Consider the following 57,671-nt stretch of genomic DNA (forward strand, 5'->3'; position numbering starts at 1 on the left):
TGGGCGCGGAACACGGGGCGCGTGTGCGCGACGTGGCAGAGCGGCCAGAGCCCCTCGTTCGAGAAGCCGTAGTAGTAGCCGCGCTCCTCCTCGGGGGTGAGCCACACGCGGCGCATCGCGTACGACTCCTCGCCGGGGGGGACGCGCACGCGGTCGTTCCTGTCCACCGCCTCCCGATCGGCGGTCCCGCTGCCGTGCGCGACCCACACGCCGGAGCAGGCCCGCATCACGGGCTCGAGGGCCGTGACGAGGCCGCTCGCCGGGTGGAGCACGCGGACCCCGCCGTCGGGAGCGCGATCGTGGATGTAGGGCTCCCGGTTCGCCACGATGACGATCCCCTCGCCCTGGAGCGTCTCGGTGAGGGTGCGGTGGAGCCGCTCCGCCGACCAGCGCCCGCCCATCGCGCCCTGCCCCTGCTCCACCGCGAGCTCCGAGACGAGCTGCCGCACGTCGGAGAGCAGCGGCTGGAACTCCTTGCGCGGGGAGCGCCCGTCCGCGGGCGAAGCGCGCCCGAGCGTCAGGACCCGCCGCAGCTCGTCGTTCCAGCTGCGCCAGGAGAGGCGGCGCACCAGCACGGTCAGGATCGAGGCGAGGATCGCGACCACGGCGAACGCGCCCGCCGTGTAGCGCCTCAGGGCCGCCTCGCGGCGGGCCACGAAGCTGAGATCGTGGACGACGACGACGTGGGCGAGCAGCCCGCCCTCCTCGGTGAGGAGCGGCTGCACGGTCAGGTGGATGAGCCCGCCCTCCGCGTCCTCGATGCGGTCGATCTCCACCCGCTCTTCCGCGTCGGTCGGGTCCAGGCGCTCCGCCAGCGCCTCGCACTCGTACGCGCGCGGCCCCACACCCGTCCGGGCGACGGTCCGCATCCCGCGGCCGCACACCGACGCGGCCATGATGCGGTCGTCGCGGGCGATGTCGGCGAGCACCGCCGCCGCCCGCCGCCGGTCTCCACCCGACAGGTGCGTGACGAGCGCCTCGCGTGCTCCGGCGACGACGAGGTGCCCCCTGAGGCTGACGTCCTTCTCGTACCAGGCGCGCGCCGTCCCGTTCAACAGGGCGGCGGCCGCCCAGGCGAGCCCTGCCAGGACGGCGACCAGCGGGAGAAGGACCCTGACGAAGGCTCTCACCCGGGCATGGTGCGATCGATCCGTTTGTGTTGCAACCGTCCCCCCGCGCCCTCGGCTCGCCCGCGGCCGCTCGCGCCGGCTCGCGGGGGGTCGCCCGGGCGGCGCGCCCCAGGCGGCGCGGCGGGCTCACCACACGGGGGGTGCGACCCCCGGCGCCGACCCCCTTCCGCGGGGAGCCGCCTCGGAGGAGCGGCAGTGCGGCAGGACCACCTCCCGGAGCCGCTCGAAAGCGAACGGCTTCTCGAGGTGGCCGTCGGCGCCGGGCGGCGTCTCCTTCACCGCGGCGCTCATCGTCACGACGGAGAGGGAGCGGAAGCGCGCGTCCGCGCGCAGCCGCCCCAGCAGCGCGAGGCCGTCGAGCCGGGGCAGGAAGAGATCGAGCAGCACCAGCCCGGGACGTAGCCCTTCGTCCGCGAGCAACCCCCACGCGGCCTCTCCGTCGGCGGCGAGCTCGACGCGCGCGCCCAGGTGCACGAGCAGCTCGGCGAGAGCGTCGCGGATCGCCGGTTCGTCCTCGACGAGCAGGATCGGTTTGCGCTCGACGTCCATCTGCGCCAAATCTTCGCTCCCATCCCGGTAAGGGCTACCCCGGCGCAGGGATTTTTCCGCCGGCACCCTGCGAGCCCTCGTCTCCTGGTTCGCCCGGGCCACGCGGGGGTCCCGCGCGCCTGCCCGCCTCGGCCGTCGACGCACGTCGCGTGCATCGACACGACCCCACAAGCATGGTCTTCTCCGCGCATGTTCCAGGTGAGGCACGACTCTCCGTACCCAGCCCTCCTCGCGGCCTGGCGCACCCCCGGCGCGCCCGATCCGCAGCTGCTCGACTCCACCCGCGAGTCGCTCTCCTCGGTCCGACCCGACGACCTGCCCACCGTCCGCCCGCTCGTCGAGCACCTCCTCGCCCACCTGGGCGACGCGCAGTCGGGTCGCGCCGCACGGCGCTCACTCCACGCGCTGCTCGACGGAGCCCGGCGCCGCTTCTTCACGAGCTCGCTCCCCCCGGCGGACGCGGACGCGTGGCTCGCCGTGCTCATGCCGGTCCTCACCGCGACCGACTACACGCTCGGCGAGCTGCTGCGCTCCCGCGAGGAGACCGATCCGAAGACGGTCGCGTTCCGGGTGCTCGGGGAGGACGCGGCGGACGTGACGGTGGCGGAGGTCGCCCGCCGCACGCGCGCCATCGCGCGCGGCATCCTCGCGCTCGTCGAGGGCGACGCCGGCGCGAAGGTGGCCATCCTCGCGGAGAACTCGCTCGAGGCCGCCCTCTGCGATCTCGCCTGCCTGACGAACGGCATCGTGGACTTCCCGCTCCCGGCCAACGCGGTCGCCGAGCAGATCGTCTTCATGCTGAAGCACTCGGGGGCGACCGTGCTGCTCGTCTCGGACGAGGAGCAGGTGGCGAAGGTGCTGCCCTCCCTGCCCGCCCTCCCCGAGCTGCGCGAGATCGTCGTCTTCTCGAAGACGGCCGCCGAGCGGAACGGGCTGCTCACGCTCGAGCAGATGGTCGGACAGGGGGCCGAGTTCGACGACGGCGACCGGGCCGCGCGCGCCGGGGCCGTGCGCGCGCGCGACGTCGCGACGGTGATGTACACCTCCGGCACCACCGGCAAGCCGAAGGGCATCGTCTTCACGCACGAGAACCTGGTCTCGAAGCGCTTCTGCCGGGCGTTCGCGCTGCGCGAGGTGAACGAGGGCGACGTCTTCCTGTGCTACCTGCCGCTCTACCACACGTTCGGGCGCTGGCTGGAGATGACGGGGACGCTGTTCTGGGGCGCCACGTACGTCTTCGCGCGCTCGACCGCGCAGGCGCAGCTGCTCGAGGACTTCCGCCGCGTGAAGCCCACCGTGTTCATCTCGGTGCCGAAGAAGTGGATGGAGGTCCACGAGGCGGCGGTCTGGGAGGCCGCCTCCGACGACCCCGACGACGTCGCGGCGCACCTGCGCGGCATCACCGGCGGCCGCCTGCGCTTCGGCCTCTCCGCCGCCGGCTACCTCGATCCGGGCGTCTTCCGCGCCTTCCATCGCGCCGGCACCGAGCTCTGCTCCGGCTACGGGATGACGGAAGCGACGGGCGGCATCACCATGACGCCGCCGGGGCAGTACCTGGACGACTCCATCGGCCTGCCGCTGCCGGGCGTCGAGTGCCGCCGCGCCGACGACGGAGAGCTCCTCATCCGCGGTCCCTACGTGTCCCCCGGCTACTACCAGCCGGGCCCCGAGGACCAGGCCGCGCACGAGGAGGGCTGGTTCCACACCGGCGATCTCGTCTCGATCGACCCGGCGGGCCACTTCCGCATCACCGGCCGCAAGAAGGAGATCTACAAGAACCGCCAGGGGCAGACCATCGCGCCCCAGCGCGTCGAGAACCTGTTCCGCGACTTCGAGGCGGTGGCCCAGGCCTTCCTCGTCGGCGATCACCGCGAGTACAACACGCTGCTGGTCTGGCCGAACCACGCCTCGCCCGCCGTGCAGGACCGCTCGCCGGAGGAGCTGCGCGAGCTGCTGTCGTCGCTCGTGGCGAGCGCGAACCGCTTCCTCGCGCCCTTCGAGCGCGTCGTGGCGTTCCAGGTGCTGCCGCGGGCGCTCGACCTCGAGCACGGCGAGCTCACCCACAAGCACACCTTCAAGCGCGAGGTCGTCGAGCAGAGCTGGAGGGAGCTCATCGACAAGATGTACGAGCAGAAGCACCTCGCGCTCGCGCTGGACGGCAGCTTCCTGCGCATCCCGAACTGGGTGCTCCGCGAGATCGGCGTCCTGCAGCACGAGGTCGCGCTGACGGGCGGGAGCCTGCGCGCGCGCGATCGCTCGCTGCCGGTGGGCCCGGCCGCCGACGCCCCGGGGGCCACCCTCATCGGCGACCTCGCCTACGCGACGGAGGGCGCAGTGATCGACCTCGGCGCCCTCCTCTCCCGGCCCGCCCTGTGGCTCGGAAACGAGTCGCTGCGGCGCTTCCTCGGTGACGAGGCGTTCGTCTCGCTCGTGTCGCGCCGCCGCAGGGGCGCCGCCGACCTCCGCCTGGACGCGCGCCTGTGGCCACCGCCCGAGCCGGAGCGGCTGAAGCCGCTGCTCGACGTCGTCGACCGCGGCGAGGTGAGCTTCTGGTCGATCCACGTGGCCGGCGAGCTCTTGCGGGCCGAGCGCCCCGAGGCGCGGCGCGCCATCAGCCACCTGCACATCGGCCTCGCCGTGGCGGAGAGCGAGCACGCCGCCCTCTGCCGCGCGCTGCTCCGGCGCGCCGCCGAGGCGCCGGACGAGGACGTGCGCCGCCGCGCGTTCCGCGTCCTGCTCCCGAACGAGGAGCCCGACGAGACGCTCCGCACGCTGCAGCTCTTCCTCGATCGGATGGGGGCGCTCGCGCTCCGCGACGAGGACCTCGCCGATCTCGGCGAGCGCGGCCTCACGGACGCGCAGGTGCAGGTCCTCCTCGCGCACCTGTCCTCGGACAAGGTCCGCTTCGAGCTCTCGGATCCCTCCGACCGGCGGCTGCTCGTCGGCGCGATGCGCCTCCTCACCGCCACCGCCGTCGCCCACCCGCACTACTTCGCCCGCGTGCGCATCCCGCTCGCGCGCCTGACCCTCCACGAGGACCCCGAGATCTCGGCGCGCGCGGGCGAGGAGCTCGACCGGCTCCGCCGCGGCTTCTCGAATTGGGTGGGGCCGAACCTCCGCCTGGCCATCGATCCGCTCACCGGCGCCGAGTACGGGTGGAAGGACGTCCTCGTCTTCGACGAGAGCGTGCCGGCCGAGGGGCGCACCCACCTGCTGCAGGCCCTCGCCGACGCCACCATCGTGCGCGCCTCGGTGTTCGTGCTCGGCAGAGGGGTGCTGCTCTCCCTGGCGGACATCCCGCCCGGAGGCGCCACGGTGTCGCTCCTCGGGCGGCAGCACGGCAAGAGCGTCTACCGGCTCTCCATCCACACCCGCGCGAAGGAGATCTTCGACGTCGCCATCAACGTCGCCGAGGAGATGAACTTCTACGAGCTGAGGCAGGAGGTCTCGTGGCTGCTCGCGGCGGGAGCCCCGCCGCCGCTCGTGGAGCAGTTCGGCGGGTACTTCGCCGAGTGGGGGATCTTCACCGAGGAGTTCATCCCAGGCTCGGACGTCGAGCGCCAGGCGGCGCGGCTGCTGCGCCAGGGCGAGGCGCAGCGGCTGAAGCTGCTCTGGCCGTTCCTCGTCTGGACGGCGCTCGAGCTGCACGTGCGCTTCTGGGGCCGCACCGGCCGGCGCCTGGCGCTGCGGGAGCCCTCCCCCGCCGCGTTCATCGTGCCGTCCCACGACTACCACGCGGGCGCGCGCCTCGTGTCCATCTCGGACCGGTCGCAGTGCCTGACCTTCGACGAGCTCATCGAGCGGTTCGAGCGCTCGTTCATCCAGCGCATCGAGGCGCAGCGGCCGGACCTGCGGGGCGAGATCGACGACCACCTCCTGCTCTCGGCGGTCGTCGAGGCGCTCGGGTACGAACGCGGGGTGGCGCTGCTCGAGGACGCCGCGCAGAGCTCGCGCCGCGCGGTCGCCATCGAGACCTTCCTGGAGCGGCTGCGGGAGCGCGGCTTCACGCCCCAGCGCGTCTCGTTCGCGGCCCGCCGCTATCGGCGCTGGCTCGAGGCGACGCCCGGCGCGACGGTGGAGGCGAAGGGCAAGATGCTCGGGGAGCTGTGGGGCACGTACCGGCTGTCGGAGGTGGAGCAGTCCTGGCCCGACACCCGCCTCCGCTTCTTCCGCCGCACCGTGTTCGCGGACGGGCGGGCGGAGCTCGGCGCCGCCCTCGACCGCCTCATGAACCGCGCGCGCGCCCTCCCCCCCGGCGGCCTCGATCTGGAGGAGCAGGTCGCGGCGGTGCGCGCCGCGGTGCGCCCCTCCGCCGAGGAGGACTACTTCCTCGCGCGCATGACCTACCGGTACCTCGCGCCCACCGACGAGGTCGCGCTCATCTCGATGCCCTCCGGCGGCCACTACGTCACCGAGGTCGTGGTGGCGCTCACCGACGAGGAAGGGAACCGCTTCGCGGTGCGCGGGCCCATCTCGCCGCGCGAGGTGGCGCGCCTCCTGCACATGTTCCACGAGGCGAACCTGCAGGTGACCTTCACGACCGAGCACGAGTTCCTCATCGCGCTCGACGCGAAGGACACGCCCATCGCCGGCCTCTTCTACAGGCAGGTGAGCCCGGATCGCGTGCACATGGAGAAGATCGTGGTGGCCCGGCGTCACCGGGCGAAGGGGGTGTCGGAGGGGCTCATGCGCGAGTTCTACCGGCGCCTGCGGGCCCGCGGGGTGAAGCGGCTCGAGACCGGCTACTTCCAGCCCGAGTACCTCCGCCGCTACGGCTTCCGCACCGACCCCACCTCCGGCGGCCTCGTCTGCGACCTCGACCACGACGGCAGCTTCTAGAGCGACACCATGGCCAAGACCACCTGGAAGCTCATCGACACGACGCTGCGCGAGGGTGAGCAGTTCGCGAAGTCGTCCTTCCGCACCGAGGACAAGCTCGAGATCGCCCGCGCGCTCGACACGTTCGGCGTGGACTACATCGAGGTCACGACGCCCGCGGCCTCGCCGCAGTCGCAGCGCGACCTCGCCCAGATCGTGAAGCTGGGCCTCGCCGCCCGGATCATCACCCATACCCGCTGCATCCTCGACGACGTCAAGGCGGCGCTGGACGCCGGCGTGCGCGGGATCGGCATCTTCTTCGCGACGAGCCGCATCCTGCGCGAGGCCTCCCACGCGAAGTCGCTGCAGCAGATCGTGGACGCGATGGGGCCGCCCATCGAGGCGGCGCTCGCGGCCGGGCTCGAGGTCCGCTTCTCCGCCGAGGACGCCTTCCGCTCCGACGTGCACGACCTGCTCGCCGTCTACCGCGCGGCGGAGAAGCTCGGGGTGCACCGCGTGGGGGTGGCCGACACGGTGGGGATCGCCACGCCGCGCCAGGTCTACGCGCTCTTCCGCGAGGTGCGGAGCGCGGTGAAGTGCGATCTCGGCTTCCACGGCCACAACGACACGGGCTGCGCGATCGCCAACGCCTACGAGGCGATCTCCGCGGGCGCGACGCACGTGGACGTCTCGGTGCTCGGGATCGGCGAACGGAACGGGATCACCCCGCTCGGCGGGATCGTGGCCCGGATGTTCGCGCTCGAGCCGCAGGCGGTCGCCGAGCGCTACCGGCTCGGGCAGCTCCGCGAGCTCGAGCGGCTCGTGGCGCGGGTGACCGGGGTCGAGATCCCCTTCAACAACTTCGTCACCGGCGAGACCGCCTACTCCCACAAGGCGGGCATGCACCTCAAGGCGATGATGACGAACCCGGGCGCCTACGAGATCATCCCCCCCGAGGCGTTCGGGCTCAGCCGGCGGCTCATCGTGGGCAGCCGCCTCACCGGCCGGCACGCCATCGCCTACCGGGCCCGCGAGATGGGGATCACCTTCGGCGAGTCGGAGCTGAAGGCGATCACCCGCCGCATCAAGGAGCTGGCGGACGCGGGCGAGCTGTCCGAGGAGCAGATCGACGCGGTCCTGCGCGACTGGGTGACCGCGTGATGCCCGCCGCGCCCGCGTGATAAAAGGCACGGCCGCTCGGCCCGAGCGTGGCGCCTCGCCACGCTCGGCGCGAGTCGAGGGACCCGTGCTCGGAAGCCGCCTCCTCATCCTCGCCGCCGCGGTCCTCTGGTCGACCGCGGGGGCCGCCATCAAGAGCTCCGGGCTCGACGCCTGGCAGATCGCCGGCGGCCGCTCCCTCGTCGCCGGCCTGTTCCTGCTCGCCGTCGTCCGAGAGACCCGGCGCCTCCCGACCCTGCGCGTGCTGCTCGTCTCGGTCGCCTACGCCTTCACGGTGGTGATGTTCGTCGTCGCGACCAAGCTCACCACCGCGGCGAACGCCATCTTCATCCAGGACGCGGCGCCGCTCTTCGTGCTCGTCCTCTCGCCGCTGCTCCTCCGCGAGCTCCCCACGCGCGGCGAGCTCCTCGCCGTGCCGGTCTACGCCCTCGGCCTCGGCCTGTTCTTCCTCGACGAGCTCTCGGCCGGCCAGGTGACGGGGAACCTCGTGGCGCTGGGCTCCGGCGTCGCCTTCGCGTTCTCGATCATCGGGCTGCGGCTGCTGCGCCACGACGGCCCCGCCGCGCTGGTGTACGGGAACCTGATCGCGGCGGCGGCGACCCTCCCGCTGGCCCTCGCCGGTCCGGCGCCGACGCCGCTCGACGTGGGGCTCGTCGTCTACCTCGGCGTCTTCCAGCTCGGCCTCGCGTACCTCTGCTTCTCGCGGGGCCTCCTGCACACGCCGGCGGTCGAGGCGTCGCTGCTCATGCTGCTCGAGCCGGTGCTGAATCCGATCTGGACCTTCCTCGTCGCCGGCGAGCGGCCCGGCCCGTGGGCGCTCGCGGGGGGCGCGGTGGTGCTCGCCGCCACCGCCTGGCGCACGCTCGCCCCGGTCGTCGCCGCGCGCGCGGCGGCGTGGGGGTCGCGGGGGTAGCTCTCGCGGCTACCCCCGCGCCCGCTCGCGCTGCGGCTGCGGCGCGCCGAGGAAGAACTCCTCGATCTCGTCGCGGCGCGCGAGCGTGTCGGCGTAGCCGAGGTCCATCACGCGCTTCAGGTAGATCGGCTCGAAGGCGAGGTACGAGAGCAGGTCCTCGCCGGCGTGGCCGCTCGCGCCGACGCCCTTCAGGAGATAGCGGAGCATCGCGGGGAACCGCTCGTACTCGTCGGCGGCGAGCTTGCCGAGGTCCTGGGACGGGCGCAGGACGAGCGCGGGCACCTGCCGCATCTCGACGTCGCCCGAGTTCAGCCTCTCCCGCGGGATGAGCGCGAGGGTCTTGTTGATCCGCTCCAGCCGCTCCAGGTCCGCGTCGAGCGAGTCGAGGAACACGGCGTTGAGCAGCACCCCGGCGATCTCGGAGAGCGGCAGGGTGTCGTCCTTCTCCTTCGCCTGCTTCCGGAGCGTGTCGCCGGGAGGGCGCAGGTAGCGAACGCTCACCGCCAGGATCCGCTCCGCCCCGAGGTGGATCGCGGGGCTCATGGGGTGGTTCATCCGCACGCAGCCGTCGCCGTAGAAGGTGCCGTCGATGCGGATGGGCGGGAAGAAGACCGGGATCGCCGCGGACGCCATCACGTGGTCGAGCGTGATGCGCGAGCGGATGCCGAGACGCGTCGAGCGGAGCCACGGCTGGATGTCCGCGGCGCCCTCGTAGAAGGTGACCCCGGCGCCCGTGTGGTAATTCGTGGCGGAGACGGCGACGCCGCGGAGCCGCCCGGAGCGGAGGTGCCGCCGCATCCGGCCGACCGGCACCTCGCTCTCCAGGAGCCGCCGCAGGGGCGCCGGGTCGAGCAGGTAGTTGATGCCGGACTTGCCGATGAGGCCGCCCGCGGAGAGGTCGCGGATCCACCGTCCTCCGATCGTCGCCAGCCGCAGGGTGCCCGTCCGGAACACCCGATCGGGCGCGAGCGACTCCCATGTGGCACGGAGCCGCTGCGTGACACGGATGAAGTCCTCGGCCCCGGTCGCGACGACGAGCGAGTTGATCGCCCCCGCGCTGATCCCCGCGATGATGTCGAACGGCATCGGGCCCGGGCCGAGCACGTCGGCCAGGGCGCGGAGTGCCCCGACCTGGTACGCGGCACGGGCGCCTCCGCCCGTCAGCACGAGGCCCGTGTGGCCCACACACCCATGGTAGCGCGGCCTACGCGGCGCGGCATCCTGCCCGCCCTGTATGCCGCACCAGGACGGCGCGCCCGGTCACGGGCCACGGCGGCTTGCTCGCTTCATCGCAGCGCCTTCAGCGCGGCCTTCACGTCCGGGACGGCCAGGTAGAGGTTCATCGTCCGCGCGCTGCCGGCCGACCCTACGTAGGCGTACTGGACGTTGATGCCGGCCTCCCCGAGGCGATCGGCCACCTTGCCCACCGCGCCGGGCTTGTCGGGGACCGTCACCTCGACCACCTCGTCCACGGTGGTCTCCCAGCCGTGAGCCGTGAGCACCCGCTTCGCCGCGCCCGGACGGTCCACCACGAGCCGGACGAAGCCGCGCCCGTCCATCGACGCCGCCATGAACGCCCGGATCGTGACGCCCTTCTCCCCGAGCGCGTCCGCGAGCTTCCCGAGGGTTCCTGGCCGATCCTCCACCCACGCCGAGATCTGCTTCGCCCTGGGCATGGCTCGCCTCCTGGCCGCGACGCCTCCGCGATCCGTGAAGAGCTATAACCAGCGGCGCCGGGGCGACCAGCCTCCGTTCGCCGGGCGGCGCACTCCGTCACGGACCGGCGAGCCGCTGCGCGAAGGGGAACAGGCCGAAGGCGCCGCCGGTGTGCAGGAAGACGACGCGGGACGAGGGCAGCCCGCCCGGCTCGGACGCGCGGCGCGCGAGGCCCAGCATCGCCTTGCCGGTATAGACCGGATCCAGGAGCACGCCGTCGAGCCGCGCGGCGCGGCGGATGAGCGCGAGGCCGTCGTCGGTCGCGAGCGCATACCCCGGACCGATCGAGCCGTCGTCCAGGGAGATCTCCTCCGCCGGCACGGCGGGGAGCTCGGGCCAGCGCCGGTGGGCGTCCGCGCAGATCCGGGCGATCGTCTCCCGGAAGTAGTGCGCGTCGTTGCAGACCGCGAATCCGAGCGGCCGCGCCCCTTCCCACCCGGTGGCGCGGACCCCGAGCTCGATCCCCGCGCCCGTCCCGCCCGACCCGGCCGCGTAGGCGATGGTCACGGGTCCGCTGCGCCAGGCGTCCGGCAGCTGCGCGCGGAGCTCGGCCACGGCGGCCACGTACCCCAGGCTACCGAGCTCGCTCGACCCTCCCTCCGGGATGACGTAGGGGCGCCGGCCGGCCGCGCGCAGCTCGTCGGCGGCCGACCGCATGAGCTCGCCGCGCCGGCGGTACTCGTCGTGGGACACCCAGCGGATCTGCGCGCCCGCGAGCCGATCGAGGAGGGCGTTCGCCTCGAGCGGCGGCGGCCGCGAGGGATCCGTCACCCGCAGCAGCACCACCGCCGAGAGGCCGCGCTTCGCCGCCGCGAACGCGGTCGCGCGGCAGTGGTTCGACTGCACGCCACCACAGGTGACGAGCGTGTCGGCCTGCGTCTCCTCCGCTTCCGCCAGCAGGTACTCGAGCTTGCGCGCCTTGTTGCCGGACAGCTCGAGGCCGGTGAGGTCGTCCCGCTTGTACAGGAGCTCGAGGCCGAGCTCGCGGCCGAGGCGGGGCGATCGCTCGAGCGGCGTCGGCAGGCAGGCGAGCGCGACGCGTGGAACGCGGTTCACGGAGAGCGGGGCCATGGCGTGAGCCTAGCACCGCCGCCCCCGTCCTCCGGCAGGTCCGGCCCGCCGCGGGCGAGGCCGCCCGAACCAGGCGCGTGCGGGCGAGCGCGCCGTCCCCCGCCCGGTGGGGCGGCGGGTCGTCCTCGCGATGGCACCTCGAGTGGAATCCACCTTCCACGAAGGCGCACGCGCTTGCCGCGCGAGGGCCGGGATCCGCCGGGATTCGTGGTGGCCCATGGCTCGCAACTCTCCGCAGTGGCACACGTGCGCCCGCCGGGGATCTGGGTGGGCACGGGAGAACGGATGACGAGACACGGGGTGATGGGGCTCGGCGCGCTGACGGCCGTCCTGCTCGTGGCGTGCGGGGGAGGATCGGGGAGCGGCGAGCCGGCCCCGTCGGGCGGACCCGGGAGCGACGGCGGCGGGGCGGGGACTCCTCCGCCTCAGGAGCCGCCGCAGCAGCCCCCGCCGCAGCAGCCGCCGGGCTTCCAGTTCGGGACGCAGGGCCCGTGGCCGGTCGCGAACGTGATCTACGGGCCGGCCGACGGGATCCAGGAGTCGCCGGTCGTGGCGATGACCACCGACGAGGCGCAGAACCGCTGGATCGCGACGCCGCGGGCGCTGTACCTCCTCCGCCCCGGCGAGACGGCGCCGAAACGCTTCGACGAGACGGACGGCCTGCACCTCGGCGCCGCCACGGGGCGGAGCCCGCCGGGACCGGTGGGCTGGGCGAAGTACTGCGACATGGCGCCGATCCCGGACGACCGCCCCTGCAACGGCGAGGTCGTGTGGGGTGGCGCAGCGTCGGGAGGAATCCTGGCCATCGTCGGCGGCGGCCCGAACGAGGTGTTCATCGGGTACGACGGCGATCGGACCGTCGGCGCCGACGGCGAGCCGATCCCCTGCATCGACGCCGACGACCCGGTGGGCTGGAAGGGCTTCGACTACTGCGACCCGCTTCGCCACAGCGGGAAGGTCGACTGGGTGCGGCTCGAGGCGGACGGAACGCTCACGGTCGTGCGCTTCGACCTCCTCTCGAACCAGTACGGCGGCAAGTACTGGCACGACCGCACCATCCACCGGCTCGCGTACGACCACTTCGTCCACCCCGGCACGCTCTACACGGGCGCGAATCACGGAGTGTCGGTGCTGTTCCCCGGCAAGTACCGCGAGCCGCGCCCGGGCGAGTGGTTCGACCTCGCCTACTCCGAGTACATGGGCGATCACCACCACGCGCGCGTCTGCTACCACGAGGTCTGCGGCCCGGACGGCGAGAGCGCGAGCATGCGCGTCGGGGACTGGCTCGGGCTCACCGTGGACGACGAGGGGCGGCTCTGGCACGCCGGCAAGTGGACGGCCGGGCGGATCACCTGGGTGGACGACGCGCTCCAGTGGCACAAGCGCTACGGCGCGGCGTTCGACGCGTCGTTCGGAGATCCGTGGATGGACGGCGCGCGGACCAGCCCGCCGGTCTTCGACGTCACGGAGTCGGGAGATCCGGTCTACCTCACCGCCGTCACGGTCTGCCCCGACGGACGCGTCTGGTTCGGCAGCCGGGGCCCGACGAGCGGGGACGCGGCCGCGCGGCGGGACGCGGTCGCCGTCTGGGACGAGGCGACGGAGCGGTTCACCTACTTCACGGCGGCGCAGGTCGGCCTCTCCGGCGCCGGGGTCGGCGGGCTGGCGTGCCTGCCCGATGGCCGTCTCGCCGTCGCGGGGTACACGACGGGCCTCACGCTCTTCGACCCGGCGACCGGGACGTCGACGCCGATCCGGGCCGCCTCGGGGCTCATCCCGAGCGACCGGGTGAGCCGGCTCGAGGTGGATCGCATGGTGGTTCCACCCGCGCTCCACGTCGCGACGCCGGCGGGCGCCGCGGTGCTGCGCGACCTCCCGTGAAGCGGGCACGCCCCGCCCTCCCGTGCCCGGAAGCGCCGGACGCGGGGGGCGCCGCGGGGGGCCGCACACCCGGACGCACAGCCGCCACCGATTGGCCGACCCGCGGGGATCCGGGGTAGAACGGCGCAACGCTCTCGAGCGGGAGGCTCTCGGTGCGCCTTTCCATGCGGCTCAAGATCGCGGGGCTGGTCGGAGTCGCGACCGGCCTGACCGCGACGCTCAACACCATCGTGTTCCACCTGCTCCACGAGGACGCACCGGCCGGGGAGCTGGCGCGCGGCCTCGGCGCCGCCTTCCTCATCGGCGCCGTGGCCGCGGGCGTCGCCTACCTCGTGGCGCGCCGGCTCACGCAGCCGCTCGAGCGGCTCCGCGACGCCGCCGTGGCGATCGCCGCGGGCGACCTGACCCGCCACATCGACGTGGACGCCACCGCCGAGACCGCCGATCTCGCCGCGAGCTTCGGCGCCATGATCGAGGGGCTCCAGGCGACCATCGGCGAGCTGCGCGGGGCGGCGCTCACGCTGGACGGGCGCTCGGGGGACATCCTCGGCTCCGTCACGCGACAGGCCGCCATGGCGGCGCAGCAGGCCGCCGCGATCAACGAGACGTCCACGACCGCCTCCGAGATCGCGCAGACCTCGAAGCAGGCGACGCAGCACGCCGACTCCGTCATCGAGATGACGCGCCGCTCGGACGACCTCTCTCAGGAGGGGCTCCAGACGGTGGAGGAGGCGGTGAGGTCGAGCGCCAGCCTCGGCGAGCAGGTCAACGCGATCGCGGCCACCATGACCGGCCTCAGCGAGCGCACGCTCCAGATCGGCGAGATCATCGCGTCGGTGAAGGACCTCGCGGAGCAGTCGAACCTGCTCGCGCTGAACGCGTCGATCGAGGCCTCGAAGGCGGGCGAGCACGGGCGCGGCTTCGCGGTCGTCGCGATGGAGATGCGCAACCTCGCCGAGCAGTCGCGGCAGGCCGCGGTGCAGATCCGCGGCATCCTCCAGGAGATCCAGCGGAGCGCCCGGGACGCCGCCGCCGCCACCGACGAGGGCGCAAAGCGCGCCGCCGCGGCCATGGGGCTCGCGCGCAGCGCGGGCGAGGCCATCGAGGGGCTCGCGATGGTCATCCGGGAGTCGGCCGTGGCGGCCCGGCAGATCGCCAACAACACCCGCCAGCAGACGATCGGCGTGGATCAGATGGTCGCCGCGATCTCGGAGCTCTCCCAGGCCATCAACGAGAGCGCCGAGGGCACGCGCTCCATCGAGAAGGGCACCGCCGCGCTCTCGGAGATCTCCAGGCAGCTCTCCGCGGCCGTGCAGCGCTACCGCGTGTAGCCGAGCGCTCGGGATCGCGGGCGTCTATCGCTCGTCCCGCCGGCGCGCGCCGGCCCTGCGCGCCGCGTCGGAGAGCACCTCGTAGGGCTGGCAGCCCACGACGCGCGTCACCGGCCGCGCCCCTGCCGCCGGGGCGAAGTCGAAGGTGGGCACCCCCGTGACCCCCGCCTCGCGCGCCGCGCGCCGCGCCGCGTCCACCCGGGAGAGCGCCCCGGGATCGTCCGCCGCCGCGAGCGCCGCGCCCGGCTCGAGCCCCACCGCCCGGGCCACCTGCGCGAGGTCCTCGTCGCGGGACAGATCGCGCCCCTCCCGCCAGTAGGCGTCGAAGGCCGCGGCCCGGAATCGATCGAGCTTCCCGGCGTCCCGGGCGTGCTGCGCGACGGCGAGCGCCCGGCGCGTGCTGGCGAGCCGCTCCGGGTTGCGCAGGTCGCGGATGCCGAAGCGGGCGGCGAAGCTCTTCACGTAGCCCAGCATGGCCTCGGGATCGGGCAGGTAGGACGCGAGCGGGACGCCGGCGCGCGGCGTCTCGGGGTGCAGCTCGTAGCCGACCCAGTCGATCTCGATGTCGTACTCCGCCTGCAGCCTGACCAGGCTGCTCCGCTCCGCGACGAAGCAGAACGGTCAGACGAAGTCGGAGAAGAGCCGCACGATCGCGCCCATGGTTCGGGCGTGTAACGGGGACGGGCGGCGGACTCCACTCCCGGCGCGGGTACGGCGGGGCGCGGCGCGCGGGCGCGCGCCGTGATAGATCGGGCAGCCCGTGCCCGCCCACCCCGCGCGCTGCCCGCGCTGCCGCTTCCCGCCCGAGTTCTGCCTCTGCCCCGCCATCCCCCGGCTCGCGGCGCCCTTCCGGCTCGTGGTGGTGCGCCACGCGAGCGAGCGCGAGCGCATGTCGAACACGGCGCGCTGGGCCGCCCTGGCGCTGGAGGGGGCGGAGATCCTCGAGCACGCGCTGCCCGGCGTCCCGCTCGACGAGACGCTGCTGCGGGCGCCCGGCGCGGTGGTGCTCTTCCCCTCCCCGCGCGCCGAGGACGCGGCGGTCCCCGCGTCGACGCCCCCTGTCCTCGTCGTCCCGGACGGCACGTGGACCCAGGCGCGTCGCATGATGCAGCGCCTCCCCGCGCTCCAGCGGCTCCCGCGCCTGTCGCTCCCGGGCCCGCCCGCCGGGCTGAGGCTCCGCCGCCCGCCGCGGCCCGAGGGCATGTCCACCCTCGAGGCCGTCGCCGGCGCCCTCGCGGCGTTCGGCGCGGGCGCCGCGGCGGAGCGCCTGCTCGGGCTGCACGACGAGGGCGTGGAGCGCGTGCTGCGCCTCAAGGGGATGTGGGACGACGAGTCGGCCGCGGCCGTGGCCCGGCGCCGGGCGCTCGCGGCGCCCTAGAGAGGAACGCCGATGCCGTTCGCCTACCACCCTGGCCCGAAGGACGGCGCGACGCGCGCTCGCCGCGGCGCCATCACCACGCCGCGCGGTCGCATCGAGACGCCCGCCTTCATGCCGGTCGGCACGCGCGCGAGCGTGACCGGGATGACTCCGGACGACCTGCACGCCCTCGGCGCCGAGATCATCCTCGGCAACACCTACCACCTGCTGCTCCGCCCCGGCCCCGGGCTCGTGCGCGAGATGGGCGGGCTGCACCGGTTCATGCGCTGGCCCGGCCCGATCCTCACGGATTCGGGCGGATTCCAGATCTTCTCGCTCTCCCACGATCGCGTCGTCTCGGAGGAGGGCGCCCGCTTCCGCAGCTACGTGGACTGCAGCCGGCAGCTCCTCTCGCCCGAGCGCTCCATCGAGGTCCAGACCGCGCTCGGCTCGGACGTCATGATGGTGCTCGACGTCTGCCTCCCGTCCACCGCCGAGCCGGCGGCGATCCGCGAGGCGATGGACCGGACGCACCGCTGGGCCCTGCGCAGCCTCGCCGCGCGGACCGACCCCGAGCAGGCCCTGTTCGCCATCGTGCAGGGCGGCCTCGTGCCCGGGCTGCGCGCGGACTCGGCCCGCTTCCTCACCCAGCACGCCTTCGACGGCTTCGCCATCGGCGGGCTCGCGGTGGGCGACACGCGCACCGAGCGGTTCGACGTGGTGGGCCGCACCGCGGAGCTGCTCCCGGAGGACCGGCCGCGCTACCTCATGGGCGTGGGGACGCCGCCCGACCTCCTCGAGGCCATCGGTCACGGCGTGGACATGTTCGACTGCGTGCTGCCGACCACCATGGCCTGGCAGGGCACCGCCTTCACGTCCACGGGACGCGTGCGCCTCACCCGCGGCGAGCACCGCGCCAGCCAGGCGCCGCTCGACTCCCGCTGCGGCTGCGCGACGTGCCGGACCTACACGCGCGGCTATCTCCACCACCTCGTGAAGTGCAAGGAGCCCCTCGGGCCGCGGCTCCTGTCGATCCACAACCTGCACCACTACCTCGAGCTCATGCGCGAGGCCCGCGCCGCCATCGAGGCCGGGACGTACGGGGCGTTCGCGCGCGCGAAGCTCGGGGAGCTCGACCGGCACGAGCACGACGCCTCGCGACGGCCACCGGGGAGGAGGGCGAGCTCGACGTCGACCGCGACCCCGACCCTCGCCGGATCTCTCGAGGCCGGCCACCCTGAGCCCTTCGACTCCGCGGCCTCCGGCCGCTACGCTCAGGACGGGCTGCGCGACGCGGCTTCAGCCGCGGCGCGAAGTCGAAGGGCCTCGACCGCGACCTCGACCGCGACTCTGACCCCCACCCCGATCCCGACCTCGACCGACACCCCAACCGATCCCCCCGCCCGCCCCCGCTTCGAGATCGTCACCACCTCCCTCGGCGCGGCGGCCGTGCGCGACGGGGAAGCGGGCGAGGTGATGCACCCCGTCATCGGCCCGGACGTGGAGTCGGAGCGGCTCTACGTGGCGCAGTCGCGCCTGCGCGAGCGGCTCGCCCCCCCGGGACCGCGCCTGGTGCTCCTCGACGTCGGGCTCGGCGCCGCCGCGAACGCGCTCGCGGCCCTGCGCGCGGCGGAGGCGCTGCCCGCCGCGGGCCGCGCGCTGGAGATCGTCAGCTTCGAGCGGGAGCTCGGCGCGCTCGCGCTGGCGGTGTCGGCCGAGGGCGCGGCGCGGCTCTCGCTCGACCCGGCCTCGCTCGCGGCCGCTCGCGCGCTCCTCGCGCACGGCCGTCACGAGTCGCCCCGCGTCCTCTGGCGGCTCGTCCAGGGGGACCTGCTCGAGACGCTGCCCCGCGAGCAGGTGCGCGCGGACGTCGTGTTCTGGGATCCCTTCTCGCCGAGGGCGAACCCCGCCCTCTGGACGTGGGCCGCCTTCGCCGCCGCGCGCGCCCGCTGCGGCGACGCCGCCACCCTGTACACGTACAGCACGGCGACGGCGACCCGCGCCGCGCTCCTCCTCGCCGGCTTCTTCGTGGGCCAGGGAGATCCCAGCGGTCCGAAGGAGCAGACGACCGCCGCCGCCACGGACCCGGCCCTCCTCGCGCGTCCGCTGGACGCCCGCTGGCTCGCGCGGCTCTCGCGATCGAGCGCGCCGTTCCCGGACGACGCGCCGCCAGATGCCCTGGACCGCATCCGGAAGCACCCGCAGTTCCGATGACGAGCGTACGCCCGAGCCGCTCCGCTCCCGAGCGCGTGTCCGCGACGGCGGACGCGCGAGGTCGAGGGAGGCCCGTCTCCCCTTACTCCCCCGCCCCGTGGCTCCGCGGCGCGCACGCGATGACGGTCTTCGCGAGCCTCGCCCGCGTGTACCCGCGCCCGGCCGCGCGCCGCGAGCGCTGGGAGCTCCCCGACGGCGACTTCGTGGACGTGGATCGCCACGCGCCGCCCGCGCCGGACGGCGCGCGGGGAGAGCGGCCGGTGCTCGTCGTGTGCCACGGCCTGGAGGGCTCCTCCCGCGCGCCCTACGTCCGCGGCCTCGTCGCCCTCGCGCTGGCCCGCGGCCTCGACGCGCTCGCGCTCAACTTCCGCGGCTGCTCCGGGGAGCCGAACCGGCTGGCGCGCTTCTACCACTCGGGCGACACCGGCGATCTCCACGAGGTCGTGACCCGCCTCGCCGCGGAGCGGCCCGGCCGGCCCATCGTCCTCGCCGGGTTCTCGCTCGGCGGGAACGTGGTCGTGAAGTACGTCGGGGAGCGTGGCGACGCGCTCGCCCCGGAGGTCCGCGGCGCCGTCGGCGTGTCGGTCCCCTTCGACCTGCAGCGCTCGGCCCGGGCGCTCGACGCGCCCGGGTTCTGGAACCGCGTCTACCGCGAGCGCTTCCTGCGACGGCTGCGGGAGAAGGCCCTCGCGAAGGCCCGCCGCTTCCCCGGCGCGTTCGACGTCGCGCGCGTCCGCCGCGCGCGCTCGTTCGCGGAGTACGACGCCGCCGTCACCGCCCCGCTGCACGGCTTCGCCTCGGCGGAGGACTACTGGACGCGCTCGTCGTCCGGCCTCTACCTCGCGGGAGTGCGCCGCCCGCTCCTCGCCATCGCGGCGATGGACGATCCCATGGTCCCCGGCGACGCGCTCCCCGTCGCCGAGGCGCGGGCGAACTCGCTCGTCACCCTCGAGGCGACGCCCTCGGGAGGCCACGTGGCGTTCGTGGCCGGCTCGCCCTTCTGGCCGGACTTCTGGGCCGAGCGGCGCGCGGTGGCGTTCGTCGCCGCCGTCGCGGCCGGCGGCTGATGAGGCCCTACTGCCCCTCGGGCTCCACGCCGCCCGCGCCTCGAACGGCGGCGAGCTGGCCCCACGCCGCGCGGGCGGCCGCGACCGCGTGCCGCCGCGCGAGCTGGAAGACCACGTGGAGCGCGAAGCTCACCGCGAGCACCGCGGTCGCGACGAGGAGCGCCCGGCCGATCCCGAGCTGGGGCCCGATGCGGTTGATGAGCCCGACGTGCGTGGACCAGCCGTAGACGATCGGCACGTGGATGGCGTAGACGCCCAGCGACGCCCGCCCGACGGGCGCGAGCTTGGCCGCGGCGACGGCGGGCACCGCGGACAGCGCCGCCAGGACGAGCAGCACGACGCCGCTGCGGAAGGTGAACAGGAGCGGGTGTCCCATCGGCATCTCGCCGACGCCGGTCCCGAAGGTCGCCGCCACCAGGACGGCGCCGGCGAGCGCCATGGCGAGGGCGCTCCGCCCTCCGCCGGCGCCCGCCACGAGGCCGACCAGCCCGCCGAGGAAGAAGTAGGCCGCCCAGGGGAACACCGGGAACGGCGAGGTGCCGCCCAGCGCCTGCGTGAGGGCGAGCGCCGGACCGGATCGCGGCAGCTCGGCGACCGACGCCGGGAGCGGCGCGGGCGCGAGCATGCCGAGCGCCACGCACAGGACCACGAGGGCGCCGAAGGCCCCGGCCTGCTCGCGACGGCTCCAGGGCAGCGCCAGCACGAGCGAGGCGACGAGCAGCGCGACGGCGATGGTGTGCAACGCGTCGAACGAGAGGAGGTGCGCCCACACCTCCGCGTCCCCGGCGGCGAGCCGGTCGAGGCCCCACCCCGGCCAGCGGAGGGTGTACCCGATGGCGAGGAGCAGGAGGACCCGCCCCAGCCTGCCGCGCGGGATGTCGAGCCCGCGGAGCCTTCCGCGCGAGATGGCCACGCTGACGGCCCAGCCGGACACCATGAGGAACAGCGGCGCGGTGAAGCCGCGCGCTTTCCAGTAGAGGTCGACCGCCGCGGTGGCGCGGATCTCGGTGGAGAGCAGGGCGTCGAGCGTGTGGCCGAACACCATCGCGAGCACGCCGAGCGCGCGCGCGGCGTCCAGGGCTCCGATGCGGGAGCGCGGTGCGGGCGTACCGGCGCCGGGGACGGCGCGCAGCGAGGGCACGGCTGGATGGGGCGGCGGGCAGGCGGTCGGCTGGGAGGTCGCTTGCAAATCGATCGGCTCGCGGGCGGGTGCGCGCTCGCCCGGTACACCGGCGTCGGCGCGCGGCCAAAATCTATAGCACGGCGCTCCCCCCTGCGCTCCCCGTCCGAGCCGTCTCGCTCGGCGCGGGACGGCCCGGGCGGTCGGATGCCTACTTCAGGCCACCCTTCACGAACTTGGCGACCGACTTGATCTCCTCGTCGGTCATCTTGCCCTTGAAGGAGGTCATCTTGCCCTTGCCGTTGGCGATCACCTCGGCGATCTCGGCCTCGCTCGCCTTCAGCGCGCTGATGTCCTTCGCGCCGAGCTTCTGGGCCATGGGCGTGTCGCCCTTCCCTTCCTTGCCGTGGCAGGCGGCGCAGCGCTTCGCGAAGATCTCAGCGGGCGCCGCGGCCTCCGCGGACGCGGCGGTTGCGGCGAAGAGGACGGCGAGGGCGACGACGATGCGCTTCATGGTGCTTCCTCCCTTGGGTCAGTGCGCCGGCAGCCCGGCGGTGCTCGAGCCCGGCGCGGCCATCCGCTCCGGGGCTCGGAAGGTTCCGACGAGGATCGGCACCGCGATCTTCACGAGCACCGTGAACACCAGGAAGCCGATCCCGAAGACGCCCGCGGCGATGGCCCATTCCGTCGCCGTCGGCGTGTACTCGTAGATCTCGCCCAGGGTGTCGGGGGTGAAGCCCGGAATGATGAGGCCCATCCCCTTCTCGATGTAGACGCCCGCCCAGATGAGGAGGCAGCCGAGGTTCAGCGTGACGTAGTTCCTGCGCGTGCGCGGGATGAGGAACAGCACGAACGCGGCGACGCTGCACGTCAGCGAGATCCACGCGTACGGCACCAGCGCCCGGTGGCCCCCCAGCCCCTGCCAGAAGTACTGCGTGTACAGGAGGTGCTCGGTGGCCGAGTAGTACTCCTTGAACAGCTCGGCGCCGAGGAGGAACAGGTTGAGGAACATCGCGTAGCTCATGAGCTCCGCGATCTTCCAGATCGCCTCGTCCTTGATCGGGAACCGGTTCGTGCGGCGCAGGATCTGGAACAGGATGATCATCACCGCCGGGCCCGAGCAGAACGCGGAGGCGATGAAGCGCGGCGCGAGGATGGAGGCGTTCCAGTACGGGCGCGCCGCCATGCCGTTGTAGAGGAACGCCGTCACCGTGTGGGTCGAGATGGCCACCGGGATGGAGAGCAGCACGAGCGGGAGGAAGATCCGCTTGTCGTAGCGCTCGCCGCGATAGGTCTTCACGAGCAGGTAGAGGACGAGCGCGAGGTTCAGGAGCAGGTAGGCGTTGAGGACGAGCGCGTCCCAGGCGAGCAGCGAGCGCGGCCAGTTGGGCGTGCCGAGCAGCGGCACGATGTGGAGGAACCGGTCCGGTCGCCCCATGTCCACGAGGATGAACAGGAGGCACATGGTGAGGGCGCTGATGGCGAGGAGCTCGCCCAGCACCGCCACCTCCTTGATGGGCTTCCACTGGTACACGTAGGCGGGGATGACGAGCAGCACCGCCGCCGCCGCGACGCCCACCAGGAAGGTGAAGTTCCCGATGTAGAAGGCCCACGAGACCTGATCGCGCATGTTCGTGGCGATGAGGCCCGCGCGCATCTGGTGGGCGTACGCCGTCGCGCCGATCGCGACGAGCGCGAGGAGCGCGGCCATCCACGCCTTGTAGGCGCGTCCCCCGGTGAGGACGAGGCGCGCGCAGCCCTTCACGAACTCGACGACTCCGCTCATCGGCGCCTCGCTAGGTCGCGTAGAAGTAGTAGAACTGCGGGTGCGTGGCGAGCTCCTCCTTGAAGACGAACACCCGCTTCGTCTCCATCACCCTGCGGATCTCGCTCTCCGGGTCGAGGAGGTTACCGAACTTGCGGGCGCCGACCGGGCAGACCTCCACGCAGGCCGGGTAGCGGCCCGCGCGCGTGCGCTGGATGCAGAAGGTGCACTTCTCCACCACGCCCTTGGGCCGCGGCCGGTTGCCGAGGTAGTGCTGGTTCGGGTTCAGCTCGCCGGCGGGCAGGTTCGGCGTGGCCCAGTTGAAGTGGCGCGCGCCGTAGGGGCAGGCGGACATGCAGCAGCGGCAGCCGATGCACCAGTCGTAGTCGATGACGACGATGCCGTCCGGCTCCTTCCACGTCGCCTGCGTCGGGCACGCCTTCACGCAGGGTGGGTTGCGGCACTGCTGGCACTGCACCGGCATGTAGAACTTGCCCGGCCGCGGCACCGCGTCCGCCTCGTAGTAGTGGTTCGCGTGGGCGAGGTCGACGCCCCGCTCCTTCTCCATCTCGAGCACCCGGATCCAGTGGATCTGCGGGCTCTGCCGCGACTGGTTGTTCTCCTCCACGCAGGCGTACACGCAGCGGCGGCAACCGACGCAGCGCGACAGGTCGAGGCCGTAGCCGAACTCGACGCCCGGGCGCGGCCCGGTGGCCGCGACCGTGGTCTTCTTGCCGAAGCGCTCGAGGTTCTTCTTCTCCACCTTGGCGAGCACGCCCCGGAGCTCGTCCGGCGAGAGCTCCTTGAAGTGGCCGCGGAGGAAGTCCTCCATCTCCACGCCGCAGGAGGACAGCGCCGCCACGGCGGCGCCGGCGGCGGCCGTCCGCATGAAGGCGCGGCGCGAGGGATCCGCGGGCTCGTCCGCGACCACGGGCAGGCTCTTCCGATCGGTCATGGCTACTTCCCCCCGGCGCCGGCGGTGGCGGTCGCGCGCTTCGCGGCTCCGGGAGGTGGCCCGCGCATCTCCTCGGGGCGGAGCGGGCGGGGCTCGGGCCGGAGCAGCTGCAGCGTGGGGGCGGTGGTCCTCTTCCCGTCCACCTCGATCTCCTTCACGCCCTTGAAGCTCGGCGTGTGCGGGTTGTGGCAGTTCACGCACAGGAAATAGGTCTTCTCGGCGTCCCACTGACCGACCCGCTTGCCGTGCACGCCGGCCCGCCAGTCGCGGTACTTGTCGCCGTGGCACTGCCCGCACAGCCGGTACGACTCGGTGAACGGCACGGTGTCGCCGCTCGCGAGCTTCAGGACGTCGCGGTTGGCGGCGTCGTGGCAGTCGAGGCACCAGCGGTGGTCGGAGTCGTGGTCGAAGACCTCCTGGATCTCCTCGTGGAAGCCGAGCTGGCGCCGCGTCCGGTCGCCCGGATCCGAGTGGCAGCCGCTGCAGGGGAAGATCCCCTCGGAGAACGGCGGCGGCTGGGCCTGCACGAGCGGCGCCTCGGCCTTCGCTCGGGCCGGCTCCGGCGCGTGGCTGGCTTTGGCCTCGGGCGCCGAGAGGCTCTGCTCCGCGGCGCGCACGGCGAGCGCCGCGAGGCTGAGTGCGACCGCGACGATCGGGACGGCGTGGGTGGCAAGGCGCATGGTGTCTCCCGCTCTCGGGGGAAACTACTCCGCGCCTTGATCTGTCGTTTGACGCCGGTCAATTTCGCGCTCGCTCGCTTGGGGCGTGAGCGCCCACTGACCTCGGCGCTACGCACCCTTGCGCGTCATGCCGAGCGGGCCCCGCTCCTGCCTCCGCCATTGACCGTGGGCCGCTCCCGAGGCCGCCAGGCGGCCCAGCAGCGCCCTCGTCGTCCCGTCGATCCGCCCGGGGGCCGCGCCGCCCCAGGGCGTGCCGGGCAGTGGCATGAAGGCGTGCGCGTGGACCCGCGCTCCCATCGCCGCGAGCCCCTGCATCTGCCCCCGCGTGGCGATTCGGTCGTCCTCCGTCTCGCCCGGGAGGCCGAAGATGAAGTCCACGGACGGCGTGAACCCCGCCTCGAGCGCCAGGCGCGCGGCCCGCGTGACGCTCTCCGCGTCGTGGCCCCGCCGCATCGAGACGAGCAGCCGGTCGGAGCCGGACTGACCTCCGATGACGAGCGTGCGGTTGTCGCAGTAGCGGCGGAGGAGCGCGAGCGCCTCGGCAGACACGTGCTCCGGCCGGAGCTCCGACGGAAAGGACCCCACGAAGAGCCGACGATCGGGTCCGATGGCCTCCCGCAACGTCGCGAGCAGCGCCTCGATCGCGGCGAGATCGCAGCCCCCGTCCGGCGAGCCCCACGAGAGCGCGGAGGGCGTCAGGACGCGCAGGTCGCGCGTCTCGAGGGCGGCGAGGTGGCGCGCCCAGCGGCGGATCGATTCGAGCGATCGGTGCCGGAATCGGGCGCGGAAGAGGAACGGCGTCTGGCAGAAGCGGCAGGCCCACGCGCAGCCGCGCGTGACCTCCAGCGGCCCGATGCGCGCCGCGCGCGGCGCGAAGGGCGGGAGCGCGTCGAGGTCCACCGGAGCGGCGCGTCCGCTCGTGCGCACTCCGCCGCCGTCGAGCCAGGCGAGGCCAGGGCCGGCGCGGGGATCGTCGCCGACGGAGAGCCGCGCGAGCAACGCGGGCAGCGTCTCCTCCCCTTCTCCTACCGCCACGAGGTCGAAGCCGGCCCCGAGCGTGGCCGCCGGCTCCGCGCTCGCGTGCGGCCCGCCCGCGACGTGCAGCACGCGCCCGTCCGGCAGCGCCGCGCGGACGCGGGCGAGCTCGGCGGCCACCTCGTCGAAGCTCGCGGTGTAGAAGGACCACGCCACCACCGGGCACCGCCCGCTCGCCAGCGCCGCAGCGGCGGCGTCGATCACCGCCTCGGGCGAGGTCGCGACGACCGCCGGGATCTCCGCGGTGGCGGGGTGTGCCTCGACCGCGCCGAGCAGCACGTTGAGCGCGTGCCGCGCCGTCCGGCGGTAATGGAGGACGAGGGTCGTCACGGCGAGGCCGAGGTTCCCCCGGGGCCGCCCCGGCGGCAAGGGGCGACCGGGCGGGCTTGGTGGACGGGGGAGGTCGGGGTCGGGGTCGTGGCGAGGTCGGGGTCGAGGTCGCGGTCGGGGTCGGGGTCGAGGTCGAGGTCGCGGTCGGGGTCGAGGTCGCGGTCGCGGTCGCGGTCGCGGTCGCGGTCGAGGTCGAGGTCGAGGTCGGGGTCGAGGTCGGGGTCTCTTCATTCGTCACATCCCACGGCGACAGCACGCGCATTCGGGCAGGTCGTGTGCCGTCGCCCGTACGCAGACGGGGCTCGGGCATCGAGGGGAGAAGCGCTCAGTTCTCGGCGCGCCTCGCGCATCGCACGGGCGGGTCTTCGTCGCCGTCGACGCGAGGACTGGGGAGCGGGCGGAGCAGGTCCGAGGAAGGTCGCGCAACCGTCTAGCGGCATTCACTCATAGTCCCTGCTATCTCCAGCGACAGCGCTTACGGGCCACTCGAGTCCCAGTTGCGGTGGGTGAACGTTGCCCTCTTGACGAGGTTCGAGGCGAAACGCGCTTCGACGTCCGCGGTACGTCGAGAGCACGTACCTCGCGAGCGCAGGCAGGCCGCGCCGTGCGCGTCCGGCGCGCCGCGTGGACGGCGAAGGGGCGGGGCCGGAAAACGGCGCAGGCGCGATCCTGGTGCGTTTCCGAAGGGGCCGACATCGCGTGTTACGAAGGGTGCACAGGAGGTGCACCATGCCCGCGATCGCCCCTTCCGCCCTCGACTCGACCCTCCTCGCCCAGCGCCTGCGCGAGCTCGCCGGCCAGGAGCGCGACGTCCAGGTCGAGTTCCTCCTCCACCTCGAGGTGTTCGATCGCCGCCGCGCGTACGTGGACGCCGGGTACCCCTCGCTCTGGGCGTATTGCCTGGAGGTGCTCCACCTGCGCGAGGGCGCTGCCGGGCGACGCATCCAGGCGATGCGGGTGCTGCGCCGGTTCCCCAGCCTCGAGGACGCCCTGCGAGATGGCCGCCTTTGCATCTCCACCGTCCAGCTGCTCGGCCAGGTGCTGACCGAGGAGAACCTGCCCGACCTCGTCGCCCGGGCCGCCTACCGCACCAAGGCCGAGGTGGATCACCTCGTCGCCTCGCTCCAGGCGCGCACCGCTCCGCGGGCGGGCCTGCGCAAGCTGCCCGACCGCGCCTCAGCCGCGAGCGCCCTGGCGCTGCCGCTGGCGGCAGTGGATGCCGGACCTGCCGAGCCGCAGCAGGCCCTGTGGGGACCGTGACCGCGGACCTACGGAACGGGAGCAAAGCCGACCGCAGCACCTTTCCGGCGACGCGGCGGATGCGCGGCGACGCCGCTCCTCCGGCCCCCTCGTAGCCCGCTTTCCCTCGCTCGTGCTGCTCCCTCGCTCGTGCTGCTCCCTCGCGCGTGCCCACCACGGTCGCGCGGGGTCGGGGTCGGGGTCGGGGTCGGGGTCGCGGTCGCGGTCGGGGTCGACGTCGGGGTCGACGTCGGGGTCGACGTCGGGGGCGACGTCGGGGTCGAGGTCGAGGTCGAGGTCGAGGTCGGGGTCGGGGTCGACGTCGGGGTCGGGGTCGGGGTCGAGGTCGGGGTCGGGGTCGAGGTCGAGGTCGACCGGGAAGCAGGAGCGAGGCTCCGGCCGCCAGCACGGGCGCGATCCGCGGCCCCGACGTGCGCGGTAAGGGATACACTCTTCGTCCATCGCGGCTCGGGATGCCTCCTCCCCCTTCCGACCTCTCCCGGCGGCGCGCCGGCCTGGGGCCTCGCCTCGCTGGCTTCGTCGCCGCCTTCCTCGCCGCGACGCTGGCTGCGCGGGGCGTGCGGCTTCTGCTGACCGGCCGGGCGCGGCTCGCTCCCGGACCCGCTGCGAGCGCGGAGCCCTACTTCCTGCTGTATCGCCTGACGGGGGTGGCCGCGGTGCTCCTCGCGTCGTGGCTCGCGTTGCGGTTCCTCGAGTCGCGCCGCCTCGCCGACCTCGGGCTCGGAGGCGGCGTCCGGAAGGCTGCGTACGACGGCGCCCGTGGCGCCACCCTCGCGAGCGGCATCTTCGTCGCCGGGTTCGCCGCGCTCCTCGTCACGGGGCACGCCCGCATCGTGGGCACGACGCTCGACTGGCGCGCCCTGGCGCTTCAGGCGGCCCCGGCAACGCTCCTCGTCGGCCTGTACGAGGAGCTCCTGTTCCGCGGATACCTCTTCCAGGCCATCGTGGAGCGGCTCCGCCCCTGGCCCGCGATCCTGCTCGTCTCCGGCGTGTTCGGCGCGATCCACTATCCGAACCCCGGGGTCACCGCACTCGGCGCGGCCGCGACGGCGCTCTACGGAGTCCTCCTCGGCGCTCTCCTGGTCCGAACCCGCAGCCTCTGGACCTGCATCGGCTTCCACTTCGCGGGCAACCTGGTTCAGGCTGCGCTGCTCGGCTCGCGCGCGAGCGGGATGAGCTTCGGGGCGAGCATTCTCAGCGTCGATTACCGGCCGACGCTCTTCGCCGGCGCGCCGAGCGGCCTCGAGGCCGCGGCGCCGACCCTGCTCGTCGCCCTCCTCGCGCTGGCGTGGGTGCTGCGATGCGGCGCGTGGAGCGCGCGGGACGGCGCGCGGGTGCTGTGGTCCGGCGCGGGTCCGCCTCCGCCTACTGCCACTCGCAGCGGAACTCGCAGCACTCCGCCTTCCTAGACCGGCAGCGGGTCTCGACCACGCTCACGCCCCGGCCGCCGCAGAGCTCGATCGCGTGCTGGAGCCAGCCGACCGTCGTCAGGCAGTCCTCTGCGACGATCTCCTCGTCGCCGAACGTGCGGACCAGCGCGGCGCGCTCTCCGGTCGCCTCGTGGACCCGGCGCCCGGAGGAGTGCTGCGACGAGTACATGCGAGGGACGTCCGCGAGGAACCGCTGTGGGTCTCCCTCGCGCACGAACGCGCGCTGGACTCCGGCGGGCCCGAGGTTCGTCGCTGCGCTGAAGCGGCCCATGTCCAGGAAGAGCCGGATGCGATCGCCGTTGGACAGGATCGCCGCCGCGGTCATCTCGAGACGGAGCAAGAGGTCCGCGGGGTACCAGCCGCTCTGGAGCACGATCCCCCGGAGCGCCTCCTGATCGGCCTTCGAGAGGTGGCGCACCACCCGCCCCGCCCGCTCGGGCCCCTGGGCCTCCAGATACTTGAGGCGCGCGAGGAGAAGCGTTCCCTTCACCTTTCCCGTGGCGCGCGTTCCACTCGGGGTCGAGGCGCTCGAGCTGTCGGGCATGGATGGCCTCCGCGCGGCAAAGGACCGCAGGCGGTCACTTCGCCGGCCCGCGCAGCAGGTGTCAACCCCAACCTGGCGCGACCACCGCTCCCACATTCACGCACCGAGTACCCGGGCGGGTAGCGGCCGTCCGCCTAGAACGTCCCGCGCGCGAGCACGTGGCGCATGGCCACCGTCCCGACCAGCCGCCGCCGATCGTCGACCACCGGCAGCCGCTCGAGGTCCGTCTCGGCGAAGCGCTGGGCGACCTCGGCGAGCGACATCGTCGTGGTGATCGGCAGCACGTCGCGGTTCACCACGTCCGCCGCCACGATCATGCCGAGGTGCGCGTGGTCGGAGATGGTCCCCTTGAGCGCGTCGAGCTGGATGACGCCGAGGAGCTCGTTGTCGGTCGTGGTCACGTAGAGATCGTGGCCGGGCGGGAGCGAGAGGAGCTTCTTCAGCATCTGGTCGAAGGGCATGGTCGGCTCGACGCGCTCGGCGTCGGGCACCACCAGCGCGGCGACGGGCGTCCGGCGCAACCAGTCGGGGCGCGGGAACTCGGGCAGGCGCACGCCGCGGCGGCGCAGCGGCGCCGTGTAGAGCGAGTCGGGCTCGATCGCGCGGCTCGTCGCCGCGGCGATGGCGGCGGAGAGCATGAGGGGGAGGATGACCCCGTAGTCGCCGGTCATCTCGAAGATGATGAGCACCGAGGAGACCGCGGCGTGGGTCGTGCCGGCGAGCACGCCGGCCATCCCGACGAGGGCGAGCGCGCCGGGCGGCGCCAGCCCCGGGAACGCCAGCGCGAGCAGCTCGCCCGCCGCCCCGCCGATGGCCGCGCCGTAGAACAGCGACGGCGTGAAGAGGCCGCCCGGGACGCCCGAGGCGGTGCAGAGCGCGCTCGCCAGCAGCTTCAGGACGGGGAAGAGCAGCAATGCCTTCAGCTGCACGGTCCCGAGCAGCATGGCGTGCACGGTGTCGAAGCCGTTGCCCAGCACCGGCGCCCAGCGCAGCGACATGAGCCCGACGATGAAGAGCCCGAGCACCGGCAGGAGCGGCCTCATCCAGCGCGGGAACCGCTCGAAGGTGACCTCCACCCAGCCCATGACGCGGACGTAGATGACCGACGCGAGCCCGAGGAACGGCGCGAGGACGAGGGCGGGGATGAGCTCCCGCGGGTGGAGCAGCTCGTACTCCGGGATGATGTACGTCATGTGCGCGCCCGGAAGGATGCGCGACACGGCGGTGGCCACCACGCACGACACGACGATGGGCCCGAGGAGCTCGAGCGCGAACGAGCCGAGCAGCACCTCGAGGCCGAAGAGCGCGCCGCCGATGGGGGTGTCGTACGCGGCGGCGATCCCCGACGCGGCCCCGCACGCGACCAGGACGCGCGCCTGGCGCTCGTCGAGACGGAGCCGCGTGGCGAGCCACGAGCCCGAAGCCGCCCCCGCCTGGACGAGCGCGCCCTCGCGGCCGAGCGACGCGCCCATGCCCACGCCCACGATGGAGAGCAGCCCGCGCACCATGGTGGGCCCGAGCGCGAGCTGCCGGTCGCGGTGCCAGATCGCCTCGATGATGCGCGCCGTGCCGTGACCACCCATGGGGCGACGCCACAGCAGGAACACCAACGTCACGAGCGCGCCCGCGGCGGTCGGCACGAGCACGCGGTGGAGCGGCCCCGCCGCCTCGACGGCGGCGATGAACCGGTCCGCGTCCGGCCAGGCGAGCCCCTGGACGAGCCGCAGCACGTAGAGGAGCGCCCCGGCGCCCAGGCCCGACAGCAGCCCCGTCGCGATGACCAGCACCCAGAAGCGCTGCGCGGCCGCCGGGAGGATGCGGAGGAAGTCTCGCAGGGAGCGGAAGAACAGCGGCGGCGCGCCGCCGGGAGGCACCTGCGCGCCGTTGGGCGTCCCCCCGGGAGTGGCGCTCGTCCCGCGACCTGTTCCCGTCGTCGAAGCCACGCGTTGGTGGGCCGCCCGTGTCCCCCAAGTTCGGCACGGGGCAGGCGCGCCGGCAACCCGTCCCGCCGCGACCGACCACGACGCTCGGTCGCGGGCGCGCGGGCGTTGGGGTGACGCCTGTCGCCGCGAGGGCTCTACCGCCTGCCGGGTCGGGACGCAAGCTTCCCTGGAGTGGATCCGGCGAAGGAAGTCGTGGCGGAGCCCGGCGCACACACCGTGCGGGATTTCACCCGCCGTGCCCGCCGGCTCGCCGCGCTCCACGTCGCCCTCGCCATGGGGGCCGTCGCCGGCGAGGTGCTCCTCGCGGTCCGGGGCAAGGTGCTCGTCACCCTCACGCAGCGCTCCAACGTCGAGACGCTCACCCTCGCCTTCTTCGCGGTGTTCTTCGCCTACGTCGGGGTCCTCGGCGCGCGCGGCTTCCCCGGAGCGCTCCAGGTCCTCCGCTTCGCGCTCCTCGCGCGGGTGCGCGGCGGCGACGCAGCCGAGCGCGCCAAGCACGAGGCCCTCGGGCCGCCCCGGGCCGAGCCGCCCCTCGCCGCCGTGAACGTGGTCCTCGAGCGGGCGGACGCCCCCGGCCGACCCTTCGAGCTGCGGGTCGAGGACGCGGCGGGATCGATGGGGCGGCTGCACGTGGACGGCGCGCGCGTCCAGCACCGCCCCCACCGCCGGGACGGCTCGAACAACCTCCTCGCCTACTTCGCGCACCAGGTGGACGACGTCGCGGGCCGCCGGCAAGGACGGACGGTGGACGTCGTCGAGTGGGGGACGCTCGACGACGAGGGCACGCACGAGTTCCTCGCGCTGGCCGAGTTCGGGCGCAACCTCGGCAACGCGCTCGGGAAGCACGGCCTCTGGCCGCGCGTCGTCCTCACCGCCGAGGACTGCGCCGAGCTCGAGCGGCGCCTCTCGGCGATCTGCCCGGCCCTGCGCGACGAGGGGTTCCTGCCGCACTGGGAGTACCAGGGGGAGCACAAGCTCCCCATCGTGCCGGAGCCGCTCGGGCTCGCGAGCCTCGGGCGGACCGAGCGGCGCGCCGATCCGCTCCCATCGCTCACCGCGCTGACCGTCGTCGTCGCGGCGGCGACCGCGATCCTCGCCGCCGTGATCTTCTTCCCGCCGTGGGTGCCGGGGAAGTGACGTGAAGCGCGCCCTCACGATCCTCCTCGTCGCCGCAGCGTTCGCCCTCGCCGTGAGGGCGTGCGCGGGGCCCCGACCACGGATCGCGGCGTCGTGGCTGGAGCAGGCGCCGGGGGGCTGGGTCGCCGCCGCGCGCGTCCGCAACGAGGGCGGCGCGGGAGAGATCCAGGTGACGTTCCGCCTGCGCGACCGCGCGACGGGGCGATCGATCCCGGCGGAGGCCACCGCGCACGCCCAGGACGGCGAGGAGATCGAGGTGCGGGTGTGGGTGCCGGCGCCGCCGGGGAGCTGGTCGCTCGAGGCGGAGTCGGAGTACCCGCCCCGCTGAGCGAGGGCCGTCAGCCTCCGACGTCCGCCGCGGACGCTGCGGGCGAAGGCCCCGCGCGCCGCCGCACCACCGCCACCATCACCAGCAGGGCGGCGATCCCGGCGAGCGTCAGCATGACGTCCATGGCGAGCGAGCCGCGCGACCCGCGGAGCTCCGCCGGGAAGAGCCACCCGCCCGCCGCCCACCCGTCGAGCCACGTGACGTAGCTGATGGCGAGGTTCGAGGAGGCGTTGAACAGCGCGTACTTCGTGGTGGTCGCGGCCGTGTGGCCGATGAGCTCGAGCACCATGCCGGCCCAGGTGGCGAAGGCGATCCCGTTCGCGAAGGAGTAGGCGAGCGTGCCCCACGCGTAGGTCGTCTGCGTGAGCGGCGCGAGCAGCATGGCGAGCGCCGAGAGCGCGGTGAGCCCGCCCGCGGCCGCGTAGGCGAGGCGCCGGCTCATGCGGTCGGCGAGGTAGCCCCCCACGAGCGCGCCCGCCGCCGCCGTCAGCCCGCCGCCGATGCCGTTCACGATCCCGACCACGCGCCCCGTCGCGCCGAAGTCCGGCGCCATCCCGGCGAACAGGTTCGTGAGCGCCCCGCAGCCCACCGGTACGAGGCAGATCACGAGCCCGGTGAAGCCGTCGCGGCTGCGGACCGTGCGGCCCAGGTCCTTCAGCATCTCCCACAGGTGCCGCCCGAGCGCCCGCGCCAGGCTCCCCGCCTGCGCGACGGCCAGATCGACGCGGCGCGGCTCGACGATGCGCAGCGCGAGCGCCGCGCTCGCGACGATCACCACGGCGAGGACGAGGCCGCCGGCGCGCGGCGAGACGTGCTCCGAGACCCACAGCGCGAGGGCGCCGAGCAGGCCCGTCCCGCCCACGTTCGAGGCCATCGAGAACCCGCCCGCCTTGCCCTTGTCCTCGAGCCGGGTGGTGATCGCCATGAGCGCGTTGTTCGCGGCGTGCGCGGTCGTGGCGGTCGCCTGGGCCAGCATCACGAGGGTCGTGTACAGGCCCAGGTTCCGCAGCGGGTCCGGGACGAGCGAGGCCGCGACGAGGAGCCCCGCCGTCGCCGCGGTCATGGCGAGGTACCAGGCGCGCTTCAGCGAACCGATGTCGAGCACCGGGATCCAGAGGATCTTGAAGGCGTGCGGGGCGAACACCGCGGCGCTGATCGCGCCCACCCGATCGAGCGGCACGCCACCCTGCCGCAGCCAGAACGGCATGGCGATCATGGCGTAGCCGACCGCCGCCCCGAACGGCAGATCGAGGAAGAGGAACAGGAAGGGGGGCGTCGGGCGCGCGGGGTCGGAGGCGAGCGTCGTCGTCACGCGGCGCACTCTACCGCGCCTCCAGCCACCGCCCGATCCCCGCCTGCGTCCGCTCGCGGAGGGCCACGTCCTGGCGGAGCCGCTCGAGCGTCTGCGCGATGGCCTGGCGCGCCTCGTCGAGCGGGTGCGCCGCCAGGAACGCCTCGGCCTCCTCCAGCTCCCGCCGCTCGACGAGCGCGCCCATCGCCTCCACGATGCGGCGCAGCAGCATGGGGGCGCCCTTCACGCGCGCGTGCAGCCGCTCCCAATCCGCCCGCAGCCGCTCCCAGAACGGCCGGCGCGCGGTGCGGTTCGCGAGGAGCGCGGCCACGAACGAGGCGACGTCCTGCAGCGGGACCTCGTCGGTGAAGGCCAGCTCCACGCCGCGCGCGGCCAGGTTCGGGTCCTCGAAGGAGGCGAGGGCGAGCAGCCAGCGGCGGCGGAAGGCCGGATCGGTCTCCTTCGCGAAGAGCGCGCGGAACCGCTCGAAGCGGGACGCGTCCCCCGCGCGCGCCGCCATCGCCACGGAGGCGTCGTGCAGGTTCGGCTCCAGCGCCTTGCGGTCGCCGGCGATCCACCGGTCGAGGCGGGCCGCGGCCTCGCCGACCACCCCCGCGCTCCGCGCCACGACGCCGAGCGCGCGCACCGCCGCCGCCCGGCGCAGCCGGACCGCATCCGCCTCGCCCGGCGCGGCGTCCCAGCCGAGCGCGGCGAGGTGCGGGCCGAACAGCGTGACGACGAGCGCCGCGAAGCGGAGCCGGTCGCCGTCCGCGAGCAGCCGGTGGTCGATCGCGGAGAGCCGCGCCACCAGCTCGTCCAGGACGGCGTGGTCCGCCTCGGCGCCGAAGCGCGTGACGAGGTCGAGGAACGCGTCGATCTCCCGCTCGCCGCAGCGCACCAGGGCCCACTCGTCGGAGAGCAGCTGGATCCGCTCCGCCGGGGCGAGCCGGCCGACGGCGCGCCCGATGGCGTCGAGCCCCGCGGCGTCGTACGCCACGCGGTAGAAGCCGGTCGCGGCCGCGTTCGCGCACACGTAGGCGGGCTCGGCGCCGCCGGCGAGCTCCACCTCGGCGCGCCGCTCGCGCAGCAGGACCCGCTGCTCGGTCACGCGCTCTCCGTCGCCGTGGCGAACCACCAGCGGCACCGGCCAGAGCGAGTCGTCGCCCTCCCCGGCCCCGGGCTCCGAGAAGAAGCGGCGCTGCTCGAGCACGAGCCTGCGCCCCTCCCTCGCGACGCGCACGAGCGGGAACCCGGGCTTGCCGATCCAGGCGTTCGCGAGCTCGACCACCGGCTCTCCGGACGCCTCCCCCAGCGCGGACCACAGGTCGTCGGCGACCGCGTTCCCCTGCGCGTGCCGCCGCATGTAGAGGCGGATGCCGTCCCGGAACCGCTCCTCGCCCAGGTAGCCCTCGATCATGCGGAGCACCGCCCCGCCCTTCTCGTAGGTGATGAGATCGAACGCCTCGCCGGCCGCGTTCACGTCGCGGATCTCGGCGCGGATGGGGTGCGTCGAGCGCAGGGCGTCGAGGTGCATCGCCGCCGCCTTGCCCTGGTCGAACTCCAGCCACACGCGCCAGGCGGGGTTCCACCGGTCGACGATCTTGAAGGCCATCCAGGTGGCGAACGCCTCGTTGAGCCAGAGGTCGTCCCACCACGTCATGGTGACCCAGTTGCCGAACCACTGGTGCGCGAGCTCGTGGGTCACGACCTCCGCGACCCGCTTCTTCTGCGCGAGGGAGGCCGTCTGCGGATCGAGGAGGAGCGCCACCTCGCGGAAGGTGATGAGCCCCGCGTTCTCCATCGCTCCGGCCTCGAACTCGGGGAGCCCGACCTGATCGACCTTGCCGAACGCATAGGGGACGCCGAAGTAGTCCTCGAGGCGCGGCAGCACCGCGACGGCGACGTCCTGACCGAACCCGGTGAGCGGGAGCTTCTCCGGGGAGGCCCACGTGCGAACCGGCACGCCGCGGACGCTCGTGGCGGGGGACCCGTCGATGGGGCCGACCACCAGCGCGACGAGGTAGGTCGGGAGCGGCGGCGTCTCCGCGAAGCCGACCCGCTTGCGGCCCGGGCCGAGCGCCTCCTCGCGCTCCGGCGCGCCGTTCGAGAGCACGACCGCCGCCGCGGGCGCCTCGACGACCAGCCGCCAGCGGGCCTTGAACCCTGGCTCGTCGAAGCAGGGGAAGACGCGCCGCGCGTCCGCCGCCTCGAACTGCGTGGCGGCGAGGCCGCTCCCGGCGAGGTAGAGGCCGCGCAGCCCTCCGGTCATGCGGCCGGTCCACGCGAGCTCGAGCGTCCCCGCTCCGGCCGGCACCGGCTCGGCGAAGCGCAGGACGACCGTCTCGCTCGCGGCCACGGGCGTGATCGAGGCGGGCTCCAGGACCCGATCCGCCACGCGCAGCGTCGCCCGCGTCACGTCCAGCTCGGCGGCGTGCAGGACGAGCTCGTCGGCCGGCTGCGCCGCGGCGAGCTCGACCCGCTCCGTCCCGGAGAAGCGCTTGCCCTCGAGATCCACGGAGAGGGTCGCGTCGTAGCGCGTGGGGCGCAGGTGGGTCGGGAGCCGGAACGTACGCTCGTCGGTGGGGTGGGGCATGGCTCGGTGGTCTCCGCTGGGCCTCGCAGAGGTAACCGAGGAGCGCCGTCGCCAACCAGGACTTTCCGCGTCAGCCGCCGCTCCCGGACCCCGCCGGGTCGGCCGCGGCGCGCGCTGCGAGGCCAGCTCGAGCGCGCCCGCGTCGCCGGCGCGCGCTAGGCGACCTTCCCGCGCTTCCCGTATTCCTTGTCGAGATAGAGCGCGGCCCCCGGGCGGTCGCCGACCATGCGCAGCTTCTGGATGATCTCGTCCGCGGCCGCCTCCTCCTCGACCTGCTCGGTGACGAACCCGTCGAGGAACACCCGCGCCGCGGTGTCTCGCTCTTCCACCGCGACGGCGTGGAGCTCGTGCACGAGGGACGTCACCTTGCGCTCGTGCTCCAGGACCTTCTCGAACACGTCGTTCACGCTGGCCCACGCGGCAGGAGGCGCTTCGACCGGGCCGAAGCGCGCCTCACCCCCGCGCGCGAGGAGGAAGTCGAGGCTCCTCCGCGCGTGCTCGAGCTCCTCGGCGTGCTGCGCCCGGAGCCAGCGCGCGAACCCCTTCCACACGTGCGCCTCGCACCACGCCGACATCCCCAGGTACAGGTGCGCCGAGTACAGCTCCGCCTGGACGTGGCGGTTCAGGGCCTCGCTCATCTTCGGTCCGATCATTTCCCCTCCTCCTTCGCGGCTGCTCCGGTGGTCATCTGCACTGGCAGGCGTTCGACGAGCCGGCCCCTCACGGGTGTGGCAGTTGGCAAGGCGCGTTGCGTTAATTTGATTAGGGAATCAGCGGAGGTGCGCAATGGCCGTGATCCAGGGCAACGACGAGATGATGCGCTCCCGAGAGGTCGCGGAGGCTGCGCGGGAGGCCGAGTGGCAGGGTGCCGGGTTCCTCCGCGAGCTCTTCCTCGGCAAGCTCAGGCTCGACCTCATCCACCCCTACCCGCTCGAAGGCCCGGAGCGCCCCGAGTTCCGCCGCTTCTATGCCGCGTTCGAGCAGTTCCTGCGCGAGAAGGTGGATCCCGTCCAGATCGACGAGACGGGCGAGTATCCCCCCGAGGTGATCGACGGGCTGAAGCGGCTCGGCGCTTTCGGCATGAAGGTGCCGGTCGAGTACGGCGGCCTCGGGCTGAACCAGGTCGAGTACGGAAAGGCGATGCAGCTCGTCGGGGGCTACGACGCGAACATCACGGCTCTGCTCTCCGCCCACCAGTCCATCGGCGTGCCGCAGCCGCTCAAGCTGTTCGGCTCGCCCGAGCTGAAGCAGAAGTACCTCCCGCGCATCGCCAAGGGCGCCATCAGCGCGTTCGCGCTGACCGAGGTGCACGTCGGCTCGGATCCGGCCCGCCTCTCCACGAGCTACGAGCCGTCGCCCGACGGCAAGCACTACGTCATCAACGGGTCCAAGCTCTGGTGCACGAACGGCACGATCGCCGAGCTGCTCGTGGTCATGGCGCGGAACCCCAAGACCAACGCCATCAGCGCGTTCGTGGTCGAGGCGGACTCGGAGGGCGTGGAGGTCACGCACCGCTGCCGGTTCATGGGGCTGCGCGCGCTCGCCAACGCGGCGATCCGCTTCACGAACGTGAAGGTCCCGGCGGAGAACCTCATCGGGAAGGAGGGGCGCGGCCTCAAGATCGCGCTCACCACGCTCAACACGGGCCGGCTGTCCCTGCCCGCCGCGGTGGTCGGCGGGGGCAAGCGGTTCCTCGAGCTCTCGCGCAAGTGGTCCGCGGCGCGGGTGCAGTGGGGCCAGGAGATCGGGAAGCACGAGGCGATCACGCACAAGCTCGCGGAGATGGCCGCGACGACCTACGCGATGGAGTCGGTCTCCGACCTCGCTCAGTCGCTCGCCGACAAGAAGGGCTACGACATCCGCCTGGAGGCGGCGGCCGCGAAGGAGTGGAACACCGTCAAGGCCTGGCGGCTCGTCGACGAGACGATGCAGATCCGCGGCGGCCGCGGGTACGAGAAGGCGAGCTCGCTCGCCGCGCGCGGCGAGGCGGACCCGGACGTCGAGCGCGCGATGCGCGACCTGCGCATCAACCTCATCTTCGAGGGCTCCTCGGAGGTCATGCACCTCTTCATGGCCCGGGAGGCGGTGGACAAGCACCTGCAGGTCGCCGGCGCGCTCATCGACCCCAAGGTCCCGGTCGGCAAGAAGCTCGGCCAGCTCCCGAAGCTCGCCGCGTTCTACGTGCCCTGGTACCTCGGGCTGTGGGCGCGCGGGCTGTTCGCCCCGCGCTACGGCGAGTTCGGCAGGAACGCGAAGCACCTCCGCTTCATCGAGCGCTCGAGCCGCAAGCTCGCGCGCGAGATCTTCCACTCGATGGTGGTGTTCCAGGCGGCCGCCGAGCGGAAGCAGGCGTTCCTGTTCCGCCTGGTGGACATCGCGAACGAGCTGTTCGCCATGGCGGCGAGCGTGACCCGGGCGCAGGCGCTGAAGGAAGCCGGACGTCCCGAGGCCGAGGACGCGGCCAGGCTCGCCGACCACTTCTGCCTCACCACGCGGCGCAAGGTGCGGGCGCTCTTCGGCGCCCTCTGGAGCAACGACGACGCGAAGGCGTACGCGATGGGCCGCGCGGTGCTCGACGGCAAGTACGAGTGGCTGGAGAAGGGCGGCATCGGCCTCGACGTCACCGTCGAGGAGCTCCGGCCGAGGCTCCCCGGGGCGACGCCCGCGAGGCCCGCCGCCGTGGGCGAGGGATCGCGGCCGCCCGTGTTCGCCGAGCCGCAGCCGGTGTCGTGAGCCGGCGCCGAGCTCGTCGCCCGACAGGGCAAGGTGCGGACGCCCGCTCCGGTCGAACCGGGGCGGGCGTCCTCGCGTGGCGCGTCAGCGCCGACGCCGCGGCGCCAATACGCTCCCGCTTGCTTCACGTGAAGTGCTACTCTTCTCGCTCCCTCGTGCATTCGGGAGGCCCGTGTCGACCAGCGCGCTCACGCTCGCCCTCGTGATGGCGACGACCGCGCAGGCGACCCCTTGTGGCGGCGCACCCGGCGAGCCGGTCGACGTGGCACAGGCGGAGCGCATGCTCGCGCTCCTGGGCGACGTCGCCGCGGGACGGAGCGGGCTCGCGCACGTCGAGGTAGTGCTCGCCGACCCGCGGACGGACCTCGTCATCGCGCAGATGAACGTCGGCCGGACGGTCACGAAGGTTCGGTACGCGCAGCTTCTGCGCGACTTCGTGGCGGGCCGGGAGCCACGGCTCGAGCCCGACGCGGACCTGCGTGCCCAGCGAGGCGCGAAGGCCCTCCGCGACGTGCTTCGCATCCTGCGCTGGGGTGCGGGGCACACGGACCTGCTCGCCGAGCGGCTCTCCGCGCTGCGACGGAGCGACCCGGCTGCGGAGGCGTATCGACGTGCAGGCGCCGCGCTCCCGGTCCCGCTCGACCGGGGCACCCGGCTGCACATCGTCATGGGCGGCCGCGCCGGCGGCGCCGCGATCGGGGACGACGTGTACTTCGATCTGCTCGCCTACAGCGCCTTCGAGTCCACGGGAGAGGTGCCGGCGTTCACCCCGGACGCGGCGGTCGCGACGTTCGCGCACGAGCTGCACCACCTCGGGCTCACGGCCGCGCTCGAGAGCTTCCCACCGGCACTGCACCTCGATCCGCGTTCCGCGCGCGCCTTCGGCCTCGTGAAGCTGCTCGTCCTGGAGGGAAGCGCCACCTGGCTCGTGGACGCGGAGCGCGACCCCGCGCGCCTCCGCCGCGACGCGTCCGTGGCGCGAGAGCTCGAGCGCGGCGACGCGCTGCTCGCCGACGTCGAGCGGCTGCTCCAGGGGGCGCTCTCCGGCGAGCTCGACGGTCCTGCGTGCGAGGCGGCGCGCGCGCCACTCCTCGCGGGCGGATTCCACGCCGCCGGCGCGCTGCTGCTCCAGGCGATCGATCGCACGGGAGGCAGGGACGCGGTGCTGACCGTCCTGCGCGATCCGCGCAGGCTGCTCGTCTCCTATGACGAGGCCGTCCGAGACGGAGCCGAAGGTCGCACGTTCGACGCCGGCCTCGCGCAGGCGATCGGGCATCTAGGGGAGGATCGCGGCAAGGAAGCGCCAGGTCATCCGCAGCCGCTCGATCGCATTCACGGTCCGTGACTTGAGTCGGCGGACGTTGCCCGACCCCGACCCCGACCCCCATCGACGTTCCCGGCCTCGACGTCGCCTACGGCGGGGGCGGCGCCAGCGCCCGGATCCCCTCCGCGATCGCCCGGCACACGTTGTCGACGAGGTCCTCGCGCGCGTTCACGACGTACACGTGCGGCCCGACCGCCCACGTCTCGCGGAACAGGCGCCGGAGCGGACCCGCGCCGCCACCCCGGGCGAGCGCGAGCTCGAACATCGGAACGATCTTGTCTCCGAGGCGCAGCGCGGTGTCGACGACGAAGAGCGCCACGTCGGGCCGGACCGCCGCGACGCGACGGAGGAATGAGCCGACCTCCGCCTGGGTGACGTGCTTGGGCGGGGACGACTTCACCTCGAGGTACAGGAGCTTCCCCTCCCCGGCCGCGACGACGTCGAGATCGCCGCCCACCCCCGGCGCGCCGGAGCGGATGCCGGTCGCCACCTCCAGCGCGAGCCGGGTGCGCAGCTCCTCCGCGAGCCACCACTCCAGCGTCCCACCGAACGTGCGCGGGCGGTGGAGCAGCCGGTAGCGGCCGCGGGCGAGCGGGGCGGCCATCCCGAGCGCGACGAGGGCCTCCGCCATGGCGCGCGCCTTCTCCGCCGGGACGTAGCGGGTCGCCTGGCCCGGCGTGAAGCCGTCGCCGCGCAGGATCGCGCCGCGCAGGAACAGCCGGAAGGCGTAATGGCGCAGCCGCTCGACGAGCGACGCGACCGCGACGGGATCGTGCTCCGGCGCGAACGGCAGATCCGGGCGCGAGGGCCGGGGATCGAGGCCGCGCCGCCGCAGCATGGCCAGCGGCTCCGAGATCGGCGGGCGGACCGCCCCGGGCGGCGTCGCGCGAGCGGCGCGCGCCTCCAGCTCGGCCGCGGTGCGCCGCGCTCGCATGGACGTTCAGGGCCCCCTCCGGGCTCCCTCCTGACGCCGCTCGCCGGGCCTGGACCATGGCGTGATTCGCATCACCGAAGGTGATCGCGAATCACGAACCATGGTCTAGCGAGCGGCCGTGTAGAGCTTCACCGCGAACCAGGCCCGCTCGTCCGTCCAGGTCCGCTCCGGCCGCCAGCCGGCGATGAGGGCCAGGGCGTCGAAGGCGCGCGTCTCCCACTTGTACGCGCTCTCCGTGTGGATGGTCTCCCCCGCGCGGAAGGCGAAGCTCTCCCCGGCCACGTTCACGAGCTGGGGCTCGAGGCTCTCGAGGTGCATCTCGACGCGGGAGAGGCGCGGATCGAAGACGGCGCGGTGGCGGAACGCCGAGAGCCGGAAGTCTCCGCCGAGCTCGCGGTTCATGCGCGCGAGCAGGTTGAGGTCGAACGCGGCGGTCACGCCGCGCGCGTCGTCGTACGCGCGGACGAGCGTCCGCTCGTCCTTGGCCAGGTCCACGCCGATGACGAGCGCCCCGCCCGGACCGGCGTCCCGAGCCATGCGCCGCAGCAGCGAGACCGCCTCGGGAGGATCGAAGTTGCCGATGGTCGAGCCGGGGAAGAACGCCACCCGCCGGCGGGCCGGGAGGTCGCCGAGCGGCAGCGCCACGGGCCCGGTGAAGTCCGCCACGATGGGCCGCACCCCCAGCCGCGGGAACTGTCGGCGCAGGGACTCGGCGCCCTCGAGCAGCGCCTCCCTCGAGATGTCCACCGGCACGTACCCCGCCGGCCGCTCCAGCGCGGAGAGCAGGAGCGCCGTCTTCCTGCCGCTGCCCGCCCCGGGCTCGAACACGAGCGCGCCGGGGCCGATGGCCTCCGCGATCTCCTCGGCGTGGCCCTCGAGGATCCCCAGCTCGGTCCGCGTCGGGTAGTACTCCGCCTGCTCGCAGATCAGCTCGAACAGCGCCGAACCGCGCCGGTCGTAGAGCCACTTCGGCGGAAGGGTCTTGCGCGGCGCCGACAGTCCGCGCACCACGTCCTCGCGGAACCGGGCCGACTCGCTCGACCGCTGCTCCACCCCGATGCTCGCACCCTCGAGTCCGATCACGCCCGCTACCTCGCCAGTCGTACGCCGGTGAACTGCCATCGCGCGTCCGGGTAGAAGAAGTTCCGGTACGTCGGACGCACGTGACCCCGCGGCGTGGCGCACGAGCCGCCGCGCAGGGTGAGCTGGCTGACCATGAACTTGCCGTTGTACTCGCCGAGGGCTCCCGTCAGCGGACGGAAGCCGGGGTACGGCGCGTAGGCGGAGGAGGTCCACTCCCAGACGTCGCCGAGGAGCTGGCGGAGCCCGGGCGCCGCCGAGGCGGGGGCCGGATGGCAGCGCCCGTCGTCGGCGAACGTCCCATCCTCCCGGGCGCCGGCCGCCGCCGACTCCCACTCGGTCTCGGTGGGCAGGCGCGCCCCCGTCCAACGGGCGTAGGCGTCGGCCTCGAAGTAGGAGACGTGCGCCACCGGCTCGGCGGGATCGAGCGGGCGCGACCCGGCGAGCGTGAACACGCGCCACGCGTCGCGGTCGCCCAGCTCCCAGTAGAGCGGCGCCCGCCAGCCGTGGCGCTGCACCGCCGCGAAGCCGTCGGAGAGCCAGAGCTCGGGCCGCCGGTAGCCGCCGTCGTCCATGAACGCGAGCCACTCCCCGTTCGTCACCGGCCGGCTCGCGAGCGCGTACGGCTCGAGCAGGGCGCGGTGGCGCGGCCGCTCGTTGTCGAACGCGAACCCGTGAGCGGGCGCGCCGATCTCGACCGTCCCGCCCGCGCGCTCGACGAAGGCGAGCGGGGGGGCCGCGGTGGCGGGTGGCCGCGCGGGGAGCGCCTCGGGCGCGTAGGCCGGGCGCAGGGGGTTGGAGAAGAACGCGTGCTTCACGTCGGTGAGGAGGAGCTCCTGGTGCTGCTCCTCGTGCGCGATCCCCACCTCGACCACGTCCAGGAGCTCGTCCGCGGGTCGGCCGGCGAGCGCGCCCGCCAGGCGCTCGTCCACGTTCGCGCGGTAGCGGACCACCTCGTCGAGCGGCGGCCGCGACAGCAGCCCGCGCCGCGGGCGCGGCTGCCGGGGCCCCACCGCCTCGTAGTAGGAGTTGAACAGGTAGGCGTACGCTTCGTGAAACGGGCGGAACGCCTGCTCCACCCGGGGTAGCACGAACGCCTCGAAGAACCAGCTGGTGTGCGCGAGGTGCCACTTCGCGGGGCTCGCGTCGGGCATCGACTGGACGAGCGCATCCTCCGGAGAGAGCGGAGCGGCGAGCTCCAGCGTGCGGCGGCGGACGCGAGCGAGCCGCTCGGCGAGCGCCGCCGCGCGTTCCGCACCCCCTGCGCCCCCCGAGCTCGATGCCACCTTCCCTCGCTTCCCCGGCGCCGGACGGTCGGTCCGGCTCGTGCCGCATTGAAGCTTTCCACGCAGGGGGGGCCGGGCAACGCGGCGGACCCTTTCGCACGTCCGGGGTGGAGGTCCGGGTCCCGAGCGGGTCGCATCGGCGTCGCCGCGACCCGATTCGCCTGGATCGATGCGATCGCACCGCTTCCGCGCTACCCTCCCGCGCCGTGCCCAGCCCCCGCGAGGAGATCTCCCGCCGCCTCGACGCGCGTCGCGCCGGCGTCACGCGGCTCGACCGCGCGGATGCCCGGGTAGGCTGGGGCAGGCTCGCGCTGTTCGCCGCCGCCGCCGCGGTCGCCTGGCTCGCGTGGGCGGAGCACCGGCTCTCCGGCTGGTGGCTCCTCGCGCCCGTGGGCGCGTTCGTGGCGCTCGCCGTGCTGCACGACCGCGTGCTCTCGGCGCGCGCCCGGGCGCGGCGCGCGGTGGCGTTCCACGAGGCCGCCCTCGCCCGGATGGACGGGCGCTTCGCGGGCGCCGGCAACCCCGGAGAGCGGTTCGCCGACCCCGCCCACCCGTACGCGCTCGACCTGGACCTCTTCGGGCGCGGCTCGCTCTTCGAGCTCGTGTGCGCCGCGCGCACGCGGCCCGGTGAGGAGCGGCTCGCCGCCTGGCTCCTCCACCCCGCCCCCGCCGCCGAGGCCCGCGCGAGGCAGCGCGCGGTCGGCGCCCTCGCGCCGCGCCTCGATCTGCGCGAGGACCTCGCCGTGCTCGGCGAGGACGTGCGCGCCGGCGTGGAGCCCGCCGGGCTGGCCGCCTGGGGCGAGGCCCCGCCGCTCCTGCCGACCGCGGTGCGCCCGGCGGCGCTCGCGCTCGCGGCGGCCGCGATCGGCACGGCGTGGGCGTGGGCGGCGGGGCTCGGCCCGGTGCCGTTCCTCCTCGTCCTCCTCGCGCAATGGGCGTTCGTTCGGGCGCTGCGCGGTCGGATGGGGCGCGTCCTCGGCGGCGTCGAGCGGCCCGCGGCCGAGCTGAGGGTGCTCTCGCTGCTCCTGGAGCGGCTCGAGGCGGAGCCGCTCGAGGACCCTCGGCTCGCCGCGCTCCAGGGGGCGCTGCGGGGCGGCGGCGCGCCGGCGTCGGGGCGCATCGCCGCGCTGGTGCGGATCGTCGCGCGGATGGAGTGGGGACGGAACCAGTTCTTCGCGCCGATCGCGTTCGCGCTCGGGTGGGCGCCGCTCCACGCCGCCGCGGTGGAGCGCTGGCGCGCCGCGGCGGGGCGCGGCATCCGCCGCTGGCTCGAGGCGCTCGCCGAGCTCGAGGCGCTCACCTCACTCGCGGGCTACGCCTACGAGCACCCGGAGGACGTCTGGCCCGAGGTGCTGGACTTCTCGCCGGGGCGGACCCCGATCCTCGACGGCGACGCGCTCAGGCACCCCCTCCTCGCCAGCGCCGTGCCGAACGACGTGCGGCTCGGCGGCGACGGCCCCCGCGTGCTCCTCGTCTCCGGCTCGAACATGTCGGGGAAGAGCACCTACCTGCGCACGGTGGGGGTGAACGTGGTGCTGGCGCTCGCCGGCGCGCCGGTTCGCGCGGCCCGCCTGCGCCTCACCCCCCTCCAGCCGGGCGCGACCCTGCGCATCCAGGACTCGCTGCAGGCGGGCCGCTCCCGCTTCTACGCGGAGATCACCCGCCTCAAGGAGCTCGTCGACCTCGCGAAGGGCGCCCTCCCGCTCCTGTTCCTGCTCGACGAGATCCTGCACGGGACGAACTCGCACGACCGCCGCATCGGCGCCGAGGCGGTGGTGCGCGGGCTCCTCGCGCGGGGCGCCCTCGGGCTCGTCACGACGCACGATCTCGCGCTCACGGAGCTCGCCGGCGCCGACGGCGCGCTCGCGAACGGGCACTTCGAGGACCAGGTGAGGGACGGCGAGATCGCCTTCGACTACCGGCTCAGGCCCGGCGTCGTCGCGCACTCCAACGCGCTCGCGCTGATGCGCGCGGTGGGGCTGCGGGTCTGATGGAGTCACACGAGGCCACGGGCTCCGGGCCGGAGGCTTCCGCAGGCGCGTCCCGTCCCGTCGCCTGAAGCCCGGAGCCTGAAGCCTCCGAAGGGCGCCATCACCCCTCGCTCGTGAGGATCTCGGCGCCGCCTCCGGTCACGGCGATGGTGTGCTCGAACTGCGCCGAGCGCTTCCCGTCCGCGGTGACCGCGGTCCAGCCGTCGTCCCAGAGCAGATCCTGCCAGGTGCCCTCGGTGATCATCGGCTCGATCGTGAAGGTCATCCCCTCCTCCATGAGCCGGCGCACGGAGGGGTCGTAGTGGTGCGGGATCTGGAGCGAGGTGTGGAACGTCTCGCCGATGCCGTGGCCGCAGTAGGAGCGCACCACGCCGTAGCCGTGGCGCGAGGCGTGCGCCTCGATCGCCCGGCCGATGTCCGAGATCGGCCGGCCCGGCAGCACCGCCGCGACGCCCTTCGCGAGGCACTCGCGCGCGACCTGGACGAGCCGCCGGCCCTCCGGATCCACCTCGCCGACGAGGAAGGTCGCCGAGCAGTCGCCGTGCATGCCGTCGAGGTACACGGTGACGTCGAGGTTCACGATGTCCCCGGCCTCGAGCGGGCGGCTGTCTGGGATGCCGTGGCAGATCACCTCGTTCACCGAGGTGCAGAGCGACTTCGGGAAGCCGCGGTAGTTGAGCGGGCTCGGGTAGCCCCCGAGCCGGATGGTCTCGGCGTGCGCGATCTCGTCGAGGGCGTCGGTGGTGATGCCCGGGCGCACCGCCTCGCCGGAGACGCGCAGCACGCGCGCGGCCGCCCGGCAGGCGCGGCGGAGCCGCTCCAGCTCCTCCGCGGTCTTCACGTCGCGGCCCTGCGCGCGCGGCCGCCCGTTCGACGCGTAGTCCGGCCTGGAGATCGCCGCCGGCACCGGCCGGCGCGGCGACACCACCCCGGGGCGGAGCCGGGCGCGGACGGACCGCGCCGGCGCCGCCGGGGAGGCGCGCGCGTCCTCGTCCAGGTGGCACTTCTTGTACTTCTGCCCGCTCCCGCACCAGCAGGGGTCGTTGCGCCCCGGCCGCGCCCGCGCGAGCAGCTCGGTCTCGTTCACGCAGCCGTTTTAAGGAAGACGGCCGGGGCGGGCAACCCCGCTCGTCAGATCTCCGACGGAGCGTCCGTCTGATCGGGGATCTTCGCGCTCGCGTTCCCCTGGGCCTCGAGCCGCTCGAACATCCGCTGCATGCGAGCGCCGAGGTCCTCGAGCTCCTCCTTCGAGAGCGACTTGCGGACCTTCGGGAAGAGCTCCTTCTCCTCCTCCTCGACGTGGTGCTCGACCTGCTCCTTGAGCACCGACATCTTCGCGTCGAACTGCTCGTCCTCCGCCCCGATCTCGAGGAGGTCGGCCAGGATCCGCTTCATGGACAGGTGCTCCTCCACGGACTCGCGCAGGATCTCCTCCGTGTTCTCCTGCTTCGACTCCGGGTAGAAGAGCTTCTCCTCGATCTCCGCGTGCATCGCGAGCTGATCGGAGAGCTCCCGGCACACCCGCTCCTTCGTCTTCTTGGCCTTCTCCCCTGCGCTCTCGAACTCCTCGAAGAGCTCCTCCACCTCTCGGTGCTGCTGCTCCAGCAGGTCGATTGCGTTCACGGTCTTCCTCCCATGGAGGAGCGTATGCACGCGCCGCCGGAAAGGCGGAGGGGCGAGACCGGCGGACCGGCCTCGCCCCTCACCTGCCGCCGGAGGGTGCGGCCCGCCGGCGCTCGTCCGTCCCCGACGGACGCCTCACGTGAACCCGCCCGTTACGCCGCCCGGCGCACGGTCGACCGCTCCCCGGCCTCGTCGGCGCGCCGGAGCGCGACGTCCTTCACGATGGCGCGCACCACGAAGGTGAGGAGGAGCCCCGCGCCGCAGAGGAACACGACGTCCGGCACGACCCGCGCCCACGTGACGGCGTGGATGAACGCGCTGCCGGTCACCTCGGGGCTGCGCGCGTACCAGAGCCCCTTCTCGATCCCGATGGCGAACTGGTAGATGCCCGCGGGGAGGAGCGAGAAGACGATCATGCCGGCGAGGCCGCCGTTCAGCCCCCAGAACGCGCCCTTGAGGAGCCCGTCGTTCCACGCGTCCTTGCGGACGATGTTGCGCATGGAGAAGAGCATGAGCGCGATGGCGAGGAAGCCGTACACGCCGAAGAGCGCGCCGTGCGAGTGGATGGGCGTCGTGTTGAGCCCCTGCGCGTAGTAGAGGACGATCGGCGGGTTGATGAGGAACCCGAGGACGCCCGCGCCGACCGCGTTCCAGAAGGCCACCGCCACGAAGAAGTAGAGCGGCCACCTCCACGCGCTGGCGTTCTCACCGGAGCGCGCGAGCTTCAGGTTCTCGTAGACCTCGAAGCCGAGCAGCGTGAGCGGGACGATCTCGAGCGCCGAGAACGTCGCGCCGAGCGCCGTGATGAACAGCGGCGAGCCGGTGAAGTACAGGTGGTGGAACGTCCCGATGATGCCGGAGCCGAGGTAGAGCAGGATGGAGAAGTAGGTCGCGCGGAGCGCCGCCTTCGCCCCGACCGCGCCGATGCGGGCGAGGATGAAGGCCAGCGCCACGGTGGCGAACACCTCGAAGAAGTTCTCCACCCAGAGGTGCACCACCCACCAGCGCCAGTAGTCGGCGACCGCGATGTGCGTGCCCGGCGTGTAGAACAGGCCGACCGAGTAGAAGAGCGGGATGGTCACCGAGGCGTAGAGGAGCAGGTGCGTGAGCCCGCCCTTGTCCTTCTCCGCCGCGAGCGCCGGCTTCACCGCGCGGTACACGAGGGCGAGCCAGAGCAGCATCCCGCCGATGAGCGCGACCTGCCAGACGCGCCCGAGCTCGATGTACTCGTAGCCCTGGTGGCCGACGAGCCAGCCGTTCGGGCCGGAGAGCTTGCCGCGCACGCCGAGGTAGGTGCCGGCGAGCGCGCCGACCACGACCACCACGAGCGCGCCGAGGAGCGTGTAGACGAGGGCCTTCTGCCCCTTCGGCTCGTGACCGCTCACCGCCGGGCCGATGAAGAGGCCCGTCGCGAGCCAGCAGGTGGCGATCCAGAACACCGCCAGCTGGAGGTGCCAGCCGCGCGTCGCCGCGTACGGGAGGAGCTGGCCGATCTCGATGCCGAAGAGCTTGTTGCCCTCGACCGCGTAGTGGCCGGTCACCGACCCGAGCAGCGCCTGGACGATGAAGAGGAGGATCGCGACGAGGAAGAACGGCAGGGTGGCGCGCTGGCTCGGGGTGGGCTTCGGCTCGGCGAGCGGGACCACCCGGACCGGCTCCTCGTGGTCCTTCGCGCGGAGGCGCAGGTACGCGTAGATGGCGGCGAACGTGCCGAGGATGAGCAGGACGACGGAGAGGATGGACCAGACGAGCGACGACGGGAGCGGGCGGTTCCCGACGAGGGGATCGAAGGGGAAGTTCGCGGTGTAGCTGAACGTCTCCCCGGGGCGGTTCGTCCCGGCCGACCACGCCGTCCAGAAGAAGAACGACGTCATGGCGCGCGCCGCGGCGGGATCCGCCACGAAGCCCCGAGGGATCGACATCGCGTCGGACCCCTCGGCGAAGAGCTGGGTGTAGTACCGGACGAGCGCGGGGAACGCCGCGGCCTGGCCCGGTGAGAGCGTGAGCGTGCCGGTGGCGGGGTCGTAGCGGTTCTGGCGCAGCTCGGCGGCGACCTCGGCCTCGACCCGGCCGCGCTCGCCGGGCGGGAGGGCCTCGAGCCGCTCCTGCGTGTAGGCCGCCGCGTCCCCCGGCGCGCGGCCGACCGCGAGGCCAGCCGCGGCGAGGCCGATGCGGTGGAGCGCGTCGGCGGACCAGTCTGGCGCGAGGTACGCGCCGTGGCCCCAGATCGAGCCGGTCTGCTGGCCACCTCGCGAGAGGTACTGCAGCTGGCCCTGGCGGATGTCCTCGCCGGTCATCACGACCTCTCCGGACGCGGAGACGACGCGCTCGGGGATGGGCGGCTTGTGCTCGTTGATCTTGGCGCCTCCGAAGATGAGGACCGTGAAGGCGGCGACGATGGTGAACAGCAGGATGGCGCGTCCCTTGTGGCTCATGAACTCTCCGGACTACGGGGGGGGCGGGCGCACGACGGCCTCCCACGGCAGCCGTGCGGATGTCGGGTGAAGGGGTGGTGGTGCGTCGGGCTCGGGCGCCGCTAGCCGCAGCAGCCGTGGCGGTGCGGGGGCGTCGTGTCGGCCGCCGGGTGGCTGGTCGCGGCGTGACGGAGGACCAGCTCGTCGGCGAGCGCGTGGTACCGCTCGTGCACGCCCGCGCCGGTCTGCTCGCGCTCGAAGCGCTCGCAGTCCTCGGCCACGCGCTCCATCGCCTCGGGCGGGAGGCGCTGCTCCGCCATCGGGTAGAGGATCGCGTCCTCCTTGTGGATGTGGGCGTGGAGCAGGTTCGCGTAGGCGGCGGCGTCGTCGGAGATGGTCTGGAGGTCGGCCGGCGTCCACGGACCGTCCTGGGCCGCCTTGGCGGCCAGCGCGCCCACGAGCGCCCTGCCCTGCGCGTGCTCGTGCAGCATGACCGCGACCGGGCCGCCGTTCCGCGGGAACCCGTGCGCGACCATCGCGGCGAACAGGATGTCCTCCTCCTTGCCGTGGTGGCAGCGATCGGCGAACTCGCGGATGAAGGAGACGAACCGGCCGAGCTCGGCCTTGTCGCCGGTGCCCTTGCGCCGGGCCTCCTCGGCGAATCCGACGAGGGCGTCGAGCACGCGCTCGATCACGCGGTGCTCGTTCATGAGGGTCTCGATGGCGTCCATGGCTTCCTCTCGGCTCGGGCGGGCCACCCGCCCCGGCGGTCGTCCGACGGGACGCACCTGGCCGTGAGCTAGAGCAAGGTCGTTGCCAGGCGGACAAGTGTACGTATCGGCTGGCGTTTTCTGCCCTGCGCCGCGATCCTGCACCCGCGGGCGGTTGACTCGCACACCGTCATTTCGTTACTCACCCGTCCATGGTTGGACCGCTCCTGCCCGTCGTCTCGCACGAGGACCCGCACCGCCGCATCGTCGAGGAGGCGATCGAGGCGGTGCTCTCCACGGTCGATCTCGCCTCGGTGCTCGATCGCACCGGCCACCTGCTGCGGCGCCACTTTGGCGAGACGCGCGTCGCCATCAACCGGATCTCCTCCGGCGACCCGACCCGTGCAGAGGTCGTGCTCGTGTCGGATCCGCGCCAGCCCTCGCCGGAGCTCGGGACCTCGTTCCCGCTCGCGGGCTCCGCGGCCGGAAAGGCGCTGGGCGAGCGGACGCCCTGCATCCTCGACCCGCTCCAGCCGAAGACCCCCCGCTATCGCGAGGAGCCGCTCCTCGCCGCCTACGGCTACGGCTCCCTCGTCTCGTTCCCGCTCGTGTTCGAGAACGAGGTCCTCGGCACGCTCGACATCGCCCACCCGCCCGCGGAGGGGCTCCTCGACTGCTGCTACGAGGTCGCGAAGCAGGTGGCGCACCTCGTCGCCATCGCCCTGCACAACAGCCTCATGGTCGAGGAGGTGCAGCGCCTCAACCGGCTCCTCGGCCGCGAGAACGCCCTCCTGAAGGAGGAGATCCGCCAGATCAAGCGCGACGCACGCTACGTGGCGGAGAGCCCGGCCATGAAGGACGTGGTCGAGCGCGTGCGGCTCGTGGCGCCCTCGACCACCACCGTCCTGGTCCGCGGCGAGACCGGCGTCGGCAAGGAGGGGCTCGCGCGGATGGTCCACGAGTTCAGCCCCCGCTTCAACGCGCCCTTCGTCCCGGTGAACCTGGGGGCCATCCCCGAGGGGCTCATCGAGAGCGAGCTGTTCGGGCACGAGAAGGGCGCCTTCACCGGCGCGAGCCGTCGCCGGCCGGGCCGGTTCGAGCAGGCCGACGGCGGGACCGTCTTCCTCGACGAGGTGGGCGACGCGCCCCCGTCCGTGCAGGTGCGGCTGCTGCGGGTGCTGCAGGAGCGCGTCGTGGAGCGCGTCGGCGGCACCGAGCCGGTCAAGGTCGACGTGCGGGTGGTCGCCGCGACGAACCGCAACCTGGAGGAGATGGTCGCCCGCGGCACGTTCCGCGCCGACCTCTACTACCGGCTCGCGGTCTTCCCCATCGAGCTGCCGCCCCTGCGCGAGCGGCGCGACGAGATCCGCCCCCTCGCCATGCACTTCCTCGCGCGCCACGCGACGGCCATGCACCGCCGCCCGCCGCGGGTGGGCGAGGACGCCTGGCGCGCGATCGAGGCGCACGACTGGCCCGGCAACGTCCGCGAGCTCGAGAACTTCCTGCAGCGCGCGCTCATCCTCTCGCCCGGGCCCGAGCTGTCGCTCCCCGAGCTCCCGGCGCGCCTCCGGCCGGACGGCACCCCCTCCGCGCCCGCCGAGGCCGCGGCGCCGGGGAAGTTCGAGGACGAGGTCCGCGCGCTCATCGAGCGCGCCCTCTCGCACGCCGGCGGCCGGGTGTACGGACCGGGCGGAGCGGCCTCCCTGCTCGGCCTGCGTCCGACGACGCTGCAGGGGAAGATGAAGAAGTACGGCGTCCCCGCGCCGCGCGCGCGAGGGTGATCGGGCGAGCGAAGCCGCGGCGCCACCGCCGTTCGCGGCGAAGCCGCCCTGCGGTGGCGCACGCGACCCGGCGAGGGGCGGTGGAGTCCGAGCGGCTCCGCCGCTGGAGCGGGGGCGCAGCCCCCGTGAGATGGGTGAGATCCCTACGCCGCCCCGTCGCCCCGGGCGATGGCGAGGAGCTCGGCGAGCACGCCGCCGGCCGTGCTCGCTCCGCCCACGCCCGCGCCCTGCACGACGAGCGGCCGCTCCGAGTGCCGGGCGCTCGTGAACGCGACGTACGCCTCCACGCCGACGAGGTGCGCGGCCGGATCGGCGAGCTCGACGGCCTCCGGCCCCACCCGCGCGGCCACCCTCCCGTCCGGCAGCGTCTGCACGCGCGCCAGGTGGCGGAGGACCTTCCCCTCCGCGCGGAGCGACTCCACGCGCCGGGAGAGCGCCTCGTCGTGCTCGCGCAGCGCGGCGATGAGGGCCTCCGGGGGACCGGGCACGAGCGCCTCGGGAGGGACGAGGGGCTCCACCTCCACGTCCTCCAGCGCGAGCTGCGCCCCCGTCTCGCGCGCGAGGATGAGGGCCTTGCGGGCGGCGTCGCGCCCGGAGAGGTCGTCCCGGGGGTCCTCCTCCGCGTACCCGAGCCCGATCGCCCAGCGGGTCGCGAGCGACAAGGGCACCCCGCGCGCGAGCTCGGTGCACAGGTAGCCGAGCGTCCCGGAGAGCGAGCCGACGATGGAGCGCACGCGGTCGCCGCTGCGGACGAGCCGGCGCAGCGTGCCGATCACCGGCAGGCTCGCGCCCACGGCGGTGTCGTAGCGGTACTGCCGGCCGTGGTGCCGGCGCGCCTCGCGGAGCTGCTCGCGCCGGCGCGGCGGCGCCGCCAGCGGCCGCTTGTTCGCGGCGACCACGTCGACGCCGCGCCGGAAGGCCTGCTCGTAGACGTCCTCCATCCCCTCCGCGGCGGTGAGGTCGACGAGGATCGGGCGCGGCAGCGCGGCGAGCCGGTCGAGCAGGGCCGGCGCGCTCGCGGCGTCGACGGGCCCCGTCTCCGGCGCGGCGGCGAGCAGCTCGCGCCAGCGGTCCAGGTCGATGCCCGCCTCGTCGAGGAGCGCGCGGCGCCGGTCGGCGATCCCCACCACCCGCACCACCGTCTCGTAGTCGAGCTCGAGCTCGGCGCCCTGCGCGCGGAGCTGCTCCAGCAGCTCCGACCCGACCTTGCCCTTGCCCAGCACGAGCAGCGACACCCCGTGCTCCGCGTACGCGCGGTCGATCGCGTCGCCCCCCTCGTCCGCCGCCTGGCGCCGGCGCCGCTCGCCGCGGAACTCGGCCACCATGTCGGACAGCCGGTCGACGTCGATGAGGAACGCGTCGTGGCCGTGCGGCGAGTCGAGGACGGCGAGCCGCGCGTTCGGCACGAGCGCGGCGACCTCCCGCTGCTCCCACGGCCAGTAGAGGACGTCGGAGTCGATCGAGACGACCAGCGTGGGCTGGCGGATGGACCGGAGCACCTCGTCGTAATCCCCGCGGGCGCGCGAGACGTCGTGCGTGTCCATCGCCTTCGTGAGGGCCACGTAGGTCGCGGGGTCGAAGCGGTCGACGAGCAGCCGGCCCTGGTAGCGCAGGTAGCTCTCGACCGCGTAGACGTCCTCGGTCTGGGGGCGGCGCCCGAAGCGCTGCTCGAACGACGGCTGGCTCCGGTACGAGAGCATCGCCATCATGCGCGCCGCGGCGAGCCCGGCCTCCGGCGGTTCGGCGGGATCGTAGGCGCCCCCGCCCCAGCGCGGGTCGGCGTAGATGGCCTGGCGCTGCGCCTCGGAGAGGCCGATGCACCACGCCGAGTGGCGCGCGGTCGAGGCGATGAACACCACCGACTCCACCAGCGCCGGGTAGAGCAGCGCCCACTCCAGCACCTGCATGCCGCCGAGCGAGCCGCCGATCGCCATCCGCACTCGGCGCACGCCGAGCGCGTCGACGAGCGCCTTCTGCACCCGCACCATGTCGCGCACGGTGATCGCCGGGAAGGCGCCGTAGTACGGCCTGCCGGTCCCAGGATCGATCGACGTGGGACCGGTCGTGCCGTAGCAGCTGCCCAGGATGTTCGAGCAGACGATGAAGTCGCGCGCGGGGTCCAGGGCGCGGCCCGGGCCGAACAGGCGCGTCCACCACTGGTCGGCGTCGGCCGAGCCGGTGAGCGCGTGGCACACGACCACGGCGTTGCCGCCGTCGGGCGCGAGGGTCCCCCACGTCCGGTACGCGATCTGGACGCGCTCCAGCCGGCCGCCCAGCTCGAGGTCGAGGCCGCCGGGCAGCTCCAGCGTCTGCGTCTCGGGCGAGACGAACGCCGCGCGCCCCGCCGCGGAGCGATCCGGACTGTCCGTCTTGGAGGTCATGGAGCGCGGAGGGTAGCGACGGGGGATCCGGGGTGTCAAGGCGAGGCGGCGTCGGACTCGGCTCGTCGAGCGCGCCTCACGGACGCGGGGCGTGCACCGGCGGCGGGGACGCGCGCGCCAGGTGCTCCGCGAGGAACGCGGCGGTCGCCTCCCAGCGGCGCACCACCGCGGTCGGCTCCGGGATCATGTGGGTCGCGCCCGCCACCGGCAACAGCTCGTAGCGGCGGCCGGCGCGGAACAGCGCGTCCCCGAGCTTCAGCGCGTGCGAGAAGAACACGTTGTCGTCGGCGGTCCCGTGGACCACGAGGAGCGGGCGCGCGAGGCCCGGGGCCCAGCCGAGGAGCGAGCTGCGGTCGTACCCGGCGCGGTTCTGCTCCGGCAGACCGAGATAACGCTCCGTGTAGTGCGTGTCGTAGTCGCGCCACTCCGCCACCGGCGCCCCCGCGACCGCCGCGTGGAACACGTCCGGCCGGCGCAGGACCGCGAGCGCGGCGGCGTAGCCGCCGAACGACCACCCGGTGATCCCCACGCGGCCGAGGTCCATGGCGGGGAGCTGCGCCGCGAGCGCCCGGAGCCCCGCGATCTGGTCCTCGAGCACGATCGTCGAGAAGTCGCCCTTCACGGCGCGCGAGAACGCCCGCCCGCGCCGGGTCGTGCCGCGGCCGTCGATCCGCACGACGACGAACCCCTGATCCGCGAGCCACTGCTCGGCGATCATCGGCGCGTGAACGGCGCGCGGCCCGGACGGCCCGCCGTAGACGTCCACGACCACCGGGAACCTCTCTCCGGGCGCCGCAGCGCGCGGACGAAGCACCGCGGCCCAGAGCCCCTGCCCCTCCCCGACGCGCCGCAGCTCGGTGGTGGGCGCGAACGGCGGCTCCTCCGCGACGCTGGGCAGCTCCGCGAGCCGCGCCCCGTCCCGGCCGAGCACCACCGTGCGGGCCGCTCGCGTGAGCGTGGTCCACGTCACCGCCACCGCGCCGCCCTTGCCGGCGGCGACCGCCCTCGCGAGCGTCGGGCGATCCTCTCCGAGCGCGATCGTCTCGGGGGAGCCGCCTCGTCGGGCGCGCTGCACCACCGTGCGCGTCGGATCCGGCGCGGCGGTGAAGACGAGCTCGTCCGCCTCGCCGTCGTAGCCGGCGAGCGCCACGAAGCCGGCCGCCGCGGGGACGACGCTCCGCAGCAGCGCACCGCCGGCGCCGCGCAGCTCGACCTCCGGCGCGCCGTTGCGCTCGGTCGCCCAGTAGAAGCTCCCGTCGACGCGGAAGCGCGGGAAGTCCTGGAAGAGCTCCACCCAGGCGTCGTCGCGCTCCGCGAGCAGCACCCGCGTCGCGCCGCTCGAGGGATCCGCCGCGAGCAGCCGCACCTCGGTCTGCGCGCGGTTCTGCACGACGAGGGCGAGCGGGCCGCCCCGCTCCCAGCGGACGGTCGCGAGGTACGGGAACGCCCTCCTGTCCCAGCGGATCCAGACCGGCCGGCCACCCGCCGCCGGGACGACCGCCAGCCGGACGGCGGCGTTCGCCGTCCCGGCGCGCGGGTACGCGACCTGCGCGCACGGTCGCTCCGGGCGCGCCGGGTCGCACAGCGCCCGCCGCTCCACCGGCGACTCGTCGACCTCGGCGTAGGCGAGGTGGCGCCCGTCCGGGGACCACCAGTACCCCTCGTGACGGTCCATCTCCTCCTGGGCGACGAACTCGGCGAGGCCGTTCGAGATCGACGCGGCCCGGGCGCGCGTGAGCCGCCGCGTCCGCCCCGTCGCGAGGTCGCGGACGTGGAGGTCGCGATCCGCCACGTACGCGAGCGCGCGGCCGTCGGGAGAGAAGCGCGGATCGATCACGCCGGCCGCGCCCGGCACGGGAGCGGAGGCGCCCGACGCGCGGTCGAGGAGCCAGAGCCGGCCGCCGATCGCGAACGCGATCCTGCGTCCGTCCGGGGACGGCGCGTAGTGGGTGACGCCGCGCGCGAGGACGCGCTGCCGCTCGAGCCGGGCGGCCTCCGCGGCGGTCGGCTCGAGCGCCGCGCCCACGAGGGCCGCGGGCGACACCACCTCGCGCGTGGCGCCGCTGCGGAGATCGGTCTCGAACAGGGACTGCACGCCCGCGCGCGGGCCCGAGCGGAGGAAGAGCGCGGTGCGCCCGTCCGGATCGACCTTCACGAGCGTCGGCCGCCCGGCGCGGAACCCGCGCGTCTCGGCGAGCTGGCGGAGGAAGGGGTCCTGCGGGGCGGGCGCGGGAGGCTGCGCCGCCGCCGCGGCGAGGACCAGCGAGCAGAGGAGCGTCACCATGGGGCCCGTGTCTTAGCACGGGCCTCGCCATGGTTCCGCGGGCGGCGCGCCGATCGGACGGGGCCTGCGCTCCCAACCCGCCGACCCGAGCGCGTCGAAGGGGCGGGACCCACGGGCGCTGCGACGGGGCGCGGTTCGGGAACCGCGGCTGCCCGTTCAGCGCATGCGGCTCGTGCGGGACGTGCGCTTCGCCGCGCCGCGGCGCGCCGTCCCGCGCTTCGTGGTCGCGCCGCGCCGGGTGCCGGTGGAGCTCTTCGCGGAGGAGCGACCGCCGCGGCTCTTCTTGCCGCCCTTGCGGCCGATCTCCGAGTAGAACTCCGGACCCCGCGCCCGAAGCGTCGCGTTCCCGCCCTTGCGCCCGGCGTCGCTGCGGGAGGCGCCGCTGCGGCGGCCTCCACGCGTGCGGGCCGTGGCGCTCTTCCGGTTCGTCGTCTTCTTCGGCATGCGTTCCCTTCTCCCGAGCGCCGTCGTGCGCTCGCTTTCCTTCGCGGGAAGGCTGCTCACGGTCGGTGGCACCCGCAAGCGCTGCGCGGGACGGCGGCCGCCGAGCTGGAAGCGCGCGCAGAGCAGATCGGCGAGCGGCTCGACGTCGTCGGCGTCGAGCAGGGGGACCGGCCGGCGCGCCGCGCGCGCGCCCACGACAGCGAAGACGCGCGCGTCCCCGTCGGCGAGGAGCGCCCGCGAGACGCCGGGACGGTACACCTCGATCCGCGGGAGCGGCTCGTGCTTGAAGCCCTCGGCGAGCACGAGATCGACCTCCGGGAGGAGCCGCGCGAGCGCCCGCGCGCCGCCCGCGGGCGGCCCGAAGTAGGCGAGCCCGCGGGGACCTTCGATGGCCGCGGCCAGCGCTCCCGCGCGGCGCAGGACGTCGGTGTCCTTCCCGGGGACGTCGAAGGGATGCGCGTGGCTGGTGTGCTTCAGCACGCCCACGCGCACGCCGCGGCCGACCAGCGCGGGGATGAGCCGCGACAGGAGCCGCGTCTTGCCCGCGCCCGAGGAGCCCGAGACCGCCACGATGGGCGGCCGCCCCGCGCTCACGCGTCGTCGCCGAGCAGCCACGCCGTCACCTCCGCGCCCGCGTGGAGATCCCCCGCGTCCGCGGGGACGAGCAGGATCGCATCCGCGAGCGCCGGTCCCCGGACCTGGGCCGCGTCCTTCCCGAGCGGTCGCGCCCGACCGTCGCCCTCGAGCCGCGCCCACAGCAGCCGCGCGCGACCGGGCTTGCCCGCGGTGGCCTCGGCGAGGCGCACCGGCGCGGAGAGACGAAAGCGGCGCGCGGCTCCGGCGCGGGCGAGCAGCGCCGGGCGAGCGAACACCTCGAACGCCGCGAGGCACGCCGATGGGCTCCCGGGGAGGCCGAGCACGGGCGTCGCGCCGAGCAGGGCGAACAGGAACGGCTTGCCGGGCTTCATCGGGACGCCGTGCACGCGCACGTCCGCGCCGAGGCCGGCGAGCGCCGCGGGGACGTGGTCGCGCTCGCCGATGGACACTCC

Annotated in this window: 42 protein-coding genes and 2 pseudogenes (2 of these 44 cut by a window edge); 16 read left to right on the top strand and 28 right to left on the bottom strand. The window is 74.0% G+C overall.

The features are described 5' to 3' along the window. Together ANAE109_RS12235 and ANAE109_RS12240 are read right to left on the bottom strand one after the other, a co-directional pair. A protein-coding gene (locus tag ANAE109_RS12235; protein WP_012097179.1) for a trehalose-6-phosphate synthase crosses the window boundary here: on the bottom strand, positions 1–1,130 show its 5' portion. It extends 1,141 nt beyond the left edge of the window; the window shows 1,130 of its 2,271 coding nt (coding positions 1–1,130); the start codon lies at positions 1,128–1,130; its stop codon lies beyond the left edge, outside the window. 126 nt (positions 1,131–1,256) lie between these two features. Continuing rightward, the gene (locus ANAE109_RS12240) at positions 1,257–1,679 is read right to left on the bottom strand and encodes a response regulator (protein WP_049768577.1); all 423 of its coding nucleotides are present in this window, start codon (positions 1,677–1,679) and stop codon (positions 1,257–1,259) included. A 189-nt stretch (positions 1,680–1,868) separates the two neighbouring features. On the opposite strand from ANAE109_RS12240, the gene ANAE109_RS12245 reads away from it, so the two are divergent. From ANAE109_RS12245 to ANAE109_RS12255, 3 genes are all read left to right on the top strand, one after another. After that, positions 1,869–6,518, top strand: coding sequence for a GNAT family N-acetyltransferase (locus ANAE109_RS12245; RefSeq protein ID WP_012097181.1), 4,650 nt, complete (start codon positions 1,869–1,871; stop codon positions 6,516–6,518). 9 nt (positions 6,519–6,527) lie between these two features. Beyond that, positions 6,528–7,658: a homocitrate synthase gene (lysS, locus tag ANAE109_RS12250; RefSeq protein ID WP_012097182.1), complete on the top strand. Its 1,131-nt coding sequence runs from the start codon at positions 6,528–6,530 to the stop codon at positions 7,656–7,658. Positions 7,659–7,743: 85 nt separating this feature from the next. Next, positions 7,744–8,589, top strand: a complete 846-nt coding sequence (locus ANAE109_RS12255; RefSeq protein ID WP_012097183.1) for a DMT family transporter — start codon at positions 7,744–7,746, stop codon at positions 8,587–8,589. A gap of 9 nt (positions 8,590–8,598) precedes the next feature. Here ANAE109_RS12255 and ANAE109_RS12260 read toward each other — a convergent pair whose 3' ends face one another. The 3 genes from ANAE109_RS12260 to ANAE109_RS12270 form a co-directional block, all read right to left on the bottom strand. Then, a complete protein-coding gene (locus ANAE109_RS12260; RefSeq protein ID WP_012097184.1) occupies positions 8,599–9,774 on the bottom strand; it encodes a patatin-like phospholipase family protein in 1,176 nt (391 codons plus the stop codon). Between the two features lie 101 nt (positions 9,775–9,875). Further along, the gene (locus tag ANAE109_RS12265; RefSeq protein WP_012097185.1) at positions 9,876–10,265 is read right to left on the bottom strand and encodes an ACT domain-containing protein; all 390 of its coding nucleotides are present in this window, start codon (positions 10,263–10,265) and stop codon (positions 9,876–9,878) included. Positions 10,266–10,362: 97 nt separating this feature from the next. Then, positions 10,363–11,376, bottom strand: a complete 1,014-nt coding sequence (locus ANAE109_RS12270) for a D-cysteine desulfhydrase family protein (protein WP_012097186.1) — start codon at positions 11,374–11,376, stop codon at positions 10,363–10,365. A gap of 285 nt (positions 11,377–11,661) precedes the next feature. Here ANAE109_RS12270 and ANAE109_RS12275 point away from each other — a divergent pair, with 285 nt between their 5' ends. Together ANAE109_RS12275 and ANAE109_RS12280 are read left to right on the top strand one after the other, a co-directional pair. Continuing rightward, positions 11,662–13,257 carry a hypothetical protein gene (locus ANAE109_RS12275; protein WP_012097187.1) on the top strand — a complete coding sequence of 532 codons (1,596 nt, stop codon included), beginning with the start codon at positions 11,662–11,664 and terminating at the stop codon, positions 13,255–13,257. 152 nt (positions 13,258–13,409) lie between these two features. Further along, entirely contained in the window at positions 13,410–14,588 is a 1,179-nt protein-coding gene (locus tag ANAE109_RS12280; RefSeq protein ID WP_012097188.1) for a methyl-accepting chemotaxis protein, read from the top strand. 24 nt (positions 14,589–14,612) lie between these two features. Here ANAE109_RS12280 and ANAE109_RS12285 read toward each other — a convergent pair. Next, positions 14,613–15,197, bottom strand: a pseudogene (locus ANAE109_RS12285) (DsbA family protein); the annotation flags it as partial. A gap of 151 nt (positions 15,198–15,348) precedes the next feature. Between ANAE109_RS12285 and ANAE109_RS12290 the strand changes: the two are divergent. The 3 genes from ANAE109_RS12290 (at position 15,349) to ANAE109_RS12300 (ending at position 19,226) form a co-directional block, all read left to right on the top strand. Then, positions 15,349–15,966 carry a DTW domain-containing protein gene (locus ANAE109_RS12290; RefSeq protein ID WP_012097189.1) on the top strand — a complete coding sequence of 206 codons (618 nt, stop codon included), beginning with the start codon at positions 15,349–15,351 and terminating at the stop codon, positions 15,964–15,966. A 12-nt stretch (positions 15,967–15,978) separates the two neighbouring features. After that, entirely contained in the window at positions 15,979–18,159 is a 2,181-nt protein-coding gene (gene tgt / locus ANAE109_RS25785; RefSeq protein ID WP_012097191.1) for a tRNA guanosine(34) transglycosylase Tgt, read from the top strand. Between the two features lie 119 nt (positions 18,160–18,278). Further along, positions 18,279–19,226 (top strand): YheT family hydrolase, encoded by a 948-nt coding sequence (locus ANAE109_RS12300; protein ID WP_234945137.1) that lies wholly within the window; start codon positions 18,279–18,281, stop codon positions 19,224–19,226. Between the two features lie 7 nt (positions 19,227–19,233). Here the strand turns inward: ANAE109_RS12300 and ANAE109_RS12305 are convergent, their stop codons facing one another. From ANAE109_RS12305 to ANAE109_RS12330, 6 genes are all read right to left on the bottom strand, one after another. Further along, positions 19,234–20,367, bottom strand: coding sequence for an acyltransferase family protein (locus tag ANAE109_RS12305; RefSeq protein ID WP_234945138.1), 1,134 nt, complete (start codon positions 20,365–20,367; stop codon positions 19,234–19,236). A 190-nt stretch (positions 20,368–20,557) separates the two neighbouring features. Then, a complete protein-coding gene (locus tag ANAE109_RS12310) occupies positions 20,558–20,860 on the bottom strand; it encodes a cytochrome c (protein ID WP_012097194.1) in 303 nt (100 codons plus the stop codon). Positions 20,861–20,878: 18 nt separating this feature from the next. Further along, positions 20,879–22,132, bottom strand: a complete 1,254-nt coding sequence (gene dsrP / locus ANAE109_RS12315; RefSeq protein ID WP_012097195.1) for a sulfate reduction electron transfer complex DsrMKJOP subunit DsrP — start codon at positions 22,130–22,132, stop codon at positions 20,879–20,881. A gap of 10 nt (positions 22,133–22,142) precedes the next feature. Continuing rightward, positions 22,143–23,066, bottom strand: coding sequence for a 4Fe-4S dicluster domain-containing protein (locus ANAE109_RS12320; RefSeq protein ID WP_012097196.1), 924 nt, complete (start codon positions 23,064–23,066; stop codon positions 22,143–22,145). Between the two features lie 2 nt (positions 23,067–23,068). Then, positions 23,069–23,746, bottom strand: coding sequence for a hypothetical protein (locus ANAE109_RS12325; protein WP_012097197.1), 678 nt, complete (start codon positions 23,744–23,746; stop codon positions 23,069–23,071). Between the two features lie 108 nt (positions 23,747–23,854). Then, positions 23,855–25,111: a TIGR04013 family B12-binding domain/radical SAM domain-containing protein gene (locus ANAE109_RS12330; protein WP_041448310.1), complete on the bottom strand. Its 1,257-nt coding sequence runs from the start codon at positions 25,109–25,111 to the stop codon at positions 23,855–23,857. A gap of 729 nt (positions 25,112–25,840) precedes the next feature. Between ANAE109_RS12330 and ANAE109_RS12340 the strand changes: the two are divergent. Beyond that, positions 25,841–26,368: pseudogene (locus ANAE109_RS12340) on the top strand (HNH endonuclease); the annotation flags it as partial. A gap of 455 nt (positions 26,369–26,823) precedes the next feature. Continuing rightward, positions 26,824–27,780 (top strand): CPBP family intramembrane glutamic endopeptidase, encoded by a 957-nt coding sequence (locus tag ANAE109_RS12350; RefSeq protein ID WP_012097200.1) that lies wholly within the window; start codon positions 26,824–26,826, stop codon positions 27,778–27,780. Here the strand turns inward: ANAE109_RS12350 and ANAE109_RS12355 are convergent. Together ANAE109_RS12355 and ANAE109_RS12360 are read right to left on the bottom strand one after the other, a co-directional pair. Continuing rightward, positions 27,737–28,345, bottom strand: coding sequence for a TIGR02265 family protein (locus tag ANAE109_RS12355; protein ID WP_012097201.1), 609 nt, complete (start codon positions 28,343–28,345; stop codon positions 27,737–27,739). The two genes, ANAE109_RS12350 and ANAE109_RS12355, sit on opposite strands and share 44 nt — an antisense overlap. A 134-nt stretch (positions 28,346–28,479) precedes the next feature. Next, a complete protein-coding gene (locus ANAE109_RS12360) occupies positions 28,480–30,219 on the bottom strand; it encodes a chloride channel protein (protein WP_012097202.1) in 1,740 nt (579 codons plus the stop codon). Between the two features lie 261 nt (positions 30,220–30,480). Here ANAE109_RS12360 and ANAE109_RS12365 point away from each other — a divergent pair, with 261 nt between their 5' ends. Continuing rightward, on the top strand, positions 30,481–31,425 hold the full coding sequence (locus ANAE109_RS12365) for a hypothetical protein (RefSeq protein ID WP_143827960.1): 945 nt from the start codon (positions 30,481–30,483) through the stop codon (positions 31,423–31,425). Position 31,426: 1 nt separating this feature from the next. After that, on the top strand, positions 31,427–31,753 hold the full coding sequence (locus ANAE109_RS12370; protein WP_012097204.1) for a hypothetical protein: 327 nt from the start codon (positions 31,427–31,429) through the stop codon (positions 31,751–31,753). Positions 31,754–31,763: 10 nt separating this feature from the next. Here the strand turns inward: ANAE109_RS12370 and ANAE109_RS12375 are convergent, their stop codons facing one another. The 3 genes from ANAE109_RS12375 to ANAE109_RS12385 form a co-directional block, all read right to left on the bottom strand. Further along, entirely contained in the window at positions 31,764–33,065 is a 1,302-nt protein-coding gene (locus tag ANAE109_RS12375) for an MFS transporter (RefSeq protein WP_041449135.1), read from the bottom strand. 10 nt (positions 33,066–33,075) lie between these two features. Next, positions 33,076–35,637 carry a M1 family metallopeptidase gene (locus ANAE109_RS12380; protein ID WP_012097206.1) on the bottom strand — a complete coding sequence of 854 codons (2,562 nt, stop codon included), beginning with the start codon at positions 35,635–35,637 and terminating at the stop codon, positions 33,076–33,078. Between the two features lie 155 nt (positions 35,638–35,792). Further along, positions 35,793–36,290, bottom strand: coding sequence for a ferritin (locus ANAE109_RS12385; RefSeq protein ID WP_012097207.1), 498 nt, complete (start codon positions 36,288–36,290; stop codon positions 35,793–35,795). Between the two features lie 133 nt (positions 36,291–36,423). On the opposite strand from ANAE109_RS12385, the gene ANAE109_RS12390 reads away from it, so the two are divergent. Together ANAE109_RS12390 and ANAE109_RS12395 are read left to right on the top strand one after the other, a co-directional pair. Beyond that, complete coding sequence (locus ANAE109_RS12390) at positions 36,424–38,370, top strand: acyl-CoA dehydrogenase family protein (protein ID WP_012097208.1); 1,947 nt, start codon at positions 36,424–36,426, stop codon at positions 38,368–38,370. A 172-nt stretch (positions 38,371–38,542) separates the two neighbouring features. Beyond that, a complete protein-coding gene (locus ANAE109_RS12395; RefSeq protein WP_041448314.1) occupies positions 38,543–39,715 on the top strand; it encodes a DUF5700 domain-containing putative Zn-dependent protease in 1,173 nt (390 codons plus the stop codon). Positions 39,716–39,782: 67 nt separating this feature from the next. Here the strand turns inward: ANAE109_RS12395 and ANAE109_RS12400 are convergent, their stop codons facing one another. The 3 genes from ANAE109_RS12400 to egtB form a co-directional block, all read right to left on the bottom strand. Then, positions 39,783–40,628, bottom strand: coding sequence for a hypothetical protein (locus ANAE109_RS12400; protein ID WP_012097210.1), 846 nt, complete (start codon positions 40,626–40,628; stop codon positions 39,783–39,785). 105 nt (positions 40,629–40,733) lie between these two features. Beyond that, on the bottom strand, positions 40,734–41,711 hold the full coding sequence (gene egtD / locus ANAE109_RS12405) for an L-histidine N(alpha)-methyltransferase (protein ID WP_012097211.1): 978 nt from the start codon (positions 41,709–41,711) through the stop codon (positions 40,734–40,736). A 5-nt stretch (positions 41,712–41,716) separates the two neighbouring features. Then, entirely contained in the window at positions 41,717–42,994 is a 1,278-nt protein-coding gene (egtB, locus tag ANAE109_RS12410; protein WP_012097212.1) for an ergothioneine biosynthesis protein EgtB, read from the bottom strand. 206 nt (positions 42,995–43,200) lie between these two features. On the opposite strand from egtB, the gene ANAE109_RS12415 reads away from it, so the two are divergent. Beyond that, on the top strand, positions 43,201–44,985 hold the full coding sequence (locus ANAE109_RS12415) for a DNA mismatch repair protein MutS (RefSeq protein ID WP_012097213.1): 1,785 nt from the start codon (positions 43,201–43,203) through the stop codon (positions 44,983–44,985). Positions 44,986–45,085: 100 nt separating this feature from the next. On the opposite strand, the gene map is transcribed toward ANAE109_RS12415, so the two are convergent. The 4 genes from map to ANAE109_RS12435 all read right to left on the bottom strand — a co-directional run bounded on the left by map (position 45,086) and on the right by ANAE109_RS12435 (position 49,753). Next, a complete protein-coding gene (map, locus tag ANAE109_RS12420; RefSeq protein WP_012097214.1) occupies positions 45,086–46,072 on the bottom strand; it encodes a type I methionyl aminopeptidase in 987 nt (328 codons plus the stop codon). A gap of 44 nt (positions 46,073–46,116) precedes the next feature. Next, entirely contained in the window at positions 46,117–46,608 is a 492-nt protein-coding gene (locus ANAE109_RS12425) for a hemerythrin domain-containing protein (protein ID WP_012097215.1), read from the bottom strand. Between the two features lie 152 nt (positions 46,609–46,760). Further along, on the bottom strand, positions 46,761–49,043 hold the full coding sequence (locus ANAE109_RS12430) for a nitric-oxide reductase large subunit (RefSeq protein WP_012097216.1): 2,283 nt from the start codon (positions 49,041–49,043) through the stop codon (positions 46,761–46,763). 101 nt (positions 49,044–49,144) lie between these two features. Beyond that, the gene (locus ANAE109_RS12435; protein WP_012097217.1) at positions 49,145–49,753 is read right to left on the bottom strand and encodes a hemerythrin domain-containing protein; all 609 of its coding nucleotides are present in this window, start codon (positions 49,751–49,753) and stop codon (positions 49,145–49,147) included. Between the two features lie 191 nt (positions 49,754–49,944). Here ANAE109_RS12435 and ANAE109_RS12440 point away from each other — a divergent pair, with 191 nt between their 5' ends. Beyond that, entirely contained in the window at positions 49,945–51,513 is a 1,569-nt protein-coding gene (locus tag ANAE109_RS12440) for a sigma-54-dependent Fis family transcriptional regulator (RefSeq protein ID WP_012097218.1), read from the top strand. Positions 51,514–51,656: 143 nt separating this feature from the next. Here ANAE109_RS12440 and metX read toward each other — a convergent pair whose 3' ends face one another. The 4 genes from metX to glp form a co-directional block, all read right to left on the bottom strand. Next, the gene (gene metX, locus ANAE109_RS12445) at positions 51,657–53,894 is read right to left on the bottom strand and encodes a homoserine O-acetyltransferase (protein WP_012097219.1); all 2,238 of its coding nucleotides are present in this window, start codon (positions 53,892–53,894) and stop codon (positions 51,657–51,659) included. Positions 53,895–53,970: 76 nt separating this feature from the next. Continuing rightward, positions 53,971–56,178 carry a DPP IV N-terminal domain-containing protein gene (locus ANAE109_RS12450; RefSeq protein WP_012097220.1) on the bottom strand — a complete coding sequence of 736 codons (2,208 nt, stop codon included), beginning with the start codon at positions 56,176–56,178 and terminating at the stop codon, positions 53,971–53,973. Positions 56,179–56,334: 156 nt separating this feature from the next. After that, entirely contained in the window at positions 56,335–57,216 is an 882-nt protein-coding gene (gene mobB / locus ANAE109_RS25790) for a molybdopterin-guanine dinucleotide biosynthesis protein B (protein WP_012097221.1), read from the bottom strand. After that, positions 57,213–57,671: the 3' end of a gephyrin-like molybdotransferase Glp gene (gene glp, locus ANAE109_RS12460; RefSeq protein ID WP_012097222.1), read on the bottom strand. It continues 708 nt past the right edge of the window; 459 of the gene's 1,167 nt are visible here — the last part of the coding sequence; its start codon lies beyond the right edge, outside the window; the stop codon is at positions 57,213–57,215. The genes mobB and glp overlap by 4 nt, the downstream gene beginning before the upstream one ends.

Origin of the sequence: Anaeromyxobacter sp. Fw109-5, from assembly GCF_000017505.1 — a bacterium.
Lineage (GTDB): Bacteria > Myxococcota > Myxococcia > Myxococcales > Anaeromyxobacteraceae > Anaeromyxobacter.

Excerpts from the sequence above, each read along its gene's own strand:
- ANAE109_RS12240 (WP_049768577.1), bottom strand. The coding sequence starts at position 1,679 with ATGGACGTCGAGCGCAAACCGATCCTGCTCGTCGAGGACGAACCGGCG.
- ANAE109_RS12245 (WP_012097181.1), top strand. The coding sequence starts at position 1,869 with ATGTTCCAGGTGAGGCACGACTCTCCGTACCCAGCCCTCCTCGCGGCC.
- lysS (WP_012097182.1), top strand. The coding sequence starts at position 6,528 with ATGGCCAAGACCACCTGGAAGCTCATCGACACGACGCTGCGCGAGGGT.
- ANAE109_RS12265 (WP_012097185.1), bottom strand. The coding sequence starts at position 10,265 with ATGCCCAGGGCGAAGCAGATCTCGGCGTGGGTGGAGGATCGGCCAGGA.
- ANAE109_RS12270 (WP_012097186.1), bottom strand. The coding sequence starts at position 11,376 with ATGGCCCCGCTCTCCGTGAACCGCGTTCCACGCGTCGCGCTCGCCTGC.
- ANAE109_RS12275 (WP_012097187.1), top strand. The coding sequence starts at position 11,662 with ATGACGAGACACGGGGTGATGGGGCTCGGCGCGCTGACGGCCGTCCTG.
- tgt (WP_012097191.1), top strand. The coding sequence starts at position 15,979 with ATGCCGTTCGCCTACCACCCTGGCCCGAAGGACGGCGCGACGCGCGCT.
- ANAE109_RS12300 (WP_234945137.1), top strand. The coding sequence starts at position 18,279 with ATGACGGTCTTCGCGAGCCTCGCCCGCGTGTACCCGCGCCCGGCCGCG.
- ANAE109_RS12310 (WP_012097194.1), bottom strand. The coding sequence starts at position 20,860 with ATGAAGCGCATCGTCGTCGCCCTCGCCGTCCTCTTCGCCGCAACCGCC.
- dsrP (WP_012097195.1), bottom strand. The coding sequence starts at position 22,132 with ATGAGCGGAGTCGTCGAGTTCGTGAAGGGCTGCGCGCGCCTCGTCCTC.
- ANAE109_RS12320 (WP_012097196.1), bottom strand. The coding sequence starts at position 23,066 with ATGACCGATCGGAAGAGCCTGCCCGTGGTCGCGGACGAGCCCGCGGAT.
- ANAE109_RS12325 (WP_012097197.1), bottom strand. The coding sequence starts at position 23,746 with ATGCGCCTTGCCACCCACGCCGTCCCGATCGTCGCGGTCGCACTCAGC.
- ANAE109_RS12350 (WP_012097200.1), top strand. The coding sequence starts at position 26,824 with ATGCCTCCTCCCCCTTCCGACCTCTCCCGGCGGCGCGCCGGCCTGGGG.
- ANAE109_RS12355 (WP_012097201.1), bottom strand. The coding sequence starts at position 28,345 with ATGCCCGACAGCTCGAGCGCCTCGACCCCGAGTGGAACGCGCGCCACG.
- ANAE109_RS12380 (WP_012097206.1), bottom strand. The coding sequence starts at position 35,637 with ATGCCCCACCCCACCGACGAGCGTACGTTCCGGCTCCCGACCCACCTG.
- ANAE109_RS12385 (WP_012097207.1), bottom strand. The coding sequence starts at position 36,290 with ATGATCGGACCGAAGATGAGCGAGGCCCTGAACCGCCACGTCCAGGCG.
- ANAE109_RS12390 (WP_012097208.1), top strand. The coding sequence starts at position 36,424 with ATGGCCGTGATCCAGGGCAACGACGAGATGATGCGCTCCCGAGAGGTC.
- ANAE109_RS12400 (WP_012097210.1), bottom strand. The coding sequence starts at position 40,628 with ATGCGAGCGCGGCGCACCGCGGCCGAGCTGGAGGCGCGCGCCGCTCGC.
- ANAE109_RS12430 (WP_012097216.1), bottom strand. The coding sequence starts at position 49,043 with ATGAGCCACAAGGGACGCGCCATCCTGCTGTTCACCATCGTCGCCGCC.
- ANAE109_RS12435 (WP_012097217.1), bottom strand. The coding sequence starts at position 49,753 with ATGGACGCCATCGAGACCCTCATGAACGAGCACCGCGTGATCGAGCGC.
- ANAE109_RS12440 (WP_012097218.1), top strand. The coding sequence starts at position 49,945 with ATGGTTGGACCGCTCCTGCCCGTCGTCTCGCACGAGGACCCGCACCGC.
- metX (WP_012097219.1), bottom strand. The coding sequence starts at position 53,894 with ATGACCTCCAAGACGGACAGTCCGGATCGCTCCGCGGCGGGGCGCGCG.
- ANAE109_RS12450 (WP_012097220.1), bottom strand. The coding sequence starts at position 56,178 with ATGGTGACGCTCCTCTGCTCGCTGGTCCTCGCCGCGGCGGCGGCGCAG.